At 53.1% G+C, this 56,717-nt stretch carries 53 protein-coding genes, 6 pseudogenes and 1 other annotated feature (1 of these 60 only partly in view); of the genes and pseudogenes, 33 read left to right on the top strand and 26 right to left on the bottom strand.

Features of this window, described 5'->3' with window-relative positions; all coding sequences use genetic code 11:
* Window positions 1–615: the beginning of a Mu transposase C-terminal domain-containing protein gene (locus WG31_RS13815; RefSeq protein ID WP_245191577.1), read on the bottom strand. The gene continues 1,080 nt to the left of window position 1, outside the view; only the first 615 of its 1,695 coding nucleotides appear in the window; it begins with the start codon at window positions 613–615; the stop codon falls past the left edge of the window.
* Between the two features lie 324 nt (window positions 616–939).
* Entirely contained in the window at window positions 940–1,338 is a 399-nt protein-coding gene (locus WG31_RS13810) for a MerR family transcriptional regulator (protein ID WP_063355018.1), read from the bottom strand.
* Between the two features lie 73 nt (window positions 1,339–1,411).
* Here WG31_RS13810 and WG31_RS13805 point away from each other — a divergent pair, with 73 nt between their 5' ends.
* Genes WG31_RS13805 through WG31_RS13790 form a run of 4 tightly spaced genes read left to right on the top strand, consistent with a single transcriptional unit; the run spans window position 1,412 to window position 7,662 of the window.
* Window positions 1,412–2,062, top strand: coding sequence for a cation transporter (locus WG31_RS13805; protein ID WP_007284432.1), 651 nt, complete (start codon window positions 1,412–1,414; stop codon window positions 2,060–2,062).
* Window positions 2,055–3,497, top strand: a complete 1,443-nt coding sequence (locus tag WG31_RS13800; RefSeq protein WP_209439404.1) for a TolC family protein — start codon at window positions 2,055–2,057, stop codon at window positions 3,495–3,497. Before WG31_RS13805 ends, WG31_RS13800 begins: the two co-directional genes overlap by 8 nt.
* Complete coding sequence (locus tag WG31_RS13795; RefSeq protein WP_063355017.1) at window positions 3,494–4,528, top strand: efflux RND transporter periplasmic adaptor subunit; 1,035 nt, start codon at window positions 3,494–3,496, stop codon at window positions 4,526–4,528. The genes WG31_RS13800 and WG31_RS13795 overlap by 4 nt, the downstream gene beginning before the upstream one ends.
* A complete protein-coding gene (locus WG31_RS13790; protein ID WP_063355016.1) occupies window positions 4,528–7,662 on the top strand; it encodes an efflux RND transporter permease subunit in 3,135 nt (1,044 codons plus the stop codon). The genes WG31_RS13795 and WG31_RS13790 overlap by 1 nt, the downstream gene beginning before the upstream one ends.
* Window positions 7,663–8,124: 462 nt before the next feature.
* Here the strand turns inward: WG31_RS13790 and WG31_RS13785 are convergent, their stop codons facing one another.
* Together WG31_RS13785 and WG31_RS15870 are read right to left on the bottom strand one after the other, a co-directional pair.
* Window positions 8,125–9,156 (bottom strand): IS110 family RNA-guided transposase, encoded by a 1,032-nt coding sequence (locus WG31_RS13785; protein WP_010511145.1) that lies wholly within the window; start codon window positions 9,154–9,156, stop codon window positions 8,125–8,127.
* 22 nt (window positions 9,157–9,178) lie between these two features.
* Entirely contained in the window at window positions 9,179–9,337 is a 159-nt protein-coding gene (locus WG31_RS15870) for a hypothetical protein (protein WP_167348743.1), read from the bottom strand.
* A gap of 369 nt (window positions 9,338–9,706) precedes the next feature.
* Here WG31_RS15870 and WG31_RS15230 point away from each other — a divergent pair, with 369 nt between their 5' ends.
* The 6 genes and pseudogenes from WG31_RS15230 to WG31_RS13760 all read left to right on the top strand — a co-directional run bounded on the left by WG31_RS15230 (window position 9,707) and on the right by WG31_RS13760 (window position 13,121).
* Window positions 9,707–10,060 (top strand): ArsR/SmtB family transcription factor, encoded by a 354-nt coding sequence (locus WG31_RS15230; RefSeq protein ID WP_006115729.1) that lies wholly within the window; start codon window positions 9,707–9,709, stop codon window positions 10,058–10,060.
* Window positions 10,057–10,479, top strand: a complete 423-nt coding sequence (gene arsC / locus WG31_RS13775) for an arsenate reductase (glutaredoxin) (RefSeq protein ID WP_006115730.1) — start codon at window positions 10,057–10,059, stop codon at window positions 10,477–10,479. The genes WG31_RS15230 and arsC (WG31_RS13775) overlap by 4 nt, the downstream gene beginning before the upstream one ends.
* Window positions 10,479–10,586: pseudogene (locus tag WG31_RS15225) on the top strand (ArsB/NhaD family transporter); the annotation flags it as partial. The gene arsC (WG31_RS13775) and the pseudogene WG31_RS15225, both read left to right, overlap by 1 nt.
* Before the next feature lie 57 nt (window positions 10,587–10,643).
* Window positions 10,644–11,854, top strand: a protein-coding gene (locus WG31_RS13765) for an IS3 family transposase (protein ID WP_096884248.1) whose coding sequence is annotated in 2 segments (ribosomal slippage) — window positions 10,644–10,929 and window positions 10,929–11,854 — 1,212 coding nt in all. Because the reading frame shifts where the segments join, the coding sequence is not laid out codon by codon here.
* Window positions 10,922–11,038 (top strand) — a sequence feature (AL1L pseudoknot). Its footprint overlaps the gene before it by 117 nt.
* A gap of 35 nt (window positions 11,855–11,889) precedes the next feature.
* Window positions 11,890–12,033 (top strand): annotated as a pseudogene (locus WG31_RS15215) (arsenical resistance protein ArsH); the annotation flags it as partial.
* 8 nt (window positions 12,034–12,041) lie between these two features.
* Complete coding sequence (locus WG31_RS13760; RefSeq protein WP_063355014.1) at window positions 12,042–13,121, top strand: ArsO family NAD(P)H-dependent flavin-containing monooxygenase; 1,080 nt, start codon at window positions 12,042–12,044, stop codon at window positions 13,119–13,121.
* A 320-nt stretch (window positions 13,122–13,441) separates the two neighbouring features.
* Here WG31_RS13760 and WG31_RS13755 read toward each other — a convergent pair whose 3' ends face one another.
* From WG31_RS13755 to WG31_RS13745, 3 genes are read right to left on the bottom strand one after another with little or no spacing between them, the layout of a single operon-like run.
* Window positions 13,442–14,443: a TniQ family protein gene (locus tag WG31_RS13755; RefSeq protein WP_063355013.1), complete on the bottom strand. Its 1,002-nt coding sequence runs from the start codon at window positions 14,441–14,443 to the stop codon at window positions 13,442–13,444.
* On the bottom strand, window positions 14,436–15,359 hold the full coding sequence (locus WG31_RS13750; protein WP_063355012.1) for a TniB family NTP-binding protein: 924 nt from the start codon (window positions 15,357–15,359) through the stop codon (window positions 14,436–14,438). The genes WG31_RS13755 and WG31_RS13750 overlap by 8 nt, the downstream gene beginning before the upstream one ends.
* A gap of 2 nt (window positions 15,360–15,361) precedes the next feature.
* Complete coding sequence (locus WG31_RS13745; protein WP_245191576.1) at window positions 15,362–17,056, bottom strand: Mu transposase C-terminal domain-containing protein; 1,695 nt, start codon at window positions 17,054–17,056, stop codon at window positions 15,362–15,364.
* Between the two features lie 884 nt (window positions 17,057–17,940).
* Here WG31_RS13745 and WG31_RS13735 point away from each other — a divergent pair.
* From WG31_RS13735 to WG31_RS13700, 7 genes and pseudogenes are all read left to right on the top strand, one after another.
* Window positions 17,941–18,510 (top strand): TetR/AcrR family transcriptional regulator, encoded by a 570-nt coding sequence (locus WG31_RS13735; protein WP_035366644.1) that lies wholly within the window; start codon window positions 17,941–17,943, stop codon window positions 18,508–18,510.
* Window positions 18,511–18,561: 51 nt separating this feature from the next.
* Entirely contained in the window at window positions 18,562–19,389 is an 828-nt protein-coding gene (locus WG31_RS13730; RefSeq protein WP_063355011.1) for an SDR family NAD(P)-dependent oxidoreductase, read from the top strand.
* Window positions 19,390–19,410: 21 nt separating this feature from the next.
* Window positions 19,411–20,199 (top strand): type 1 glutamine amidotransferase domain-containing protein, encoded by a 789-nt coding sequence (locus tag WG31_RS13725; RefSeq protein ID WP_245191575.1) that lies wholly within the window; start codon window positions 19,411–19,413, stop codon window positions 20,197–20,199.
* 588 nt (window positions 20,200–20,787) lie between these two features.
* The gene (locus WG31_RS13715; RefSeq protein ID WP_003618686.1) at window positions 20,788–21,048 is read left to right on the top strand and encodes a type II toxin-antitoxin system RelB/DinJ family antitoxin; all 261 of its coding nucleotides are present in this window, start codon (window positions 20,788–20,790) and stop codon (window positions 21,046–21,048) included.
* Complete coding sequence (locus WG31_RS13710; protein ID WP_003618711.1) at window positions 21,045–21,338, top strand: type II toxin-antitoxin system RelE family toxin; 294 nt, start codon at window positions 21,045–21,047, stop codon at window positions 21,336–21,338. Before WG31_RS13715 ends, WG31_RS13710 begins: the two co-directional genes overlap by 4 nt.
* Window positions 21,339–21,469: 131 nt before the next feature.
* Window positions 21,470–22,732 carry a cation:proton antiporter gene (locus WG31_RS13705; RefSeq protein ID WP_063355009.1) on the top strand — a complete coding sequence of 421 codons (1,263 nt, stop codon included), beginning with the start codon at window positions 21,470–21,472 and terminating at the stop codon, window positions 22,730–22,732.
* Window positions 22,732–23,187 (top strand): annotated as a pseudogene (locus WG31_RS13700) (YoaK family protein); the annotation flags it as partial. The gene WG31_RS13705 and the pseudogene WG31_RS13700, both read left to right, overlap by 1 nt.
* A gap of 54 nt (window positions 23,188–23,241) precedes the next feature.
* On the opposite strand, the gene WG31_RS15210 reads toward WG31_RS13700, so the two are convergent.
* Together WG31_RS15210 and WG31_RS15205 are read right to left on the bottom strand one after the other, a co-directional pair.
* Complete coding sequence (locus tag WG31_RS15210) at window positions 23,242–23,727, bottom strand: helix-turn-helix domain-containing protein (RefSeq protein ID WP_082823248.1); 486 nt, start codon at window positions 23,725–23,727, stop codon at window positions 23,242–23,244.
* Window positions 23,728–23,925: 198 nt separating this feature from the next.
* On the bottom strand, window positions 23,926–24,504 hold the full coding sequence (locus WG31_RS15205) for a DUF488 domain-containing protein (RefSeq protein WP_006115867.1): 579 nt from the start codon (window positions 24,502–24,504) through the stop codon (window positions 23,926–23,928).
* A 35-nt stretch (window positions 24,505–24,539) separates the two neighbouring features.
* Between WG31_RS15205 and WG31_RS13695 the strand changes: the two genes are divergently transcribed.
* Window positions 24,540–24,755, top strand: coding sequence for a hypervirulence associated TUDOR domain-containing protein (locus WG31_RS13695; RefSeq protein ID WP_010512346.1), 216 nt, complete (start codon window positions 24,540–24,542; stop codon window positions 24,753–24,755).
* A gap of 13 nt (window positions 24,756–24,768) precedes the next feature.
* On the opposite strand, the gene WG31_RS13690 is transcribed toward WG31_RS13695, so the two are convergent.
* The 6 genes and pseudogenes from WG31_RS13690 to WG31_RS13665 form a co-directional block, all read right to left on the bottom strand.
* A complete protein-coding gene (locus WG31_RS13690; RefSeq protein WP_063354992.1) occupies window positions 24,769–25,041 on the bottom strand; it encodes a DUF1971 domain-containing protein in 273 nt (90 codons plus the stop codon).
* Window positions 25,038–25,427, bottom strand: a complete 390-nt coding sequence (locus WG31_RS13685; RefSeq protein ID WP_003631279.1) for a PAS domain-containing protein — start codon at window positions 25,425–25,427, stop codon at window positions 25,038–25,040. The genes WG31_RS13690 and WG31_RS13685 overlap by 4 nt, the downstream gene beginning before the upstream one ends.
* Before the next feature lie 61 nt (window positions 25,428–25,488).
* A complete protein-coding gene (locus WG31_RS13680; protein ID WP_010512344.1) occupies window positions 25,489–25,854 on the bottom strand; it encodes a DUF488 domain-containing protein in 366 nt (121 codons plus the stop codon).
* Window positions 25,855–25,870: 16 nt separating this feature from the next.
* Window positions 25,871–26,668: pseudogene (locus WG31_RS13675) on the bottom strand (IS5 family transposase).
* A 133-nt stretch (window positions 26,669–26,801) separates the two neighbouring features.
* Window positions 26,802–27,983: a zinc-dependent alcohol dehydrogenase gene (locus WG31_RS13670; protein WP_011251546.1), complete on the bottom strand. Its 1,182-nt coding sequence runs from the start codon at window positions 27,981–27,983 to the stop codon at window positions 26,802–26,804.
* A 736-nt stretch (window positions 27,984–28,719) separates the two neighbouring features.
* Window positions 28,720–29,061: pseudogene (locus tag WG31_RS13665) on the bottom strand (DUF1348 family protein); the annotation flags it as partial.
* Here WG31_RS13665 and WG31_RS15200 point away from each other — a divergent pair.
* Complete coding sequence (locus tag WG31_RS15200; protein WP_231621155.1) at window positions 29,018–29,245, top strand: transposase; 228 nt, start codon at window positions 29,018–29,020, stop codon at window positions 29,243–29,245. The pseudogene WG31_RS13665 and the gene WG31_RS15200 overlap by 44 nt on opposite strands.
* Window positions 29,246–29,260: 15 nt before the next feature.
* Here WG31_RS15200 and WG31_RS13660 read toward each other — a convergent pair.
* A pseudogene (locus tag WG31_RS13660) lies at window positions 29,261–29,763 on the bottom strand (delta(1)-pyrroline-2-carboxylate reductase family protein); the annotation flags it as partial.
* 297 nt (window positions 29,764–30,060) lie between these two features.
* Between WG31_RS13660 and WG31_RS13655 the strand changes: the two are divergent.
* The 3 genes from WG31_RS13655 (at window position 30,061) to WG31_RS13645 (ending at window position 33,375) form a co-directional block, all read left to right on the top strand.
* Window positions 30,061–30,654 carry a TetR/AcrR family transcriptional regulator gene (locus WG31_RS13655; RefSeq protein ID WP_035350860.1) on the top strand — a complete coding sequence of 198 codons (594 nt, stop codon included), beginning with the start codon at window positions 30,061–30,063 and terminating at the stop codon, window positions 30,652–30,654.
* A gap of 87 nt (window positions 30,655–30,741) precedes the next feature.
* Entirely contained in the window at window positions 30,742–31,899 is a 1,158-nt protein-coding gene (locus WG31_RS13650; RefSeq protein ID WP_003631147.1) for an iron-containing alcohol dehydrogenase, read from the top strand.
* A gap of 84 nt (window positions 31,900–31,983) precedes the next feature.
* The gene (locus WG31_RS13645; protein ID WP_003631146.1) at window positions 31,984–33,375 is read left to right on the top strand and encodes an NAD-dependent succinate-semialdehyde dehydrogenase; all 1,392 of its coding nucleotides are present in this window, start codon (window positions 31,984–31,986) and stop codon (window positions 33,373–33,375) included.
* A 246-nt stretch (window positions 33,376–33,621) separates the two neighbouring features.
* Here WG31_RS13645 and WG31_RS13640 read toward each other — a convergent pair whose 3' ends face one another.
* Complete coding sequence (locus tag WG31_RS13640; protein WP_035350857.1) at window positions 33,622–34,581, bottom strand: IS481 family transposase; 960 nt, start codon at window positions 34,579–34,581, stop codon at window positions 33,622–33,624.
* A gap of 198 nt (window positions 34,582–34,779) precedes the next feature.
* Between WG31_RS13640 and WG31_RS13635 the strand changes: the two genes are divergently transcribed.
* Window positions 34,780–36,030 (top strand): IS701-like element IS1452 family transposase, encoded by a 1,251-nt coding sequence (locus tag WG31_RS13635; RefSeq protein ID WP_012812328.1) that lies wholly within the window; start codon window positions 34,780–34,782, stop codon window positions 36,028–36,030.
* Between the two features lie 75 nt (window positions 36,031–36,105).
* Here the strand turns inward: WG31_RS13635 and WG31_RS15190 are convergent, their stop codons facing one another.
* From WG31_RS15190 to WG31_RS13620, 4 genes are read right to left on the bottom strand one after another with little or no spacing between them, the layout of a single operon-like run.
* The gene (locus WG31_RS15190) at window positions 36,106–36,468 is read right to left on the bottom strand and encodes a restriction endonuclease subunit S domain-containing protein (RefSeq protein WP_232517491.1); all 363 of its coding nucleotides are present in this window, start codon (window positions 36,466–36,468) and stop codon (window positions 36,106–36,108) included.
* Window positions 36,469–36,499: 31 nt separating this feature from the next.
* A complete protein-coding gene (locus WG31_RS13630) occupies window positions 36,500–36,820 on the bottom strand; it encodes a nucleotidyltransferase family protein (RefSeq protein WP_006115724.1) in 321 nt (106 codons plus the stop codon).
* Entirely contained in the window at window positions 36,817–37,218 is a 402-nt protein-coding gene (locus WG31_RS13625) for a nucleotidyltransferase substrate binding protein (protein WP_012813241.1), read from the bottom strand. The genes WG31_RS13630 and WG31_RS13625 overlap by 4 nt, the downstream gene beginning before the upstream one ends.
* Window positions 37,218–38,831 carry a class I SAM-dependent DNA methyltransferase gene (locus WG31_RS13620; RefSeq protein ID WP_006115727.1) on the bottom strand — a complete coding sequence of 538 codons (1,614 nt, stop codon included), beginning with the start codon at window positions 38,829–38,831 and terminating at the stop codon, window positions 37,218–37,220. Before WG31_RS13620 ends, WG31_RS13625 begins: the two co-directional genes overlap by 1 nt.
* Window positions 38,832–39,273: 442 nt before the next feature.
* On the opposite strand from WG31_RS13620, the gene WG31_RS13615 reads away from it, so the two are divergent.
* The 7 genes from WG31_RS13615 to WG31_RS13585 all read left to right on the top strand — a co-directional run bounded on the left by WG31_RS13615 (window position 39,274) and on the right by WG31_RS13585 (window position 44,099).
* Window positions 39,274–39,627: an ArsR/SmtB family transcription factor gene (locus WG31_RS13615; RefSeq protein WP_006115729.1), complete on the top strand. Its 354-nt coding sequence runs from the start codon at window positions 39,274–39,276 to the stop codon at window positions 39,625–39,627.
* A complete protein-coding gene (arsC, locus tag WG31_RS13610) occupies window positions 39,624–40,046 on the top strand; it encodes an arsenate reductase (glutaredoxin) (protein ID WP_006115730.1) in 423 nt (140 codons plus the stop codon). Before WG31_RS13615 ends, arsC (WG31_RS13610) begins: the two co-directional genes overlap by 4 nt.
* Window positions 40,046–41,341 (top strand): arsenic transporter, encoded by a 1,296-nt coding sequence (locus WG31_RS13605; RefSeq protein WP_063355008.1) that lies wholly within the window; start codon window positions 40,046–40,048, stop codon window positions 41,339–41,341. The genes arsC (WG31_RS13610) and WG31_RS13605 overlap by 1 nt, the downstream gene beginning before the upstream one ends.
* A gap of 23 nt (window positions 41,342–41,364) precedes the next feature.
* A complete protein-coding gene (gene arsH, locus WG31_RS13600) occupies window positions 41,365–42,063 on the top strand; it encodes an arsenical resistance protein ArsH (protein WP_012813274.1) in 699 nt (232 codons plus the stop codon).
* Window positions 42,064–42,071: 8 nt separating this feature from the next.
* Window positions 42,072–43,151 carry an ArsO family NAD(P)H-dependent flavin-containing monooxygenase gene (locus WG31_RS13595; RefSeq protein WP_012813273.1) on the top strand — a complete coding sequence of 360 codons (1,080 nt, stop codon included), beginning with the start codon at window positions 42,072–42,074 and terminating at the stop codon, window positions 43,149–43,151.
* Window positions 43,152–43,464: 313 nt separating this feature from the next.
* Window positions 43,465–43,806 (top strand): type II toxin-antitoxin system RelE/ParE family toxin, encoded by a 342-nt coding sequence (locus tag WG31_RS13590; protein WP_012813272.1) that lies wholly within the window; start codon window positions 43,465–43,467, stop codon window positions 43,804–43,806.
* The gene (locus WG31_RS13585; RefSeq protein ID WP_006115735.1) at window positions 43,803–44,099 is read left to right on the top strand and encodes a helix-turn-helix domain-containing protein; all 297 of its coding nucleotides are present in this window, start codon (window positions 43,803–43,805) and stop codon (window positions 44,097–44,099) included. Before WG31_RS13590 ends, WG31_RS13585 begins: the two co-directional genes overlap by 4 nt.
* Before the next feature lie 142 nt (window positions 44,100–44,241).
* Here WG31_RS13585 and WG31_RS15185 read toward each other — a convergent pair.
* The 3 genes from WG31_RS15185 to WG31_RS13565 form a co-directional block, all read right to left on the bottom strand.
* Window positions 44,242–44,996 (bottom strand): IS5 family transposase gene (locus WG31_RS15185; protein WP_087651418.1). Its coding sequence is split into 2 segments (ribosomal slippage): window positions 44,242–44,657 and window positions 44,657–44,996, totalling 756 coding nucleotides; the frame shifts between segments, so codons are not numbered across the junction.
* 60 nt (window positions 44,997–45,056) lie between these two features.
* Window positions 45,057–45,983 carry a LysR family transcriptional regulator gene (locus WG31_RS13570; protein ID WP_052583250.1) on the bottom strand — a complete coding sequence of 309 codons (927 nt, stop codon included), beginning with the start codon at window positions 45,981–45,983 and terminating at the stop codon, window positions 45,057–45,059.
* 109 nt (window positions 45,984–46,092) lie between these two features.
* Window positions 46,093–47,151 (bottom strand): methionine synthase, encoded by a 1,059-nt coding sequence (locus WG31_RS13565; RefSeq protein ID WP_100070283.1) that lies wholly within the window; start codon window positions 47,149–47,151, stop codon window positions 46,093–46,095.
* Window positions 47,152–47,169: 18 nt separating this feature from the next.
* On the opposite strand from WG31_RS13565, the gene WG31_RS13560 reads away from it, so the two are divergent.
* Window positions 47,170–48,201: an IS110 family RNA-guided transposase gene (locus WG31_RS13560; RefSeq protein ID WP_010511145.1), complete on the top strand. Its 1,032-nt coding sequence runs from the start codon at window positions 47,170–47,172 to the stop codon at window positions 48,199–48,201.
* A gap of 237 nt (window positions 48,202–48,438) precedes the next feature.
* On the opposite strand, the gene WG31_RS13555 is transcribed toward WG31_RS13560, so the two are convergent.
* Together WG31_RS13555 and WG31_RS13550 are read right to left on the bottom strand one after the other, a co-directional pair.
* A complete protein-coding gene (locus tag WG31_RS13555) occupies window positions 48,439–49,467 on the bottom strand; it encodes a ParB N-terminal domain-containing protein (protein WP_006115742.1) in 1,029 nt (342 codons plus the stop codon).
* 186 nt (window positions 49,468–49,653) lie between these two features.
* Entirely contained in the window at window positions 49,654–54,780 is a 5,127-nt protein-coding gene (locus tag WG31_RS13550; protein WP_006115743.1) for a DEAD/DEAH box helicase family protein, read from the bottom strand.
* A gap of 493 nt (window positions 54,781–55,273) precedes the next feature.
* Here WG31_RS13550 and WG31_RS13545 point away from each other — a divergent pair, with 493 nt between their 5' ends.
* Window positions 55,274–55,870 carry a ParA family protein gene (locus tag WG31_RS13545; RefSeq protein WP_232517492.1) on the top strand — a complete coding sequence of 199 codons (597 nt, stop codon included), beginning with the start codon at window positions 55,274–55,276 and terminating at the stop codon, window positions 55,868–55,870.
* Window positions 55,867–56,565 (top strand): hypothetical protein, encoded by a 699-nt coding sequence (locus WG31_RS13540; RefSeq protein ID WP_019088965.1) that lies wholly within the window; start codon window positions 55,867–55,869, stop codon window positions 56,563–56,565. Before WG31_RS13545 ends, WG31_RS13540 begins: the two co-directional genes overlap by 4 nt.
* Window positions 56,566–56,717 lie beyond the last annotated feature (152 nt).

Genomic DNA, 56,717 nt, shown 5'->3' with positions numbered 1-56,717 from the left:
ACCGATGCTCGCACGAGTAATATCGTCAACCAGCATGAGGTCAACTTTCGTGTGGTCAATCTGCACGATCTCCAGCGGCCTATCTGCTTCGAGACTTCCCTGAATCTGGTGAAACGCAGCTTCAGTCGCCGTTTTTCCTTCGCGTTTCTTGATAAGTGTTTTTGAATTGCAAGTTGCAACACGTGACCGAACAGCTTTCATGGACGGCACATTGAAACCTGATTTTTGGCATTCGCACTCTATATATCGATGGACCTGTTTCAATGTCGGTTTTTCACGCTTGAGATATATCTTCTTTATCACTTCTTCGATTATTTTTTCTATATTTACGGCTAAGCGTCTGTTCCCGACACGAGGGCCACGAGGTAATGGGAGCAAACTCGCTGTGGTTTGTTCCTCACGTAGTTTTTTCAGAAGGCGGTAAGTGTGTTGCACACTGATACCCAGGTCGCTTGCGACTAATTTGACTGAAAGATGATTTCTTTGATTTTCCTCTAACAATCCACGCAGCAGTGCATGTCGATGGGATGCTCTTGACCAAACATCTTCACTAACAGAAGTGATTGACGGTTTTGTCTGTCGCATCGCATTCTCGTGTGAAAAGAAGCCAAGCAATGTACGGGAGTTTCCACACACTGCTACCACAATTACCACTATTTTGCGTAAATTTTTTCATCAAATTACAATTCAAATTCAGGATATGAAGGACAAAATAATAACGTCGTATGACCTAATGTGCTGTCAGGTTTGGGGGGGCAGCAGAATGTCTGCTTCAGAACTGGCCTGATCATAAACTGCCACCATGGGAGCACGTATAGTCCTTGAATTTTCGATGAGGATTTTTCAGATTCTGACACGTGAGGATGAGGCCGTATAATTATTTCGGGTAATCTTCCCATCAAATGCAGAATCGACTAGCTGCGAAAAAAGTCAGGAGAACTAATTATCAAACGGAGAAAGTGCTTCAATAATTCGGCATTCTGAAATATTACCTCCCCGGCATGATTTTATTATCGTAGAAAGTTCATGACGCAATGCCTTGAGATCCGCAATTTTGTGCTCAATCTCTGCCATATGGTCACGAGCAATTCTATCAACTGTCTTACAATCCTGGGTTCCCTGATCCGCTAGGGATAATAGAACTCTTACCTGATCTAATGAAAAACCCAGATCACGGGATCGACGAATAAAAGACAGTCTCGCGAGCGCCGCATCATCATAAACGCGATAATTGCCATCGGTCCGCTGTGGCGGAGCCAGCAGTCCGATCCGTTCATAATAGCGGATCGTCTCGACTTTGGTATTCGTTGCCTTTCCCAAGGCGCCAATCGATCGCATTCCCTGCCTCTTGACCCTGTAGTTGCTACAGGGAGCATACATTAAAACAGATGATTCGTCAGGGAGGCGCTGGATGGCAGGAGGATGCTGTGGTGGATGCACAGATACGCCGCTACCAATCAATAAATCATGGCGGAGAGCGCTCCTGATCGCGCTTTTTCTCAATGCCAGCATGTTTGCCGTTGAAGCTGGGGCTGGCGTGTCGGTTGGATCTGCATCCTTACAGGCGGACGCGATTGATTTCCTTGGCGACAGCGCCAACTACGCAATAAGCCTCAGTGTTGCCGGAATGGCATTGCGATGGCGAGCTGGCGCGGCCTTTCTGAAAGGCCTGACCCTGTTCGTGGCTGGGATATGGGTAATGGCCAATGCTGGGTGGATGGTAATGAACAGCAACCATCCGCCTCACCCAGACGCAATGGGCGGCATTGGTCTGCTTGCCCTCGCGGTCAATCTGGCCTGTGCCCTCATATTATGGACACACCGGAAAGGTGATGCCAACCGCCGTTCCGTATGGATCTGCTCTCGTAATGATGCGATCGGAAATGTTGCCGTTGTGCTGGCAGCTCTGGGCGTGTTTGGCACTCGTTCTGCGTGGCCGGATATTGCGGTAGCTGCCATCCTTGCGATGCTTGGTATTAGTGGAGGTGTGCAGATTATGCGACAATCGAGAGTAGAACTAACAGATAACAAATCAGATATATCACGACATATTAATGTATAAATCATATAATACTCTAGAATATATTAAGCAGGTAAGGAGACGCACACGCTATAATGCGGCATTCATTCTCCTGATTTTTCCCCTGCTCTGTGGCTGCACAAATAGTGGTCACTCAAATATTTCGCCGGAATCAGATGTCCAGAAATTTTCCAGCCGTCAATTTACGGATGCCGGATTGCAAGAATTCATTACAAAAGTTCTCGGACCAAACGTATCGAGTCAGGAAAACGCATGGGGCATCACTCGCCTGACGCTTGCTACCTTGTATTTTCATCCCGATATCCTTGTAGCTAAAGCTCAACTGGAAACGGCTCGCGCTGGAATCAAGACAGCCGGTCAACTGCCCAATCCCAGTTTCACGGTGCTGGGTGGCCCATCGGCTCATTACGTCGGCTACGGCGCGTCAATACTGATCGAATTTTTCGGCAGGCGTTATCACCGTATCAAAGAAGCCAGATATCGGGCTGCCGTCGCGCAATGGGAAGTCATCAATACTGCATGGAAACTACGCAGCGACACGCGGTCTGCTCTTCTCGGCGTCTGGGCTGTATCCGGGCGCCTCAAGCTTGTGGAAGAGACTGCGGCAGCTAAACGCGAACTCTTTACCCTGGAACAGGCACGTTTTGATCAGGGGCGAGCATCCGCTTTCGAAATATCGCAGGTACGGACGGAAATGATCCATGCCGAGTTGTCTGTCAGTGATCTGCGGCGCGAGTATGCCGTCCGTAAGGCAGCTCTGGCAGGAGCAATCGGGGTTCCTGCCGAAGCACTTGATTCCATTGCTCTTGATACAAAAGCATTTGATGTCTGTCCCGACCTCATAGAATACCGCGATTCACAGGACATGAGATACCAAGCCGTAATGCAACGCGCGGATCTGCGGGAACTTCTTGCGTCTTATGACGCCGCCCGACAGGCTCTACGGGTCGAAGTTTCTCGACGCTATCCCGATGTCACCATCAGTCCCGCCTATAACTGGGAGATTTCAAATCGCTTTGAGGTAGATCCCTCTCTGCAAATTCCGATTTTCAATCAGAACGAAGGCCCCATAGCTGAAGCTGTTGGGCAGGAGCATGAGGCGGCGGCTCGTCTCCGGCGTGCAGAGAACACAGTGTTTAAGTCCATCTCGCAGGCTACGGCCAATTACCGCGGCACGACATCAATTCTGCTACAGGCGGAAGAACTTGCCAAAACCGTACGGGTAAGGCTGAACCAGATGCAGCACCGCCTTCAGTCAGGTGCAATCGACCGACCAACGATGGTTATGACTCATATAGAGCAGATTCAAGCGGAGACCGCTCTTCTTGAAGCAGAAATTCAGCAACGGCAAGCCATAGGTCAGATCGAAGATGGCATGCAGCAGCCCATTTTTGATCACACCAATGCCGCGCAGGCTTCTGGCCTACTTGAAAATAACCAAAGGAACTCACCATGAAAGCGAGGGCCTTCTGGCTGCCTCTTGCAGGTCTTTCTGTCTTCCTAGTTCTAAACGGGACAGACATTGCCATTGCAGATGATGATGATCAACCAGTTTCGGTTCTTGGTGCAGAGGCGACCGTGACGGTCTCCCCGGAAGCAGTTACGAAGAGCGGCATTGCTTCTGCACGACCCAGCATCGTGCCTTGGAGAAAGCTGGTTCCCGCCTATGGTTACGTTCTGAACGCAACACAACTTATCACTCTTGTTAGTGATTATGCTGACATGAAAGCGCGGCTGGAGAGCATGCAGGCACAGCAGACGCTTGCCCGTGCGAAACTCGATCGTGACAAAGGACTGTATCGCGATCGGCAGAATATCTCTCAGGAACAATTCCAGGAGACAACAGCCAGATTTCAGTCCAATTCAGCTATGGTAAAAGCAGAACAGGTCCAGGTGAATAACGCACTTAATATTATCAGACAGCAATTTGGTTCGGTCATATCTGACGCTACCGAAAAAAATACAATTTTCATTACACAGTTACTTCAACAACAAGTGGTCTTGGTCAAGGTGACCCTTCCACCAGATATGGATCTACCAACCCCACCAAGTCAGGCGGATGTGACCGATTATGGAAACACGGGTGGACACGGGACAATGCTCCACTATTTGTCTCCTGTAACCATGACCGATCCTGCTATTCAGGGGCGTAGCTTTTTCTATTTTGCGTCGGCTGAAAGTCAGCTTGTCGCGGGCATGAATGTTTCCGTTCTCCTGCCTACCGAAGAGGAACGTCCCGGTATCCGGATACCTGCATCAGCTATTATCTGGCTGCAAGGTAAGTCGTGGATATACCGTGATAACGGACACGGAAAATTTACACGCTTACCTCTTACGACCGACGTGCCGGACCGAGAAGGTGGCTACCTGATCCAAGATACTCCAGGACAAATCACACACGAAACGCAAATCGTCATAGAGGGTACGCAATTACTTCTGTCTGAAGAATTCCGAGCTCAGCTTGAATCAGGAGACGATGACGACTGATGACGGGACGTTCTTTCAGCCTTCAGGCAGCTATTATCGGGTTTTCGATCCGCTTCCGGGGCGTGGTTATCGCAACCGCATGTCTGTTGTTCTTCTATGGCCTGTATGGCTTGAGACATGCCAGCTATGATGTGTTTCCGGAATTCATTCCGCCACGGGTCACGATCCAGACCGAAGCTGCTGGTTTTACGCCGGAACAGGTCGAAACATTGGTTAGTCGCCCAATGGAACTTGCCCTGACCGGCCTCCCGGGTATTCAGCGCGTGCAATCGACTTCGATTCAGGGACTGTCAGTCGTCAACGTCCTGTTTGCGACATCGACCGATATTTATCGAGCCCGGCAACTGGTCGGGGAACAAATGAATGTTGTTGCACAGCAATTGCCAGCCGGTGTTCATGCTCCGACTATGACGCCACTGACCTCATCCGCCGGTCTGGTACTGGTGATCGGTCTGACGTCGGAACAACAGTCCCTTATGCAGTTGCGCACGCTTGCTGACTGGTCATTAAGGCCGCGTCTGCTGGCGTTGCCTGGTGTGGCTGGAGTCAGCGTGTTTGGCGGGGAGCGTCGGTCACTCCAGATACAGGTACATCCAGACCAACTCATCTTGCATCATATCGGACTCAATGACGTCCTTGCGGCTGCCCAGGAAGCGACTGGCATACAGGGGGCCGGCTTTATTGATACCCCGAACCAAAGAGTCGTTCTTCAGTCTGACGGTCAGGCCCTGACGCCAGAAAGTCTGGCCCGCACTGTGATTGTCCGCTCTGATAATGGTGCTGTCACACTGGGCAGTATTGCCACTGTAACTGAAGCCCCTATTCCTGCCTTCGGCGCGGCCAATATCGAGGGAAAGACAGGCATTGTAGTTAATATATGGGAACAGTACGGTGCCAATACAATGGCCGTGACCCGGGAAATCGAGGCGGCACTTACCGATTTCCGCCCGCAATTGCAGGGACAGGGGATTACATTGCATGCTGACCTGTTCCGACCCGCCAATTTCATTACGACCGCATTGGGGAATGCCACACGAGCATTGCTTCTGGGCGGTTTTCTGGTGGTTGTCGTAATCTTTCTTTTCCTTTTTGACCTGCGAACCGCTGCAATCTGTTGCGCCACCATACCTTTGGCTATTCTGATAGCCCTGTCGTTGCTGGAGACACTCGGGGTTACTTTGAATGCCATGACCTTGGGGGGCCTTGCTATTGCCATCGGCGAGGTTGTGGATGACGCCGTGATCGGGGTCGAAAATGTTACACGCCGATTGCGTGAAAACCGGCTTCTGGTCCAGCCCGCATCTACAGCGCGCGTCGTACTCGATGCGTGCGTTGAAGTCCGCAGTGCAGTGGTTTACGCGACCTTTGCTGTCATTATCGTTTTCTTGCCTGTCATCGCCCTTCCCGGACTTTCGGGACGACTGTTTGCTCCACTGGCAACAGCTTATGTTCTTGCGGTCATGGCTTCTCTTGCCGCTGCTGTAACCGTTGTACCTGCACTCTGCGCATGGCTCTTGGCGACGCCTGGAGAAATCCGGAGAGAGCCCCCCCTGGCAGGATGGACCGCCAGAGCTTATGAACGTCTTCTGGCCAGATTAATGCGCCATCCCCGATTTGTTATAGGCGGGATGATCCTGACCACCTTGATAGGGTTTGCGGCCCTTCCATTCCTTGAAAGCGATTTCATTCCCGATTTCAAGGAAGGCCACCTTATCATTCATATGACGGCAGTTCCGGGGACTTCCCTGGAACAGTCTCTGAAATTAGGCAGACAGGTTACAGAAAAACTTCGTCAGCTTCCCGAAATCCGTTCGGTTGCTCAGAGAGTCGGACGCGCCTCGCTGGATGAGGACACGGATGGACCACATACCAGCGAATTTGAGGTTGATTTGAATCAGGTGGATGGGAAGGCTTCCCGACAGATTGATGCCCGCGTTCGCAAAGCGCTTGACGGGTTCGTTGGGGCCAGTTTTTCTGTCAGTAGTTTTTTGACGATGCGCGTAAACGAAACCCTTTCTGGTTCGTCTTCGGCTGTGGCAATCAATATTATTGGCGATGATCTGGATGTATTGGATATCCAGGCAAATAATATTGTCCGCATGTTGCATCAGATACATGGCGCAACAGATGTCCGGATAGAAGCACCTCCTGGTGTTCCGGAACTTGCTATTCGGCTACGCCCTGCTGATCTGGAGCGCTGGGGGCTTCGGTCGGCGGATGTACTCCGATCCATCCATACAGCCTGGCAGGGTGAAACCGTGGGGCAGATATACGAGCGTTCTGCGGCTTTTAATGTTATGGTTCGTCTTGATGACGCAAGTCGTAATGATGTTGCGTCTGTTGGTTCTCTGCCACTGCATACTGTTCACGGAAACTACGTACCACTCCGCGCTGTTGCAGACATATATGAGACGAACGGTCGCTATCAGGTGTCACATCTGGGAGCACAGAGAATACAGACTGTCACCGCAAATGTTACAGGACGATCAGCTCAATCTTTCGTTCAGGACGCACGCACGGCTATAGCAAAAAATATCAAACTGCCTCTTGGAACCTACGTTCAGTTTACATCCGCAGCGGAAGCTGAATCACAATCACGCAAGGAACTGTTTATAAATTCCGGGCTCGCTGCCATAGCGGTCATGATTCTGCTCTCAATAATCACACAAGGATGGCGCAATCTCGCTCTGATACTCGTCAATCTTCCCTTCGCATTTGTCGGCGGCATTCTGGCAATCATTGTTTCCGGCACAACGCTAACTCTTGGGGCAACAGTCGGCTTCGTTACTCTATTCGGGATTACGCTTCGGAATTCGGTGATGATGATTTCGCATTTTGAGACTTTGGTCGAGCGGGAACATCTCACATGGGGAGTAACAACAGCGCTCCGGGGGGCCAGAGACCGCGTCGTCCCCGTACTCATGACATCGCTCGTTACGGCGCTTGGACTGGCGCCTCTGGCTGTTGATATGAATGCGCCTGGGCGGGAAATCGAAGGACCTATGGCAGCTGTCATTCTTGGAGGGCTCATGACATCAATGATACTTAACCTGTTTGTTTTGCCTATTCTTGCTGTCAAATTTGGTAGTTTTTCTGAAAACGAAACGGGAGTTCCGGAAACCTTGTTCAAGTGACAGGTATGGGCCACTGCTGCACAGAACTACTTGAAGATTATGTCCGATATGCCAATAGAACCCAGAATGAAAACTGCTTCCGTATCACGCTCGGCCACCATTCGGTCTGGCTCGACCTTCTTATGTGGACGGCCGTTTAAGCGCAATACCTCACATTGTTCTCCCGATGTCATTTCTAAAACGTATTATTCTACCGGCTGGATGATGAATACCGATTTAACGTGAAGACCCGGTCAGATGCGCTCTTATGTCCGGCCTGTTTATGCGACTTTATGCGCTGGCCATCATGGGTGTGCGCTCACGTGTCAGGCACCAATCTGGTATCACGTGCTCAGGGGCACAGACGGTCGAACGGTATGGCCTGAACTGTTGCTGAATGACTGTCTTCCCATCACGTCGGTTCGTACATACTGCCGGATCTACCGGAGCAAGCTCCGGTGTCCATCGTTCTGCTGGTGCAGGTCAGCCTGCTGAAACACTGACACCAGCCGGACGATAGATCTCTTTACGTGACAACAACGCCCAGATGATACGAGCCATTTTATTGGCAAGTGCAACTGTTGCCAGACGCCTTGGACGACGCGCCATGAGTTCGCATAGCCACTGACCCGCAGCGCTATCCCACTTATGGGCACGATGAAGCATGGCCGTCGCACCAAGAACCAGCAACGTTCTTATCTGCCGATTGCCCGTTTTGGTAATCCTTCCCAGACGGGTTTTACCGCCGGTAGAATGCTGACGAGGCACAAGCCCCAGCCAGGCGGCAAAATGGCGCGCAGAGGCGAAAGAGCCAATATCCGCGACCGAGGCGACAATCAGAGAAGCCGTTATGGGACCGACCCCAGGGATGGTCATCAACCGACGCGCATCGTCATCGCTTTTTGCACGCGCCCGGATCTGCACTTCCAAAGCATCAATGCTCTGAGCGACCTTTTCATAATGCTCAAATAACAACATGGCACTCTGCTTCATGGCAGCAGGCAGGTCGGCTGATGTCTCTATTTTTGCCATCAGTTCTGGCAGATGGCGTGTGCCCAGAGGGGCTATCAGCCCGAACTCGGAAGCAAGAGCCCGTAACGCATTACTCAGCATGGTCTGCTGTTTGACCAGAAGAGCGCGGGCAGAATGCAGTGACAAGACACCTTGCTGCTCTTCGCTCTTGATCGGAACACACATCGTATCAGGATGAGTCGCCGCCATGCAGATCGCAGCCGCATCAACAGCGTCATTTTTCTTGCCTTTTTTGACAAATGATTTGACCCGATCAGGAGGAACCAGTCTGACATCATGACCAATCCTGCTGATCACCCGTGCCCAGTAATGAGCTGACCCGCAGGCTTCCAGAACAACTTCACATGGGTCAAGTTTTGCAAAAAATGCTGAAACTTCACTGCGACCAAGCTTGCGCTTGAAAACGCACTTTCCAATTGCGTCAGCCCCATGAGCCTGAAAAACGGATTTGGCAATATCAAGGCCAATTATGCTAGCTTTCATACGGGCGGTCTCCTCCTGATGGTCAGTGAACCTCCATCATGGCACATTGATGCCGCAGGGAGGCCGTCCACCCCATCTGGTTGGGTTCGGAATTGCCTTCATGAATCTTGACGCTGTCCAGAAAATCTGGATTGCCGCCCGCACCGAACATCATCGTGTCAAGGCCGAAAACCGAAAGCATCGTTGCCCGATCCAAATGATTTATACTCCCTGCCCAGTGGCTTCGGGCGTGTCTTGCTACGGCCAACCTAAGCGCCTGTATTCTTGCTGGTTATTTCCCATAACGATCACCCCACTCTCGGCTCCAAGTGATAGCGGGGGACTGCGCGGACTATGTCCGCTATGCGAAAGGCGAGCCAACCCACTTTTATGTCCGACATGTAGGCGACTACCGCCTGTCTGCTCTGTTTCTGCTGAGCCGACAGACAGTTTAGGGAGTAAGCGGAATGTCTGGTCTGAGCGGAAAAATTGAGGAAGCCGACAGTCGTGATCTCCGTTTCCTCACATAGGATAGCTTGACTTACGACAATATATCCACAAACAAGGATATATGGATACAGAATCCGCCCTCGCTGCCCTGAGCGCCCTGTCGCAGTCCACACGGCTGGAGATCTTCCGCCTGCTGGTGCGCCACGAACCGGACGGACTACCCGCCGGAGACGTCGCGCGGCATCTCGATGTCCCGCAAAACACGATCTCGGCCCATCTCGCCACCCTGACCCGCGCCGGGCTGCTGACCTCGCAACGCCATAGCCGGCTGATCGTCTATCGCGCCTGTCTTCCGCGCCTGCGCGACCTGATGCTCTTCCTCGTCACGGACTGCTGCGCGGGCAGTCCCGAACTCTGCGCGCCCCTGGTCGCGAGCCTGTCCTCCTGCTGTCCGTCCCCGGAATCCTGCTCATGACCATCATGATCTACCACAACCCGGCCTGCGGCACGTCGCGCAACGTGCTGGCACTGATCCGCAATGCCGGGATCGAGCCCACGACCATCGAATATCTGAAAACGCCTCCCGGTCGTGCGGAACTGGTCGATCTGATCGCCCGTATGGGCGTTCCGGTGCGCTCGGTCCTGCGGGAAAAGGGCACGCCCTTTCACGAACTCGGCCTCGATAATCCGGCCCTGAGCGATGATGCGCTGATCGACGCCATGATGGCGCATCCGATCCTGATTAACCGGCCGATCGTCGTCACCCCCCTCGGTGCGGCACTCTGCCGTCCGTCCGAGACGGTTCTGGACATCCTGCCTAACCCGCAGAGAGGCGCTTTCGTCAAAGAGGACGGGGAGAAGATCGTCGATGAATCCGGCAAGCGGATCATCTGATGCTGGCGCTTCTGATTTTCGTTGCCACGCTGGTTTTTGTCATCTGGCAGCCTCGGGGGCTGGGTATCGGCTGGAGCGCAATGGCAGGTGCCGCCGTGGCTCTGGCAACTTGAATTGCCCCGGGTTTTGTGGAGACAGAAAGACCCGTGAGGTAAGAAGAATTCATGAGCAATAAATCGAAGCGTTTTCCGCCTGAGTTTCGTGACCGTGCAGCCCGCATGGTTCTGGAGGAAGAGAAGAACCATCCTTCGCGGTGGTCTGCAGTGATGATGATAGCGCCAAAGCTGGATATTCATCCTGACACGCTGTCAAAATGGACCCGTCTGCATGAACGTGCCAATGCGCCTGCGGTGAGTGACCTGCCTGATCGAGAGAAGATCAGGCAACTGGAGCGAGAGAACCGCGAATTGCGGCAGGCCAATGAAATCCTGCGTAAGGCGTCGGCATATTTTGCCCAGGCGGAGCTCGACCGCATCTTCAAGCCATGACACGCTTCATTGAGGAGCACCGGCAGACATATGGTGTCGGGTCAATCTGCAGGGTTCTGTCGATTGCACCATCTGCCTATTATGCAACTGTTGCCAGACAGAAAAATCCGTGTGTGCGCAGCCAGAAAGACAAAGAACTGTGCGATGACATCCGTAGAGTGTGGAATAATAATTTCTGCGTCTATGGAGCGCGCAAGGTCTGGCATCAGCTCAGACGTGAAGGCGTGGATGTCGCCCGCTGCACGGTAGAGCGGCTGATGCGCCGGATGGGGCTGAAAGGCGTCATTCGTGGCAAGGGGGTCAGAACCACACGGCCTGATCCGCAACGTCCGTGTCCGCAGGATCTGGTGCAGCGCCAGTTTCATGCTCCTGCCCCCAACAGACTGTGGGTTTCGGATTTCACGTATGTTTCCACTTGGCAGGGCTTTGTTTATGTGGCCTTCATCATTGACGTCTTTGCACGGGTTATTGTGGGTTGGCGTGTCTCCTCAACGGCTCATACCGACTTCGTACTGGATGCCCTTGAGCAGGCTCTGTGCCAGAGGCAGCCTGAGGGAAAAGTGACCCACCATTCCGACCGCGGCTGTCAATATGTGTCCATTCGTTACACGCAAAGACTGGCTGAAGCGGGGCTCGTTGCTTCTGTCGGCAGTGTTGGGGATTCCTATGATAACGCCTTGGCAGAGACCATTAACGGACTTTACAAAACCGAACTCATCTATCGGCAGGGGCCATGGAAAAACAGGGAAGCTGTTGAACTGGCAACACTTAAATGGGTCGACTGGTTCAATAATCGGCGGCTCCTGTCCTCCATTGGAAACATCCCGCCAGCAGAAGCTGAGGCACGCTTTTATGCACAACAGAAATCACATGCATTAGCCGCTTAAATCAGATAAAAAACGTCTCCACAAAACCCGGGGCAATTCAGTCCCCCCTCTATGACCGGATGGTAGATGTCATGGAGGAACTGATGAAGTTCACATGGCTTTTACGCGACCGGGCCGACTACCTCGTGGACCGCTATAGCGAACGGAAGGCGGAATTCCGCCTCCCGGAAAGCCTGTGAGCCGGGCAATGGCGGAACAGTTCGATGTCGTGATCGTGGGCGGCGGTCAGGCAGCGCTCGCCGCCTCGTATTTCCTGCGCCGGACCGGGCTGACCTACGTCATTCTGGACAACGGGACGCAGGCGGGTGGTGCATGGGTGCATGGCTGGGATTCCCTGCATCTGTTTTCACCCGCGTCCTACAGTTCGCTGCCCGGCTGGCCGATGCCCGACACGCCCGATGGCAGCTACCCGACCCGCGACGAGGTGCTTGACTATCTGCACCGCTACGAGGCGCGCTATGCGCCGCCGATCCACCGCCCCGTAATGGTCGGACGTGTGGAACGCACTGACCAGAAATTCCTGAATGTCAGAACCAGCGTGGGTGATTTCGTAAGCCGCGCGGTCATCGGCGCAACCGGCACATGGTCTGCGCCCTTCATCCCCGATTATCCGGGTCGCGAATTGTTTGTCAGAACGCAAATCCACTCCTCCCATTACTGCAACGCACTACCATTTGCCGGTCAGCGTCTGCTCGTGGTGGGTGGGGGCAACTCCGGTGCGCAGATTATGGCGGAGCTGTCCCTTGTCGCCCAGGCAACATGGGTCACGCAGCACGATCCTGTCTTCTTACCTGACGATGTGGACGGACGGGTGCTGTTCGAGCGGGCGACCGCTCGCGTTCTCGGCGGCCCGTCGGCCATGCCCACCGGCGGTTTTGGCGACATCGTCATGGTGCCGCCCGTGCGAGCCGCCCGGGAGCGGGGCGTGCTCCACGCGGTGCGCCAGTTTGTACGCATGACGGCGACGGGCGTCGTCTGGCCCGACGGGCGAGAAGAAGCCATTGACGCGATCATCTGGTGTACGGGCTTCAGGCCCGCGCTCTCTATGTTTGCGCCGCTCGACGTGATCGAGCCGGACGGGTTGATCCGCGTTAACGGGCAGCAGGCCGTCAGGGAGCCACGTCTCTGGCTGCTGGGTTATGGCTCCTGGTGCGGCCCCGCATGCGCCACCCTGCTGGGGGCGGGCCGTGTCGCGCGATCCATGGTCCGACAACTGGCGGCCTGGCTTGCGTCACCGGCACAGGGTGTCCGCTTACCAAAACCTTGAGCGACTCTCTTTACGACCGACATGAGGCGAAAGCAGACTGTCCCCTTACAAAAATGTCGATGCAATCTTTAACATAATTAAAGATACTTTTCGCTTTAATAAGGAATATTCGCCTAATTAAGGGAATCAATAACGTGCTGAAATATCGGAGTATTGACTAACTTAATTAAGGAATTTCGACACTGTTGTCGAAAACCAGAAGATAATGATAATCCGCCGCTGACTGCCGTTTTTGTCGCCGAAAAAACCACTTATTCGCGATAAAAATGCAGAAGATAATGATAAAAATCCACTGATTGATGATAAAGAAGTACAAGCGGCTACAGGCCAAACGGTGCCGTGACGATTTGTCGTCCCCATGTCCTCACCTTAGGGTGTAGCCAGACCACATAATTATCAGCCGTGAGCGGTTCATTCGGAATCTGGGATTCTAGAGGATCCCAGAAAACAAGCTCTTCAAAAAACTGCTCATCGGACAATAGGATCGAAGCCAGCATGAGGATGCCAGCGGCCAGTGCTACAGGCAGCATGGCGGGTGTATAATGAAACGCTGCTTTCCAATCAGACTGCTCCTGCATCCAATATAATGGCGGCTGAGGTCTGGGGAGATAATTGATCGTGATCAGGATAATCAGCGTCAATTCTTCAACAATGGTCGTCAGCGGTCGGTCGCTACTTACACCACGCCATTGCGTACGAAGAGGCTGGCCCACGAGACTACGATTGAGATCTCTCGTCAGAGCATTCAAACATCGTAATGTCGTTCTGTTCACAGCCAGTCCCCAGGGAAGCTGGACTGCTGATGGTTTCCCCCACAAATTGATCTTGCCGCCTCTGACAGCGCATAATGCCCGCAGGCGCCCTTTCTCACTGACGAAAAGACATCCTGCGCCTGTTTTTCCGCATTGTGGACAGACTTCTTCCAGAAGCTGCCGATGACGATCACAGGTCACCGTCGCTCCCGTTCGCCATGATCGCCGCTCCCAGGGCTCATCTCCCTCTAGCAGAGCGTCCCGTACACACTCCCGACACCAGACGTGATGATCTCGAACCCACAGACGCCTTTGTGGCATTCCACAGCGCATTGCCCTGATTGAGCGTCGTGACAGGCCGGTCATGACTGCAAGATTACGGTCTGCCTGAGGTAACAGGTAGCAGTCCAGTTCCCCCGCTCCTCGGAGAGGATATCCGGCATGACGAGCAAGATGGTCAGCCCGGAGATCGTAGCGGGCGGCCAGTCTGGATAGCCATGAAGAAAATGCCTCTGCCCTGTGTGGAAATGGGACGAGCGGAAGGGATGACGGTGCCCCCTCTTTACCCACGACGGGATTTCCGTCGATGTCCTCCCATTATTACAGGCGCTTCAATGCCATCCCACACATCTTCATGCTCAAAAGCCTGATAATCAAGACGCTCGGTGCCAGAACGAATGGCTCTGATTGCTGCGCGTTCAATCGCCTTGCACGTACCCAGAGTAATGCCTCCTGTGCGCCCGACGAGCATCTGCATTAACCGCCGGGAGTCAACTGGAGATGGCTCTCGCAAAGGCAGGCTCCAGATCAATCGTGTTACAAAATGACTAAAATCGTCACCATTTTCCCACACTGGTAGTTCCAGATTCATAAAGCGGTTTCGCAACTGGTCATCAGACAGCAAAGCATGCCGTGTTTCCGGCACACCGATCCCTATCAGAGCGACACGCAATTCGTTCGACAACCAGCGCAGCAATTGCAGAAACAGTCGTTGCTGGCGGGCCGTACTTGCCAAAACAGAATTCAACTCGTCAATGACGATGACTTTGGCCTGCACCTCGGTCAACACGCGCAGAACCGTTGACTCACGTGGTGCTGTTGTCTCGAAATTGTCGATTGCAGGAACGCCGATTGCTTTGAGCAGCTGCGAAAAAAAGCGAGGCCCTGTTGGGTCATGTGGCATCAGCATGACGACGATGGGATGTAGACGGCACGTCCCGTTGTTCCCCAACCTGACAGTGTGAGTGCGTTCAAATTTTCGGACGAGTGTCGTTTTCCCCATACCGCTCTGACCGATCAGAAGCATATTTTCCATACGCTCTGAACGTGGCTGGACATAAATCTCGTTGAGGCGCCTCAGTACACGATCAGCGTGTGGGTAATCCACCCAACGCTTGGCTCGGATGTGCCGGATCCTTTCTTCGTTCCCCAATGCAGCAAGTAGTCTCACGTCTTCCGGGAGATGCGACCATTCTGCACGGCACATGATTACCAGATCTCCACACCGCTATGAGCGCCTGGAGGCGGCATTGGGATGCGGTCGGCATCGTCTTCTGCTTTTCCAGCAGGAAATTGACTTTGGTTCGGTTCTGACGGGCTATCAGCGCACCTCTGGGCGATTTCACGACGGACAAAATTCCTTCGTGCCTCGCGGCTCTGACCGCACGCTTCATTGAGGATGGCTCGCTGCTCCCTGATTGCGGCAAAAATCGAGGCTTCATCGACGGTGCGGCGTCCCTCGTCCTTTAGACGTCGAACCGCATGACGATGTTCCCACAGAGTAATAGGCTCCCGGCGTAAATCTGCGTAGGGAACGCGAACATGGTCGCCATCAGGCAGTTCTACATAAACAGCTGAAAGGTCACGGGGATCATATTTCACCCGCAGGCGCGTATCCAGACGCCCAAGCAGATGCGCAAGTCCTCCATCCTGATACTGAATATTGAATAACCGGACACCATCACGACGTATTACCCGTGTCTCATAGGGAAGAAAGTCGAGAAGAAAAGCCCTAGTATTCGCGGGATGCCGAACAGTGGTTGTCTCTGTGGCAGATGCCCATTTCGTCATGGGAGGCTGACCAAGACCACGATGGATCTCGTTGTGATATGGACCGAGAACTTCCAGCGCCAGTATCCGTTCGAACTCCCGGAACGACAGGCACGCCCGGTCTTCAGAGCGGTAATCCCCCTTCTCCACAACATTCGAGAATGTTGTGCCAGGCAGCCCTTGAATGCGACGCATCAGGGTACCCATCAGACGTTCTATGTGACCTCCATAGCGCGGAGTTGCGGGTGGTCGATAAACAATCTGAATGCCGTGTTGTTCACAACCACGCTCGAAAGCCCGGCTATGAAATTCCACTCCGTTATCGACATGAATGCAACGAGGAAGCCCACACGTTGGCCAACTGTTTTCAATCAGACGCTCCGCACGCCAGGAATCTTTGGGGAGAACCGCCTGTGTAAGGGCAAGCGCGACTGAAGTGGTGCTGGGAGCTTCGAGGGACAGAAGAAACCCCAGAACTATACGCGTATGAATATCCATCACCAGTGTTAGCCAAGGTCGACCGATGCTCGCACGAGTAACATCGTCGACTAGCATGAGATCAACCTTGGTATGGTCAATCTGAACGATATCCAAGGGCCTTTCTGCTTCGAGACCTCCTTGAAACTGATGAAAGCCAGCTTCAACACATGCCTTTCCATTCCGCCGACGCACTGTAGTTTTCAAATCACGCGCTTTTATCCGGGACAGCACTGTGTTGAAGCATGGAGGAACATGGCCATGAGCACGACAGTCCAAAACAAACAGTCCGTAAAACCGTTTTAACGTCAGTCGCTCTCGTTTCATAAAAAATCTGTCGATCGCCTGATCGATTATTTGTTCGATATGTGGGGGTAGCCGCCTACGTCCTTTACGGGGGCCGGGCGATTGTAAAGTCATGGCTGAAGTTGTTTGTTCCGCACGTAGTTTACGGATCAACCTGTAAACATGAGGAATGCTGATCTGAAGAAGCCGAGCAGCTTCGTTTACTTCACACAGGGATAACCGCTGTTTTTCAGAAAGGGGACGCAACACATCACTGCGCTGAACTGCAATCGTCCACGCTGTGTCCTCAACAGTATACACAGAGCTTTGCATGTGCACTGACCCCATGATGTTCTGACCTTCATGCGGCACCTGGACGTTTCTCTATATTACCCTAATTATCATATCAGGCTCGACTTCTGAGAACATATTTTAAGTCCAGATCGAAATTATTTAATTTCCCAGCCTGTCCACCAGATAGATGCCGACTTCACCATGCCTCATGGCCTCCACATCCGCTGTAAAGCTATGCAAAACAGTCATCTGTTCGTCGCAGATCCTGCGTCAGCCTGCGCGGTGGCGACACCGAGAATGCCGGGACGATATGGACCCTCGAATAGGTCCCCCAGCGCGTAGCGGGATTTCCAGGTAAGCCGCCGTTGCAAGGCGTGCCAAGCGCGATCGTGCACAAGATGGCAGCGCTGGCAGAGGGCACGCAGATTGCTTAACCGGTTGTTGCGCGGGTCATGATCCAGATGTGCAGCGGCCAACACCACCCGGGTTTCGCGTGCCTCGATCAGGTCAATGAGGTCCGGACCGCCAGTCTTACGCCCTTTGGTGTCCCGCCAGTTTCCCGTGCCTACATCGAACCAGAGACCAGAGGCCACCACCCGGATCCGCTGGCCATGCGGACGGCCACAGACCTGACACCGTCCCTGCGCTCGTTCAAACCTTACGTGTCGGCTGATCTGTGGCCAATCGGGAGGGTAAAGCCACCTGAGTTCTGGACGGATCGGCACAACATGCGTCCCTGAGAAATGTTACCTTTTGTTCTCATAGCATAATACGAAAAGAAATGCCGACACACGCTCGGATGACGCTCCGCTTTCGCCTCATTTGAGACAAACAGGGGCCGAATTGACGTATCTTGAAGCAGACATGGATTTCGGATCCCTTTACCGCTCTTGCCATTTTTCTTGACTACGGCCTGCTTGTCCTATAGACGAGTGACTACTCACTCATAAGAACGTATCGAGATGGCTAGACCCTTAAGCGAAGAAAAACGTGCCGCCATTCTGCGCGCCGCAACCGAATTGGTGGCAACCGTAGGTACAAGTGCTGCCACATCTCAAATTGCAAAGCGCGCAGGCATCGCTGACGGAACCTTGTTCACTTACTTTCCGACGAAAGATGACCTGCTCAACCAACTCTATTTGAGCATCAAATCTGCCCTGGCCGAAGCGATCATGACAGATTACCCGTCGCGGGCCGGGGTTTTCGAGCGTACCCGACACTGCTGGGACAGGCTGGTGAACTGGGGAGCAGAGCATCCCACGCAGCATAAGGCGATGCGGCAGCTTTCAGTGTCTGACCGAATATCGCGAAACACTCGTGATGCGGTTAATCTCGCATTCCAAGACATCAACACGATGATTCGAGATAACCTCAGCCGGGATGCTGCCGACGATGAATCTGCGGCCTTTGTCGGTGCGCTCATCACAGCGATGTCGGATGTAACGCTCGACTGTATCGCAGCCCATCCCGAGAAGATCGATCTGTATCGGGAGAGCGGCTTTCAGGTCTTTTGGAACGGCGTGAGGCCGTAAGTGTAATTGTCTTTATTAAATGAGTGAGCAATCAATCGAAAGGATCGGAAAATGTCTAAAATCTGGTTTGTGACTGGCAGTTCGCGCGGGTTGGGTCGTGACATCGTAGACGCGGCTTTGGCGGCAGGTGACAGCGTCGTTGCAACAGCGCGCAAACCGGCTGATCTTGATGCCATGGTTGCGCAATACGGCGACCGTGTATTCCCTCTTGCCCTTGACGTTACCGACGCCAGAGCCGCGCAGGCCGCTGTCCTGCGGGCGAAAGAACACTTCGGACGTATTGATGTTGTGGTGAATAATGCAGGCTACGCCAATATTGCCTCAGTCGAAGACATCACGATTGAAGACCTCACGCAGCAGGTCCAGACAAACTTTTTCGGAGTGGCCTATGTCAGCAAGGCCGTTCTTCCAATCCTGCGTGAACAGGGGCATGGACATATCTTCCAGATTGCCTCCATTGGCGCGCGTATCGCAACTCCCGGCCTGAGCGCCTATCAGGCGGCAAAATTCGCGGTACGGGGCTTCTCTCTTGCGCTGGCGCAGGAAATGGCACCGCTTGGCGTCAAAGTCACAACGATTGAGCCGGGCGGAATCAGAACCGACTGGGCTGGCTCATCCATGAAAATCCCGCCAATCAGTGCACCCTACGAACAGACAGTCGGGGCGTTTGCCAAGATGATACGTGAGAGTTCAGGCCATCAGAGTTCGGATCCGGCCAGGATCGCCAGTCTGATTGTCGATCTGGCGAACCGTGAGGATGCTCCGACGGAACTGCTCGTCGGTGTGGACGCTGTTGAATATGCGAAGCAGGCTGCTGAAATCCTGTCAGAAAATGACCGTAAGTGGCGGAGCCTCTCGATCACGACTGCGGCAGACTGATACAGTATGACGGGACAACAAATGAAACGCGCACATATCCTCGTTTACACCTCATCTGCGACCAAGATCCCTCTTGTAGGAGGGGGAACGCATGATGTCGGCATTTTTCTTGGTGAACTGGTAGAGCCGATTGAACCTTTGATTCGGGCCGGACATCTCGTGGAGTTTGTCAGCCCTGATGGAAAGGGCTGCGTGATTGATCCGGCATCTTACAGAATAACAAATTGGGGACTGTCCAGAAGCAGGATGGAGCATGCCAGAAATTTCTTTGAGACAACTCTCCAGGAACTGGGAGTTGGAAACCCGGTGAAACTGTCTGACATCCTTGCCGACAAAACCAGACTGAATAGCTACGACGTCGTTTTTATCCCTGGGGGACATGCTCCTATGACAGATGTTCTGCATAAGGACTGGCTGGTGAGTGATGAATACAACGACCAGACCGGTGAGTTGTTATTGCATTTTCATAAGAACAATAAAATTACGTCCGCCATCTGTCATGGATCTGCTGCACTTGGAGCGGCTCCCCAAGTGAATGGCAAATGGATCTATGCCGATTACAATATGACCTGTGTCAGCATGGCCGCTGAATGGCTGACGGAAGATATTCCGTTTTTCAATATAGGCGGCCATATGCCGGATTATCCGGTGCGTATTTTGAAACGACTTGGCGGCAAGGTTCATACTAAAATGCTCGGCAGAAGCAACGTAGTAGAAGATAGAGAACTGATTACGGGCCAAGATCCTTATAGTGCCAAGGAACTTGGAGAAAAGCTCATGAAAAAAATTGAAGTGAGACAAAACTTCTGAACGCAATAATGTTTCCATCCGATCACCAATAAGCCACGCCTGATCCGCGTGGTTAAAGGAGCCTGATTAGCGTTAATCCTCAAATGCGCAGATTGGCGGCGTGCCATAGAACCGGCTCAGGCGAAGGATTTACCGGGATCGTCAGTATGTATCAGATATTGTTCCCAAAGAGCAAAGATGTCCGCTTCCCCCCCCCATTGCTGACGTAACTTCTGCCAGAATACGCAGTTAAATTCTCACGAAATTAGCCTGCTATTTTTATCATTAATAAGTGGATTTTTATGACCTAGGTAGAACATTATCCGGATTAAATGGATTCATAAGCCGCTGATAAATAATAACTTTGATTATCATTATCTTCTGGTTTTCGACATTTTTTCGGAAACCAGAAGATAGTAATAAATTCCCTTGCCGCACGGAAACGCCCGCAACGATGCCGACAGACCCAGACATTCCGCTGTCGCCTCTTTTCTGCCGTTTCCGCAACCGATCAGGTTTCTCGAATGCAGACATCAGCATCGACCATCTTTCGCTTCATTTGTACCAACAGCTGTGATACATATGTGCATACACGCAAGGAGGCTTTGTATGTCTGCTGTTACATTCCGGGTAGATGAAACGCTGAAGGCAGCCGCAGTTAAGAAGTTGTCGGCTCAAGGCATTTCACTTTCTGACGCACTGCGCGATACGCTCGCGTATATTGCTGAAACGGGTCGCTCTCCCGTCAAGCGGAGGCTTGTCACAGACGAGGATGCGGAGCTTATCGAGATTGTGCGCGAACGCCTAAAAAACCCTGCCCAAAAGCATCGTATGACTTTTGCAGAGCTTAAGAACCGTCATCGCGAATGAAAGAGTATTGTCTTGAATTCGACGACAGAGCACTCAGAGAGTGGGATGCTCTTGACGGCAGCGTGCGTAAGAAATTTGAAAAGAAGCTGGAAAAGCTGATCTGGAACCCTCACTCTCCAGGAAACGAACTGCATCGCGACCTATCAGGGTTTTATAAGATCAAGCTTCTGAAAGATGGTTACCGCCTTGTTTATCAGGTCATCGACGAACGGATCGTCATCTATGTAATTGCCGTTGGCCGGAGAGCCGATAATGAGATTTATGAACTGGCTTCGAAGCGAACGGAGTGAATTTACTTTCTTGGTAGAAAGTCAGCTCCCGCCCTCATTTTTGCCATTCAATGCCCGGTTAAGTTTCTCGAATAACAGACTATTCCCGGTTTTTCTTGACGTGAGGCGCCAGGGCGGCCAGCGATGAGGCCATGGATACAATCAGTCTTCTTGCCCTGCTCCTGACCTTCTCGGCAGGCTTCAGCATTCTCAACCACCACACATTGCGTGTTCCTGTCACGATTGGCGTTCTGGTCTTCTCATTGCTGACCTCGCTGTTGGTCATGATCCTGAACCCGCTGATCCCGGCCTATGATCTTCAGGCTCTCCCACGATCCGTGCTCGGTGCCATCAATTTGCCTGCGGCACTTCTGAACGGTGCCCTTTCGCTGCTGCTTTTTGCGGGAGCCATGCAGGTGAATGTCGGACATCTGCGCGCAAAGCTGATGTCTGTGACCGCTCTCTCCATTCTGGGAACCGTTCTGGCCGTGGCGTTTCTGGCGGTCGCGGCGTGGTGTGTTTTCCCGCTGCTGGGCCATGCCGTTCCCTTTACATGGTGCATCGTACTTGGCGCCATTCTCGCTCCGACAGACCCGGTTTCAGTCGTGGGGATGCTGAAACGTCTCGGCCTGCCAGGACCGATACAGGCCGTTTTTGCGGGTGAGAGCCTGTTCAATGACGGCGTGGGCGTCGTCATTTTCGGTGTGACGATCGGGCTGGCGACTGGAGACAGTCAAGGGGTGGGCGCTTCTGAGATTGCCATGAGCTTCTGCCGCGAAGCGCTCGGTGGTGGTCTTCTTGGAGCGATAACCGGGTGGATCGCGCTTCGTGTGCTCAAGGCGCAGCGTGACCCGCATATCGATCTGCTGACCTCGCTGGCTCTGGCGACCGGAACCTTCAGCATCGCCAATCAGCTGGGGATGTCCGGAGCGATTGCCGTCGTCGTGGCCGGACTATGTTTCGGAACCAGTTACAGCCATTCCGTTTTCGATGAAGTATCCCGCAAGGAACTCGACATTGCATGGACGCTGATTGACGAAGTGCTGAACGTGCTCCTGTTCATGCTCATTGGCTTTGAAATATTGGAGATCACGCCGCATCTGTTTACGGTGCTGGCGATGCTTGCTGTGATCCCGCTGTCTATTGCCGTGCGGGCATTGAGCGTGCTGTTCTCCACCCTGCCGGTTCATCTCCGGCAGTGGGAACGGGGCCGTGTTCTCGGTATCCTGACATGGGGCGGCCTGCGTGGCGGCATCTCGGTTTCTCTGGCGCTTGGCCTACCACCCGGAGACCTGCGCGACCTGCTACTGCCTGTTTGCTATGGTGTCGTGGTGTTCACCATCATCGTGCAGGGTCTGACCATGGAGCGGGTCGCCCGCAGGCTCTATCCGTCAATCGCTTCCCGGTCGCAATAATGCCCTCCTCCCTTCTCCCGGTCTCGATTTCCGCCCGGCGGGTTCTCATTCTCGGGCTTGTCGCAGGCTATGTGGATGCCCTGAGTTTCGTCGATCTGGGCGGTGTCTTTGCAGGCGCGATGACGGGCAATACCACGCATATGGGCGCCTCGTTTATCAGCGGAAACTGGCACCATGGCCTGCTTCTGGTGGGTGTGCTGGGTGTCTTTTTCCTTGCCGCCATCCTGTCCGGCCTGATGCGGCTGTTATGGTCGCCAGCTTATGGTGTCATGGTGATGACAATCTTCATGGTTCTGGCACAGATCGTGCATGGATCCTCCCTACGCTACTGGGGCGAATTTCTCGTGCTTCCGGCACTGCTGGCTGTTCAGGGCGAAACGATCGCGAAATTCTCCGGCACGCCCATGCCCACGATCGTCGTGACAACAAACCTGCTGAAAGCCGCATCGGGAATTCCAGCTCGTCGACCAACCATGGCGCATCATGTCAATCGGGCTGCGCGATTGCGCTCATAGGTTATAGCAATCAACGGTTGGTATAATGTGCCCGCAAAGACTAATTAACTGAGCATAATTTAAAATCACTATTTCCGAACCGTTTACTTCTAAAATTTCACCACGAAACCGTGTTATAATACGGGATAAATTTTCAGGTGTCATGCGAAGCTCGGCTGCCACCAAAGATTTGCTATGCGGAAGTACGACTTTTTTTCGATTGTCCTGTATAATGGAAAGTTTCACGAGATAACAGAACAAACGCTGTGAACCACTACAATGATAATAACAACTCGTCTGATTGATGTTATTCCTAAATTGTTTTGCAACATATTCCAGCATAATACGCGCGAACGATGAATGAAAAGAACACAATACGTCTATAATATTTGCATCAATCTGAAGCATCGTCGCTGCTGAGGCACAATAAGCTTCCAGAAGATAAGGTTGTCGTGTTACGACCGCTGCAGGAAGAAGAAAGTCACCGGTTATCATACTCATAACAGTGATATTTTCTTTCTTTTCTGGATGCGGACTCCTTAAGTGTATGATGCCATCAAACACAATCCACAAATTTTTTGGTTTATCGTTTTTTTCACAGATGACAAAAGAACGCGTTTTTCACGCTTTGAAACACCATCAAAGAGTCTCAGAGCGCTGAACATTTCTTCAGGTTCCGATGGAATATTCTGATTTTTATTATGACTTCTCATCATTTTGGACACATACGGACTCTGGAAGAGGATACGTTAAACAACCTGTTGGTTCGACAACAGCACCAGGCGTAAGAACGCCTTCCTGCGTGTTCGTCAACGACAGGATATGGATCACCGTCAAACCTTTAGAAAGAAGATAATCTGAAATAATGCGCCGATGACACCGCCACCAAAGAACCTCTGCGCACATTAAAACAACCGTTTCATATCGGCTCGCTTCGATTAAAGTTGCTAGACCTTTCTGAAATTCATCGCTTAAAGCATAGTCGGCATAATTATGAAAACTTTGCACACGCCAGAATGCATTAATCGTAGGTGCAACGGTTCTAGACCGCGGACGTCTCCCGCCTAACTCCGGAAAATGACGATAAATAACGTTTACTTTCCCAAGCGCTTCAGACAGGACATTACCATTGTAATCCCGATTACGCCTGGAATACGGAAACGCACGAACATCCGCCACGAATGTAATATGATAATGACAAATAAGTGTTATAAACTCGTCAAGGGAATGCGTAGAGTGACCAATCGTATAAATCGTCTTACATTTAACCTTGGTCATTTTACAGTGTCTTCGGTTGCATAAGGAAAATTACCATGTCTTCACAAACCTTCAGAATTGGCGACATTGTTTCATGGAACTCTGAAGCCGGTTATGTCACAGGTAAAATTACGAAAATTCACACATCACCATTTCTCGTCAATGGGTATCATCATCATGCGTCAGGCCAGGAACCTCAATACGAGATTGTCAGCCAGAAAACTGGGCATATAGCATTTCACAAAGGGTCGGCCCTACAGCTACAGATGTAAGTGTTCATATACTTCACAAAGAATGAACTGGATCAGAATCGTAAAACTCCAGTTTTAGCCGGACCAAACCAGATAATTTTAGGTAATGCGCCTGCTCCGGTTTGATAAGGCCTGGTTCACAAGGTGTCAGATGCCTGACTTCTCCAGTGTCAACGTACACGAGCGTCGCAGTTCCTTCCAGAATACGGATAACTGCCCATACGCCAGCCTTCGTGGCATGACGCTGACGCAGACCTGCGGGAAGAGTTATCGCATTGAACTCCGACGTAATACGATACGGTTTCATGGCTGCTTCCTGATATCACGAAAAACAACCTTTATCGCATCGATATTCCCACTATGGTTTCTTATGATATCCATATTGAATACAACAACAATCTGCGAACCATTCCGTCTTAAAGCCGGCACGGTGAGTGTACGATCTGAATTAAAACCTGTTACTCCCTGCTCCACGACATAAGACCAACCTTTCCAGTGCCGTTCACGTAATTTTTCCGGTATAATCAGATCAAGTGACTTCCCAATAGCTTCCTCCGCCGCAAAACCAAACATCTGAACTGCGTTGTCATCCCACAACTCGATGATGCCTGAGCGATGGACCCGGACAATCGCATCGTCACAAATAATGGGAGAATTCTTTTGATCTGTTTCAGCAAAACTTAAATTCGGCATGGAACATAATTCCTAAAAACGTGATAACGGATGAATACTTTTTATACGTTAGCGTCAATACCTATATGTCCTGCTCATCCAGAAATTTCTGGAGAACAAGAGCGTGATTATGAAGCGGATCATGCGCAGCATAAAGAAGAGTGATCCTCCCTTTTTTCATAAGGTTCTCAAGTTTTTTGATGTCGGAATTTCCTTCAGAAAGCTCATGACGATACCTGAGTTTGAATTCATCCCAGTGAGCCGGGTCATGATCAAACCAGTGTCGAAGATCGGAGCTTGGAGCAGCATTCTTTAACCAATAATCCATTTTAACATCTGATTTGTGCAACCCTCGAGGCCACAATCGATCCACAAGAACACGAACGCCATCTATTTCCGAAGGCAGATCGTAAACTCGTTTTATCCGAACGTCGTGTCGAGATTTCATGAGAGATTAGGGCCTGTTAGGGCTTGATCCAGTCTGCTGCGGCAGGCGATGTGGATGACCGCGAGGAACGACGTTGCTGTTTTTTCATATCTGGTTGCGACAGCGCGCCACTCCTTGAGGCGAGCCCAGAGGTTCTCAACGAGATGCCGACACCGATAGGCCCATTTGGGGCAGGCGACCGGGCCATCGCGTCGTTTCGCAGGAATGGCTGGCCGTGCTCCCATGTCCCATATCCGTTCACGCATGGCGTTCGACGCGTAGCCCTTGTCCGCTACTACCCACAGGGGAGTGGCGGGAAGGCTGTCGAGCATGGCTGGTGCCAGAGGCAGTTCATGAGCCTGTCCAGGGGCCAGCGCAAAACCGAAGGCTTTTCCATGTCCATCAGCGATCACGCAGACTTTTGTGCCATAGCCGCCGCGAGAGCGGCCAAGTGCTTCACGATGGTCTCGCTCTTCGAAAGAGGCCCCTTTTTTTGGGCTCCCGCCGCTTTGTGGTGAGCCCTGATGTTTGTGCCATCCAGAAAAGTCATTCCGAATGCCACTCCCTGTTGTTCCTGAACCAGTGCGAGCAGCCGCTCCCATACGCCGAGCTTCGCCCAGCGGATGAAAAGCTGCGCAGCCCGCCACCACGGACCCAGTTCAGCGGGGATACTCCGCCATTTCGCGCCATTCTCATGACGCCAGAAAATCGCTGCTATCGTCCGCCGCAGATCATGTGGCGGCGTCTTGCCCCTCGGGCGAACCTCCTCAATCAGAGGTTCCCAGATCGCCCATGTCTCGTCCGTAAAGGTGCCTGTTCTGTCTCCTTCTTCCATCCCTACAATATGGGAAGAAATTCAAGATCTAACAGGCCCTAAGATTGTCTACATTATTTGTGCTTAGATTCGACATTTGCCTCTTGGATCTACAGAGAGGCAAATGTCGCCTGCGTCCAAGCCTCAGCAGCCCTCACCCATGCGGGCGAAACACGACCTTGGTGCAGCGATCTTTTTTGTCCCTGAATTTTTCATACAGTGCTGGCCCGTCTTCCAGGTTTGAAGACCGATGACTGATGACAAAAGAAGGATCGATTTCCCCTTTCTGGATGCGTTCCAGCAGAGGCTTGAGATATTTCTGCGTATTTGTTTGCCCAGTCCGCAGGGTCAGTCCCTTGTTCATGAGGATACCGATCATGACTGGCCCAAGGGCACCGGCATAGACACCAGGCATGGAAAGAATGCCGCCTGGGCGGCATCCGAGGATGGCCTGATTGAGAGCGAATGGCCTCTCGAGTGTTGTCGCTGAAAGCAGTGCTGAACCGACTTTTTGCATCATGGTATCGGCGCCATGTGCTTCCATACCGACGGCTTCGATAACGGCATCTGGCCCAAGTCCATCAGTCATTTCGACAAGAGTTTCCTGGATGTTCTGAGTACGGAAATCTATGGTTTCCGCACCTGCTGCCCGTGCCATGGCCAGTCTTTCCGGGACTTCGTCAATGGCAATGACGCGCTTTGCTCCCAGCAGAAAGCAGGAGCGGATCGCCATCTGTCCAACCGGACCACATCCCCAGACAGCAATGGTTTTTTCGGATTCGGGAGTGATCTCGCAGTTTTCTGCAGCCTGGTAGCCGGTAGGGAAAATATCGGACAGGAAAAGGACCTGCTCGTCCTCCAGTCCTTCGGGGACAATAATGGGTCCGACGTCTGCATAGGGAACACGCAGGTATTCGGCCTGTCCGCCTGAAAAACCACCTGTGATATGTGAGTAACCAAACAGGCCGGCTAGAGGGTATCCAAAGGTTTCGGCCTGCTGGCGCCTGTTGGGATTTGTGCGCTCACAGCAGCTCCAGTTACCCCATTTGCATTGTCTGCATTCGCCGCAGGAAATCGTAAACGGTACAACGATACGATCTCCAACCGAGAGACGCTTATTGTCTTTTCCGACTTCGACAACCTCCCCCATTGTTTCGTGCCCGAGAATGTCACCACATTTCATGGTCGGCATGAGGCCGTCCATCAGGTGCAGGTCAGAACCACAGATGGCACAGGCCGTCACCTTGATGATGACATCCCGCCCCTCAATGATTTCCGGGTCACGCACACTTTCACAGGTAATCTTGCCCTTTTTCTGCCAGGTCAAAGCTTTCATGGGAGGTCGTCCTGTTCTGGAGAGATGCAGGAGAAACGCCTGATGGTGTCGATAGTTTGGAAGGTTCCTGCAAACAAAACTTGATGCAGGTCTCGGGCTTGTGAGCGAACGTTTTCCTGAACCCCGTGCATGTCTCCCGTCGCGTCGCCGGAACAGAGTTTAGGTATCAGAATATCGTATTAGTCAGTAGTATCCTAATATTTGTATTATGATTATGATTATTCCAATAACTATCTGATTTATTTTATAAAATACAGACGGATAAATTGGGTTGATATTTTCTGTTGCATGGTATCTGCGTGATCAAGGTCTGCTTCAGGCTGCCTTTTGCACTACATAATCATACGATCAGTATCCGTTGTGAGGTAGAGTTTTACTGTTATGCGGTAATTTCAGATCGGTAATGCTGCTCAATGACCGGAAATATCACGACATGATCCGCCTCAGACAGAGCCAGACGGTGCCGGTGGATCACAGCTGACGTAACCCTGTTTTCGTTTTTCAAAGGCCAGTCGCCAGCCGATCTGAGATTTCGACTGAGGAACATCAGACGGTGGCAACTGGTTATCCGATACGGTCTAAGAAAGCTGCTTTGTCGGGCTGTTATGGACCGCAGAGCTGCTTAGCAGTTGCACTGATGTGTCGTCCCAACCTGACAGCCTTTCTGAGCACAACAATGACTCTTACGATACGAGCACGCCGGGACTTACGAAAACTGTTTCCCGGTATCGGATACTTAAAGTCCCAGCGCGGAAAGTCCTGGATGATCCTCCGGACGACGTCCTGCAGGCCAGTGAAACAGGCGATCATCGGCTGAAATAGGCTGATCGTTGATCGATGCCGCACGGTAGCGCATCAATCCCGCTCCATCGAACTCCCAGTTCTCATTCCCATGCGACCGGAACCACTGCTCGGCGTGATCTTTCCATTCATAGGCAAAACGCACGGCGATCCGGTTGTCCTGAAACGTCCAGAGTTCCTTGATGAGTCGATAGTCCTGTTCGCGCTCCCATTTGCGCTTCAGAAAAGCGACGATTTCTTCGCGCCCGGTAATAAATTCCAGACGATTGCGCCATCGACGCGGAAATCTCACAGAAGGGTTTGAAATCCTGCCGCGTCGGTGGGTTGTGGAACGGACCTTCGGTTGGATGATCCGCTGGCGTCGCCTTGTGAAGGACTACGAACAGCGGATCGACGTCGCAGAGGCCATGATCCACATCGCCATGGGAAGCCTCATGCTACGCCGAAACGCTCATCCGTGAATTTCCAAAAGGGCTCTTACAAAAATGCTCCGCCCGTTCTGGAGTGCGACCACGGATGACAACCTCAATGCCCGGATACAGGGCTGAGAGTGCCTCTACATGCGCAAGGGCTTGGGTGCCTGTGCCAATAATCAACACCCGCTTTACAGCATCAGAAGCAAATGTGCGAATACCCAGCATGCTCATGGCTGATGTCCGGCGCATTGTTACAGTGGGGCCATCCAGATTGAAAAGGAAGCGTCCATCATGTGCATCGGCGCATGTAATCATGCCCTGAATGGTGGGAAGATGGAGTGCGGGATTTTTACCAAAAATTGTGAGTATTTTGGTGGCAATCAAATCCTCTGCCACGGTTGGCATGCACATAAGCGTGCCGTTGCCATCTTGCGTGGGAACAACGGTACGAGGCGGGCATGTAATGCCACCATTTGCGTAATCGCGCACTGTGCGGGCAGCATGTTCACCAATGCAGGAAATGGTAAAAGTGCCTGCGTTTCTGGCGCACCGTAATATTGCATGTAGGGCATGTCCATATTTGAGTTCGAGGTTATGGCGCTGATTGCACAGCGCAGCACAGTGAACGTCAAGGGGCAGTAACCTGCACAGATACATGCACTGGTAGAAAAATGCTGGGGTTGAGGCGGTTCGGAACAATCGGACACAAAATGAGTTTCAGGCATCCATTCTTATATAATCTATTTGCTACCTATTATTTTGCTTAACGTATGGCATGGGAAAGGAGGGAATATAAAAAATAGAAGACCGGTCTATTTTTTATATGGACAGGCAATGTATTCGTCCATATATAAGCTCCTATGAAGATTGCAGAGAAACATCACGCTGCTCGGCAGCACATCCTGAAAGCGGCTAAACCGCTTATCGGCCAGCGTGGTTTTTCGGCTGTTGGTCTGACACAAATATTGGATGTTGCGGGAGTTCCCAAGGGCTCTTTCTACCATTACTTCGAATCAAAAGAAGTATTTGGGGAAGAGCTTCTTAGAACTTATATTGAAGATTATCTGGTAAAAATGGATGATCTTTTTGAAAGTGCAGATGGTAATGCAGCCGAAAAAATAGCGCGTTACTGTCAGTTCTGGCGCGATACGCATCTTAGTAAGCAGATTGGGAATAAATGCCTGATTGTTAAACTTGCAGCGGAAGTCTGCGATCTTTCGGAACGGATGCGGGCCATTCTGGAAGGTGGCACCAGGAGTGTTATTGACCGGCTTAGCGCACTTATCACGGCGGGGCAGGGAGAAGGCTCAATAGGCAACCGGCAGGAGCCGGAAATGCTTGCGGCCTCACTTTACCAGCTCTGGCTGGGTTCGACCCTGATAGTGAAAATTACACACAGTTCTCAGCCGTTTGACCAAGCATGGCAGGCAACCAAACGGCTTCTGGAAATCTAGAAAGCAGGGAAAGCGCACAGCGTTTTACTTTGCGCAATAAATAGACGACCGGTCTACTATAAAGACCGATCTTAATAAGGTGTCTCAATGCAGAACTTTGAATTCTATAACCCTACACGCATCCTGTTTGGCAAAGGCATGATAGCTCGGCTTGATGAACAGCTATCGCCTGAAGCCCGCGTGCTTGTGCTTTATGGTGGTGCAAGTGCCGAACGTAGTGGCACGTTGGCTGAAGTTCGGGCAGCGCTGGGGAACCGCACTTTCCGTGAGTTTGGCGGTATTGAAGCCAACCCTACATATGAAACCCTTATGAAGGCCGTGGCTCTGGTGCGGGAGGAAAAGCTCGACTTCCTTTTGGCTGTTGGTGGCGGCTCTGTCATGGATGGCACCAAGTTTGTCGCGGCTGCTGTGCCGTATGAAGGCGAGCCGTGGGATATTCTTGTCAGCAAGGGTAAAGCCGCAACAAAAGCGCTTCCGCTGGGCACGGTTGTCACCTTGCCTGCCACGGGTTCAGAAATGAACTGCCTAAGCGTTATTTCTCGCCAGTCTACGGGTGACAAGTTGTTGTTCTCCAACCCGTTGGTCTATCCGCGTTTTTCTGTGCTGGACCCCATGCGCACCATGAGTTTGCCCATGAAGCAGGTGATTAATGGGGTGGTGGATTCCTTTGTCCATGTGATGGAACAGTACATGACCTATCCGGTCGATGGCATGGCGCAAGATCGCTTCTCAGAAGGGCTGCTGTCCAGCCTGGTTGAGATCGGGCCGCGTATTGTCGCGACACCAGATGATTATGATCTGCGCTCCAACCTCATGTGGGTTGCAACGCTTGCCCTGAATGGCTTGATCGGCGCGGGTGTGCCCCATGATTGGAGCACGCACATGATTGGTCATGAAATTACGGCAAAATACCACATTGATCATGCCCGCACGTTGGCCATCGTATTCCCTGCGTTAATCAAGGTTCGTCGTGCCGAAAAGCGCGCCAAGTTGCTGCAATATGCAACGCGGGTATGGAACCTGACCGATGGTACGGAAGATCAGCGGATTGATGTTGCCATTCGTAAAACTGAGGAATTCTTCGAAGGTTTGGGCGTACCAACCCGTCTGTCTGCCTATGAGATTGGTGCTGAAGGCATCAACGATCTGGTTGGTCAGCTTGAAGATCATGGCATGACGCATCTGGGTGAAAACGGTGATGTTACCCTAGATGTAAGCCGCAAAATTCTGGAAGCCGCTGCCTGACCTGAAGTGTCGCTATCGCCGGGGTGAAGGGGAACAGCCCGTTATCCCGGCAACCAATAAATTAATGAGAAACGAGACTTAAAAATGGCTTACGCCACAACCAATCCTTATACTAACGAAGTTGTTGCAACTTTCCCAGAGGCTACTGATGCGGAAGTTCAGACCGCATTGGCCGAGGCGCATGCTGCTTTCGAAGCTTGGCGCGATACATCCTTTGCAGAGCGAGCAAAGGTAATGAATGCCGCTGCTGCCATTCTGCGTCGTGATGTTGATAAGTATGCCCGTTTGGGCACGCTGGAAATGGGCAAGCTGTTTGAAGAATCTAAAGCAGAAATTATTCTTTCTGCTGAAATTTTTGAATACTATGCAAAACATGCAGAAGCACTTCTGAAGCCGGAATTGTTGCCTGTAGCAGACCCGGCAGAAGGCAAAGCCATGCTGGTGCATGAGCCGCTTGGTATCGTGCTGGCAATTGAGCCGTGGAACTTCCCCTTCTATCAGGTCGTGCGTATTATTGCGCCGCAGCTTTCCGCTGGTAACGCCGTGCTGCTCAAGCATGCTTCCAACCTGCCGCAGTGCGCTGCTGCCTTTGATACACTTATGGCAGAAGCCGGGCTGCCCAAAGGGTTGTTCCGCAACCTGTATGCAGCACGCCCGCACACAGCCATGATTTTGAATGACCCTCGCGTATGCGGTATCGCACTCACGGGGTCAGAAGGCGCAGGCACGGTTATTGCTGGTATTGCTGGCAAGGCACTGAAGAAGGCCACCATGGAACTCGGTGGAGCAGATGCTTTCATTGTGCTTGATGATGCTGACGTTGAAAAAGCAGCGCGTTGGGCGGTCATCGGTCGCCACTGGAATGCTGGCCAAGTTTGTGTTTCTGCAAAGCGCCTGATTGTAGCTGATGCTATTTATGATCAGTTCGTTGCTCTTTACAAAGAAGGTGTCGCAGCTCTCAAAGCAGGTGACCCGATGGACCCCAAAACCACGCTGGCTCCGTTGTCATCTCAGGCTGCTGCTGATGACTTGCGCGATCAGGTCACGCGGGCGATGGATCTTGGTGCCAAAGTTGAGGTAATTGGGGCGCCAGTTCCCGAACAGGGTGCTTTCTTCCAGCCGTTGCTTATGTCCAATCTGGATCAGAAAAACCCTGCACGCCATTGGGAATTTTTTGGACCTGTTACCCAGATCTACCGCGCGAAGGATGAGGCCGACGCCATCCGCATTGCCAATGATTCGCCCTACGGTCTAGGCGGCAGCGTATTCACAAAGGATGAAGCCCGAGGCACCCGTGTAGCACGGGCCATCCGCACCGGTATGGTGGTGATTAACCATCCACTATCGCCCAAGGCAGACCTACCTTTTGGTGGGATTAAAAACTCAGGCTATGGCCGTGAATTGATTGGCCTCGGCATTAAGGAGTTCATCAACCACAAGCTCATCAATGTAGTGGATATCGACGCAGCGTTCTGATTTGTATGATTGGAAGTGGCCAACATTTCTGGATGATTTTCCAAAGATGATGCCTGCACCGTATAGTGTGAAAGCCGCATAGGCCGTAACAGACAACCTAAAAAGGGGCTTCCATTGTGGAGGTCCCTTTTTTGTATGGGGTTTGGTTGCGCTAAAATGGGATTACGGACTTCATCTCTTACGCAACATGTCGGCTTTATTCAGAGGCAGGCTGATGACGATTGCCATCATGATTTGTGATGAACATTAGGTGTTTGGTCCCGGGGTTTGATGGGTTGGATTGATGATGAATCTTTCTGGCTCTGAAGTCCATATTTTGCAGACATATTCGTAAGGTGTGAGGCCACTGAGGGTCTTGAGCCTTCGCCCAAAATTATAGGCTGCCATGAAGTCGTTGAGGTGTGTTCTCAACTGCTCATGACTGTCGTAATGGAAGCGTTTGACGGTTGCTTCCTTGATTGTCCGGTTCATCCGCTCAACCTGACCGTTCGTCCAGGGATGATTGGGTTTCGTCAGACGATGTTCGATCCCGTGGGCTTCGCAGATCATGTCGAAGCGCATGGGACGCGACCAGGCCGTATTGCGATTACGGGGTTGGTCAGCGAACTGGATCCCATTGTCGGTCAGGATGGTGTGGATCCGGTAAGGGATGATGCTCAGGAGATGTTCGAGGAATTCCCAGGCCGTCTTCCGATCAGCTTTCTCGACCAGTTGTGTGACAGCGAATTTGCTTGTCCGGTCAATGGCAACGAAGAGGTACAGCTTGCCTTCAGCGGTCTGGACTTCCGCTATGTCGAGATGAAAGAACCCGATCGGGTAGCGTTTGAAGCGCTGGCGTTTGGCTTTGTCCCCCTCCATGTCCGGCAGTCGTGAAATCCCGTGACGCTGAAGGCAGCGATGCAGGGCCGAGCGTGTCAGATAGGGAATGCTGGCCTGCAGGGCATAAAGGCAGTCATCCAGCGGCAGCAACGTATGCCGGCGAAAGGCCACGATCATCGCTTCGTCCGTCTCGGACAGGACCGTTGAGCGCGGCTCTTTAGGACCTGTCTTCTGATCTTCGACACTCTGTCGCTTCCGCCATTTAGCCACTGTCTTCGGGTTGATCCCGAACTCCTCGCTCAGCGCCGCGAGCGAAGCCTGCGATCGCTGTATTGCTGCTCGCACGGCGTGCGTGGTCGTGGCGCTCCCATGACGTATCTGTCCCATAATGCTTCCTTCCACTCTCGTGAAAATATCACACCATCAAACCCCGGGACTAAACACCTAACTGACGACACGCCGTAGGTAGCTTTTCCAGATGTACGAAAATTCCGGTAACTGGCGGTTCTGAGGACGAAGCAGCCGTGAAAAGCCGTTTAGCACTACAGTTGCATTTTGTGTTGAGTTCTGAATCTATGGGTAACCATGATTCAGGATATGATGAGTGGCGGTACGTCTGTTGAAGAGACGCTGGAATTATGGGCGCGCTCGCTTCGGTCCGCCAAGGATCGGATGGCGCCGCTGTTCACGCAAAAACGTGTCGTAGATTCGGCCTGTGCTTTTCTTGATGTTTTGATTGGCAATGAACCACGCAAGACGGGATGGATGCGAGCGGAAGCCGCAGGAGATCCTGGTCCATGGCGGCAGCAGGCGCTTCTGGGACGCGGGCACTGGGATGCCGATGCCCTTCGTGACGTCGTCAGGGATTATGTGATTGAGCATCTGGGCACTGAAGAGGGCGTGCTGGTCATTGATGAGACCGGTTTTCTGAAGAAGGGTCAGGCGTCCTGCGGTGTGGGGCGGCAGTATACGGGATCTGCCGGCAAGATCACGAACTGCCAGATTGGTGTGTTTGGCGCTTATGTTTCGGAACGGGGGCATGCCTTTATTGACCGCGCCCTGTATCTCCCGAAAGACTGGACATCAAAGCCTGAGCGTCTGAAGCGGGCCCACGTTCCCGATGACGTGGTGTTTGCAACCAAACCGGCGTTAGCCTCGATGATGATTGAGCGAAGTATTGAGGCCGGTGTGCCGTTCCGCTGGGTTGCAGCAGACAGCGTGTATGGCGTGGGCGACGTAGAACGCACGCTTCGCCGGGCAGGAATTGGATATGTGCTTGGGGTCAAGGGCAATCACTGGTTCGGATCATGGGCAACGGAACCGCTGATTGCCGGAGAGGCGAAAGATATTGCAGCAGGACTGCCAGACCAGGCCTGGCGTCGTCTGTCAGCGGGGCACGGCACAAAAGGTGAGCGACTTTATGACTGGGCGTATCTTCCGCTTGCTGATCTGGATGCTGAAGAATTTGACTGCCCTATAGCCGGACCATGGACACGTGGCCTGTTGATCCGCCGAAACATCGCTGACGGGGACCTTGCCTATTTTACGACCTGGAGCCCGAAAGGGACAACCACGCAGGAACTGGTGAACGTTGAAGGGACGCGCTGGAGGATCGAAGAAGGGTTCGAGACGGCCAAAAACGAATTTGGTCTTGATCATAACGAGACCCGCTCCTGGCATGGTTGGCATCGGCATGTCTCTCTGGTCATGCTGGCCTATGCCGTCATGGCCAGTGTCCGTTACCAGGCAAACTCACTGAAACCGAAAAAAACACAACTCAGAACACGACAGTCCTTGTCCGCTGGTCCATTCAGGAGATCAGGCGCCTCGTCGTAAAACTTGCACAACGCAGACTACCCGTCTCTCACATCCTCAGATGGTCCGTCTTTCGACGAACGCATCAGGCCAGTGCTATCCGCGCTCACTCACGACACAAAATGCAACTGTAGTGCTAATTCTTAAGCAACCAGTTCCGCAAAGCCATCCATTTTCTCTTGAAGTGATTAGGGCGTGCTTAGTAATGTCGCCACGCCTAGGATAAATAATATCATTTTGCGCAAGTCTAAAATTTGAAAGACGATTGGCATTTTCTTCTGAAATATAAGAAATTTTTCCAGTCGAAATTTTACCATCAATGATATCTTGAGGCATAATGCAGGGTACGCCTGATGTTACATAATCAGAGGCGTGTAATTGTGTACCATAAAGGACCAGTTTGGATGCTTCCATCAGCATCACATAAGTAGGATATAGGACAGGTCGTCCATTTTTCATGATACGTTAAGTTGCTCATTGTAAAATTCTTCTAAAATCTTTTCTGTTGTTTACGAAATACCAAGCTTGTTTTCATAATAATATCTTGGAACATTTTATCCGCCAGAGCCCAATCCAATACATCAACTTTCCACGGCAATTCTGACTCCGAGAAAGCTTCCTCCAGTCGTGCTCGCGTTTCCAAAAGCAAAGGTTCATCACCCATAATCGCTAGATCAAGATCAGAAAAAAGCTTGGCCTTGCCTGTGACACGCGAACCAAAAGCTCGCACTTCACGGTCGGGCACAATCTCATTCAGTATCCGCAGCACAATAGCCCGCTCTTCGGGCGTGATCTCGATCAGTCCTGTCACGTTGTGCGCTCTTTCAGCGTGACCAGTAGAAACTCCGCTTCTACGATAAAGTCTGGAATGGTGGCCACAACCTGTTTGGCTGTGGCCTCGTTGTAAGTATGGCTCGTCAGGTTACGCATTTTGCGGAACACGCTCCACTGGGGCCATGCGCTTTTGAGCAGTCCAGCCTCATTGGCGGAGCGGATCATGTCCGGAAAGCCCATGCGGTCATATTCGTCGGGGGAGGCTGAATTGGTTTCCAGAAAGCGCTTCAGGGTCTTGTGGCTGAGTTCATAGGTAAACTCGAAGCGCTGGATCAGGCCGTCCCGTAATTGCTCATCGTCTGGGTGGGCAAGGTGGCGGGTCCAGCCTTCCTTCAGGCGGTTCAAAGCGCGTTCCAGTGGAGTGAGATAGAGCATCACACGCTTTCCTTCTGCACGATCAGCTTCAGGGAGGCGGTAATTTTCGCGTTCAGGGCGTCACCCTGCGCAAACTGTTCTTTCAGGGTCTTTTCAAGGGCTGCGAAGCGTTCAGTGAATGGCACACTGTCTTCCTCGGCTTCCTCTGCCCCCACGTAGCGGCCCGGTGTCAGCACAAAGCCGTGCTGCTCGACCTCGTCCAGTGTGGCGGATTTGCAGAAACCCGGAATGTCCTCGTATTTCCCTGCATTCTTTTCCCCACGCCATGCATGGTAGGTGTCGGCAATGCGCGCTACGTCTTCATCCGTCAGTTCCCGGCGGGTACGGTCAACGAGCTTGCCCAGCTTGCGGGCATCAATGAACAGGATTTCTCCGCGTCGGTCCCGCCAGCCTTTCGGGTTCTTGGTGCGGGTCAGGAACCACAGACAGGCCGGAATCTGGGTGGAATAGAAAAGCTGTCCTGGTAGGGCCACCATGCAGTCCACCACGTCTGCTTCCACCATCCGGCGGCGGATTTCGCCCTCGCTATTCTGGTTGGAGGACATGGAGCCATTGGCCAGCACCACGCCAGCGGTGCCATCGGGAGCCAGATGCCATAGAATATGCTGAAGCCACGCATAGTTGGCATTGCCCGCTGGCGGCTTGCCATACTGCCAGCGCGGATCTTCCTCCAGCGAGGCATTCCACCAGTCCGACACGTTAAAGGGCGGGTTGGCCAGAATATAGTCAAAGCGCAGGTCTTTCAGCTCGTCGCGTAGAAAGCTGCCCTCATTGTTCCAGCGAATGTCCGCGCCAATACCCCGCACGGCAAGGTTCATACGGGCCAGACGCCAAGTGGTGTGGTTGCTCTCCTGCCCATAAATGGCAATATCACCCAGCTTGCCACCATGGGTTTCCACAAAGCGTTCGGACTGCACGAACATGCCGCCAGACCCACAGCAGGGGTCATAGACCCGGCCCTTATAGGGTTCGAGCATGGAAACCAGCGTGCGCACCACGCTGGACGGCGTGTAGAACTCACCCCCACGCTTCCCTTCGGCTCCGGCAAACCCGCCAAGGAAGTATTCATACACCCGGCCCAGCACGTCCCGCGCCTTGTCGTCCGTATCGCCCATGCCGATATCGGAGATCAGGTCGATCAGCTCACCCAGCATGACGGTATCAAGGGCCGGGCGCCCGTAATCCTTGGGTAGCACGCCTTTGAGCTGTTCCGGGTTGGCTTTCTCGATGGCCAGCATGGCCTCATCAATCATCTTGCCAATATTGGCCGAACGGGCATTGTCCTTGAGATGAGACCATCGAGCCGTCTCCGGCACCCAGAAGATATTCTCGGCCAGATATTCGTCAGGATCTTCCGCTGCTTCCGGGTCTTCCAGCATCAGTTCAGCATGTCGGGCTTCAAACGCAGTGGAGATGTAGCGCAGGAAGATCAGGCCAAGGGCCACATGTTTGTAGTCTGAAGGCTCAAGGTTCTTGCGCAGCTTGTCCGCCGCCAGAAACATCTGCTGTTCAAAGCCCAGTGTCGCGGTCGCTGCCTTGGCCTTGCGTGCTTTGGTAGTTTTCTTAGGAGCAGAGGCAGCATCAGGGTTTTTACGTGGACGACCGCGTGACATGAAACTAAAGCCTTAATATGACAATAAATTAGAGCCGCATTTTGGCCTATTCTAGCCGTCTGGTCGAGTAGGAAGGGCGGGATTGTGGGTTTCCGTTACAAGGTAACCGCCGAAGTCCACGCACTGATCGTATTGATAGAAAACTTATCGGCGAATATGGAAAAGATCCTGCAAATGCTCTCAAATTCCACTTATGGCACGTAGATATGGGCTCCCGGAGAAAGAGAGGTTTGTCGAAGTTCCTTAATTAGGTGACAGGCCACCCGTTTCACGCAGGCCTATCAGGCCTATATCGTGACAAAGATCCGTTCGATGTCAGCAATGGGGGGGAGGGCGGAAGGTCTGGTCTGAGCGGAAAAATTGAGGAAGCCGACGGTTGTGATCTCTGTTTTCTCACATAAAATAGCTTGACTTACGACAACATATCCACAAAAAAGGATATATGGATACAGAATCCGCCCTCGCTGCTCTGAGCGCCCTGTCGCAGTCCACGCGACTGGAGATCTTCCGCCTGCTGGTGCGCCACGAACCGGACGGACTACCCGCCGGAGACGTCGCGCGGCATCTCGATGTCCCGCAAAACACGATCTCGGCCCATCTCGCCACCCTGACCCGCGCCGGGCTGCTGACCTCGCAACGCCATAGCCGGCTGATCGTCTATCGCGCCTGTCTTCCGCGCCTGCGCGACCTGATGCTCTTCCTCGTCACGGACTGCTGCGCGGGCAGTCCCGAACTCTGCGCGCCCCTGGTCGCGAGCCTGTCCTCCTGCTGTCCGTCCCCGGAATCCTGCTCATGACCATCATGATCTACCACAACCCGGCCTGCGGCACGTCGCGCAACGTGCTGGCACTGATCCGCAATGCCGGGATCGAGCCCACGACCATCGAATATCTGAAAACGCCTCCCGGTCGTGCGGAACTGGTCGATCTGATCGCCCGTATGGGCGTTCCGGTGCGCTCGGTCCTGCGGGAAAAGGGCACGCCCTTTCACGAACTCGGCCTCGATAATCCGGCCCTGAGCGATGATGCGCTGATCGACGCCATGATGGCGCATCCGATCCTGATTAACCGGCCGATCGTCGTCACCCCCCTCGGTGCGGCACTCTGCCGTCCGTCCGAGACGGTTCTGGACATCCTGCCTAACCCGCAGAGAGGCGCTTTCGTCAAAGAGGACGGGGAGAAGATCGTCGATGAATCCGGCAAGCGGATCATCTGATGCTGGCGCTTCTGATTTTCGTTGCCACGCTGGTTTTTGTCATCTGGCAGCCTCGGGGGCTGGGTATCGGCTGGAGCGCAATGGCAGGTGCCGCCGTGGCTCTGGCAACTGGTGTGATCCACTGGCACGACATCCCCGTCGTCTGGCACATCGTCTGGGACGCGACCTTCACCTTTATCGCGCTGATCGTCATCTCGCTGTTGCTGGATGAGGCCGGGTTCTTCCATTGGGCCGCCCTGCACGTCGTGCGCTGGGGCAAAGGGCGAGGCCGGACGCTATTCCCGCTGATCGTGGTGCTGGGAGCGGCCATTGCAGCGGTTTTCGCCAATGACGGCGCGGCCCTGCTGCTGACGCCCATTGTCATCGCTATCCTGACGCAACTGCGCCTGAGCCATGGCGCGGCGCTGGCCTTTATTATCGCCACTGGGTTCGTCGCGGATACCACCAGCCTGCCGCTTGTCATTTCCAACCTGGTGAACATCGTCAGCGCCAATTTCTTTGGCATTGCGTTTGATCGCTATGCCGCGATCATGGTCCCCGTCGATCTGGTGGCGCTGGGCGCGACGCTGGCTGTGCTTTGGCTGTGGTACCGGCGGCAGGTGCCTGCGACCTATCCCGTCGCCGAACTGCCAGCACCCGCTGCGGCAATTCGTGACCACCATGTATTTCGGGCGGCATTTCCGCTGCTGGTCCTCGTTCTGGCGGCCTATTTCCTGACAGCGCCGTTTCATATCCCGGTCTGTGTCGTGGCCTGCCTGGCCGCCGGAATCCTGTTGCTCGTCGCCGGATATGGTCGGGTCATCCCTGTTCGTAAGGTGCTGCGGGGCGCCCCGTGGCAGATCGTGATCTTCTCGCTGGGCATGTATCTGGTGGTGTATGGCCTGCGCAATGCCGGGCTGACCGACTATCTTGCGACCGCACTGGTCTGGCTCGGTCATCAAGGGACGTTCACGGCCACCATCGGCACCGGCTTTCTGGCGGCTGTTCTGTCGTCCATCATGAACAATATGCCGAGTGTGCTGGTCGGGGCGCTGGCGATCCAGCAGGCTCACGACATCACGCCGCTGACACGCGACCTGATGATCTATGCCAACGTCATCGGCTGCGACCTCGGACCAAAATTCACGCCGATTGGTAGTCTCGCAACACTGCTGTGGCTGCATGTGCTGGCATCCAGGAACCATCGGGTCACATGGGGGCAGTATATGAAAGTTGGACTGGCGATCACCCCGCCCGTCCTGCTGGTCACACTCGCGGCGCTGTCCTTGTGGTTGCCCTGGATCAGCCACTCGTAATGCACGAATGGACCAATATCACAATGACCGAACCTGACTTGCCGGCCCTCCACCCCGAATATCTTGAACGGGTCGATCTCGCGCGGCTGGAACCGCAACCGCGTGTGGACCATCCGCCGCGTATCCTTCTGCTCTTCGGCTCTTTACGCCCCCGATCTTTCAGCCGGTTGCTGGTGCTTGAGGCAGAACGCATCCTGAAGGTGCTGGGGGCCGAGACACGGGTGTTCGACCCGACCGGCCTGCCGGTAGCGGATTCCGTGCCCGCAACCCACCCGAAAGTGCAGGAACTGCGGGATCTCTCGATCTGGTCGGAAGGCCAGGTCTGGTGCAGCCCCGAACGGCACGGCAACATTACCGCCGTGTTCAAGAACCAGATCGACTGGCTGCCGCTCTCCGAAGGGGCGGTCCGCCCGACACAGGGCCGCACGCTGGCGGTGATGCAGGTCTCAGGCGGATCGCAAAGCTTCAATTCCGTCAATGCCCTGCGGGTTCTGGGCCGGTGGATGCGGATGTTCACCATCCCCAACCAGTCCAGCGTGCCAATGGCCTATACGCAGTTCGGTGACGATGACCGCATGAAGCCGTCCCCCCTCTATGACCGGATGGTAGATGTCATGGAGGAACTGATGAAGTTCACATGGCTTTTACGCGACCGGGCCGACTACCTCGTGGACCGCTATAGCGAACGGAAGGCGGAATTCCGCCTCCCGGAAAGCCTGTGAGCCGGGCAATGGCGGAACAGTTCGATGTCGTGATCGTGGGCGGCGGTCAGGCAGCGCTCGCCGCCTCGTATTTCCTGCGCCGGACCGGGCTGACCTACGTCATTCTGGACAACGGGACGCAGGCGGGTGGTGCATGGGTGCATGGCTGGGATTCCCTGCATCTGTTTTCACCCGCGTCCTACAGTTCGCTGCCCGGCTGGCCGATGCCCGACACGCCCGATGGCAGCTACCCGACCCGCGACGAGGTGCTTGACTATCTGCACCGCTACGAGGCGCGCTATGCGCCGCCGATCCACCGCCCCGTAATGGTCGGACGTGTGGAACGCACTGACCAGAAATTCCTGAATGTCAGAACCAGCGTGGGTGATTTCGTAAGCCGCGCGGTCATCGGCGCAACCGGCACATGGTCTGCGCCCTTCATCCCCGATTATCCGGGTCGCGAATTGTTTGTCAGAACGCAAATCCACTCCTCCCATTACTGCAACGCACTACCATTTGCCGGTCAGCGTCTGCTCGTGGTGGGTGGGGGCAACTCCGGTGCGCAGATTATGGCGGAGCTGTCCCTTGTCGCCCAGGCAACATGGGTCACGCAGCACGATCCTGTCTTCTTACCTGACGATGTGGACGGACGGGTGCTGTTCGAGCGGGCGACCGCTCGCGTTCTCGGCGGCCCGTCGGCCATGCCCACCGGCGGTTTTGGCGACATCGTCATGGTGCCGCCCGTGCGAGCCGCCCGGGAGCGGGGCGTGCTCCACGCGGTGCGCCAGTTTGTACGCATGACGGCGACGGGCGTCGTCTGGCCCGACGGGCGAGAAGAAGCCATTGACGCGATCATCTGGTGTACGGGCTTCAGGCCCGCGCTCTCTATGTTTGCGCCGCTCGACGTGATCGAGCCGGACGGGCTGATCCGCGTTAACGGGCAGCAGGCCGTCAGGGAGCCACGTCTCTGGCTGCTGGGTTATGGCTCCTGGTGCGGCCCCGCATCCGCAACCCTCCTAGGGGCGGGCCGCGTTGCGCGATCCATGGTCCGGCAACTGGCGGCCTGGCTTGCGTCACCGGCACAGGGTGTCCGCTTACCAAAACCTTGAGCGACTCTCTTTACGACCGACATGAGGGCGACAGCGGAATGTCTGGGTCTGTCGGCATCGTTGCGGGCGTTTCCGTGCGGCAAGGGAATTTATTACTACCTTGTGGTTCCCGAAAAACCCCTTTCTTTTCCGTGCGCCCGCCTACTTGCGACAAATGGTAGAAACGTACGTAGATTTTACGTCAGAAAACTCCTGATTTTTGGTATATAACTAAGTTGCTGGACTGCTGTCTGGGTAAGCAAATATTATTAGCTTCAACCTTCTAATTCATGCGTCCTTGACATATAAGCCATTGACACATAGCTTACTGAAAATGTCAAAGTTGCAGACCGTTGTTGAACTGCCTGAATTCATAAAACGGGCAAAAGCCCTGATGTCAGACGACGATCGTATGGCTCTGATTAACACGCTCGCGGCTATGCCAGACTCTGGAGTGTCACTAGGGGGCGGCCTGCGAAAGATTCGTTTTGCACGCGAAGGTAGCGGAAAAAGGGGAGGGTATAGAACTCTTTATGTCTTTGGTGGGAGACATATGCCTTTGTTTCTACTGACTGTCTTTGCCAAGAACGAAAAAGATAATCTTTCCCGATCCGAACAGGCTGCTCTGGTAGACTTGAGTAAGACACTAATTGCGAAATATGGAGAACCATCATGAGCACTTATGATAGCATTCTGCAGGGGTTAAATGAGGCTCTCGCATATTCTGAAGCACAGGTACAAAACAGCGTTACCCATAAGGTACGTGTGCTGTCTGTGAATGTTGCGGCCATCAGAACCCGAACGGGACTGTCCCAGGCACAGTTTGCCAAGAGCATCGGTGTCGCCAAGGGAACCCTTCTGAACTGGGAACATGGTCGTCGTCAGCCAACCGGGCCAGCTCAGGTCTTGTTGGCAATGTTGGATAAACGTCCATCGTTGGTTAGCGAGCTGCTCCCTGCCGCTCGTTGACAAAGTGGTATACTTGCCGCTGATTAAAGCAGCTGCTTTGGGGGGAGAACGGAATGTCGGTTATCGGGAAGAGAATAGACAAGCCGGACATGGCAAAAGAAGAAGATAAAAAAATATCCTCAAATAGTTCAACGGCGTGTCGTCAGTTAAGCAGGATGATGATTGAGGCGAACTGCACGGCTGCGAGGAAGGTCGATTTCAGTTTATCGTAGCGGGTTGCGATAGCGCGAAACTGCTTGAGTTTATTGAAGAACCTCTCAACAAGGTTCCGTTCGCGATAGAGAGAAAAATCGGTTTTCCGTCGTGTCGTTCTGTTGCGTTTTGGCGGGATGACCGGGGTAATCCCGCGCTGTATCAGCCGATCGATCAACCTGTCCGCGTCATACGCCTTGTCAGCAAGGAAAGCATCCGGTTCGATGTTTTCCAGAAGTGGTTCTGCCTGGGTGATATCGGCATCCTGTCCCGGTGTGATGCCGAGTTCCACTGGATTGCCCAGAGCGTCGCAGATGGCATGGATCTTTGTAGTTAGCCCGCCTCGTGATCGTCCGATGGCCTGATCCGTGCCCCTTTTTTGAGAGCTCCGGCACTATGCTGATGCGCTCGGACAATTGTGCTGTCGATCATCATGTATTCGTTGTCGTAATCAGCGGCCAGATAACGAAATATCCGTTCGATGACGCCGCTTTCACACCAGCGGCGCAGACGCCGGTGCACGTTTTTCCAGTCACCGAAACGGGCAGGAAGGTCGCGCCATGGAATACCCGCGCGATAGCGATACAGCACCGCCTCCACGAACAGACGGTTGTTCACCGCAGTGCCGCCGACATAGCCTTCTCGACCAGGAAGAAGATCCTTTATCCGCTCCCACTGGTCATCGCGTAAACTATAGCGCCGCATCTGTCTGTCTCCCCAAAAAATGGGAAAACAGTCAGCACACGCAGACACAAAGTACAACCTTCACGTGCCACTCTCAGGGCTTAACTGACGACACGCCGAAGAAGGTGAGCCAGCGCATTCGATAAAATCCCGCAGATATTGGATCTCTTCGTCAGTTTCCCGACGGCCAAGAAATATCTGTTTTGCAATACCCTTTTTACCAAGCTTGACCGGGTGAAGTTCAAACCGGGAGCGATACTCTTCCACAAGCCAACGTGGAAGAGCTGCAATACCCCGACCATGAGCCACCATCACCAGCATGATATCCGTTGTCTCGATCTGCTTCTGCTGTCGTGGGCCGAAACCCGCTGGTTGCAGAAATTGCGTATAGATATCAAGTCGCTCGGGTGGAACGGGGTACGTAATCAATGTCTCGCCAGCAAGCTGTTCCGGCACGACGAACTTCGCGCCTCGCAAAGGATGTTCGGGGCCAACAACCAGTACGAGTTCATAGTCAAAAACCGGCGTGAATATCAGACCTGGTTTATAAAGCGGGTCAGGCGTCACCAGAATATCAATCTCATTGCTGAACAGCGCCCCAATACCGCCGAATTGGAATTTCTGCCGCACGTCAACATCGACTTTCGGCCATCTCTCTAAATAGGGAGAAACCACCTTCAGGAGCCACTGATAGCAGGGATGGCACTCCATGCCGACGCGGAGTGTTCCTCGTTCGCCATTGGCGAACTGTTGCAGCCTGTTTTCCGCCAGTTCAAATTGAGGGAGCAGTCTGTTGGCAAGTGATAATAGCCACTCACCCGCTTGGGTGAGCACAAGAGACCGCCCCTCACGCCGCCAGATCTTTACTTCCAACAGGTTTTCAATCTTGCGGATGGCATGACTGAGCGCAGGCTGGGTGAGATTCAGTCTGACCGCGGCAGCGGTCAGCGAACCTTCGCGGGCAACTTCCTGAATGATCGTCAGATGACTGCGTTCAAGAACACCCATGCCTTGCCTCAATAAATGCGCAAACGACATATAATCGTACAAACATACTATTTCCATTCATTTTATAAAGTCATACCCTCAACTGCCACGGTTCTAATCCGATAGCCTCCTAAACCGAGAGTTCCTTGCGTAAGATTTCCGCACCAGCACCCAGAGCGTTGAGCTTGCCTCGCGCCACGTCACGCGGCAAAGGCGCCATCCCACAATTGGTGCAGGGATAAAGTTTGTCGGCATCGATAAACTTGAGTGCCTTGCGCAAAATATCAGCGACTTTTTCGGGCGTCTCGATGGTTTTGGTGGCCACATCAATGGCGCCAACCATCACTTTTTTTCCACTAATGAGTTCGATCAGATCCATGGGGACGCGGGAATTCTGACACTCCAGTGAAATCAGATCGATATTAGATTTTTGCAGCTTGGGAAAAATCTCTTCATATTGACGCCACTCTTCCCCAAGAGCATTTTTCCAGTCGATATTGGCTTTGATGCCATAGCCGTAGCAGATATGGACTGCGGTTTCGCATTTCAGCCCTTCAATGGCTCTTTCCAATGCGGCGATACCCCAATCATTCACCTCATCAAAGAAAACATTAAATGCCGGCTCATCGAACTGGATGATATCGACGCCAGCCGCTTCCAGCTCTCTCGCTTCCTGATTGAGGATCTTGGCAAATTCCCACGCCAGTTTTTCGCGGCTTTTGTAGTGAATGTCATAAAGCGTGTCGATCATGGTCATGGGACCAGGCAACGCCCATTTGATCGGTTTCTTCGTCAGTGTGCGTAAAAATTTCGCATCCTCAACAAAGACCGGCATCTCGCGCGTCACAGTGCCAACAACTGATGGCACACTCGCATCGTACCGGTTGCGAATTTTAACCGTCTGACGGTTTTCAAAGTCGACACCGCTGAGGTGCTCGATAAATGTCGTGACGAAATGCTGACGCGTCTGTTCGCCGTCACTGACGATATCAATCCCCGCCCGGTCCTGATCGTCCAGAGTCAGGCGCAGCGCATCCTGCTTGCCTTCAACCAGTTCCTCACCCTGCAATTTCCACGGCGACCAGAGTGCCTCGGGTTTTGCAAGCCAGGACGGCTTGGGCAGACTACCAGATGGGGTGGACGGCCTCCCTGCGGCATCAATGTGCCATGATGGAGGTTCACTGACCATCAGGAGGAGACCGCCCGTATGAAAGCTAGCATAATTGGCCTTGATATTGCCAAATCCGTTTTTCAGGCTCATGGGGCTGACGCAATTGGAAAGTGCGTTTTCAAGCGCAAGCTTGGTCGCAGTGAAGTTTCAGCATTTTTTGCAAAACTTGACCCATGTGAAGTTGTTCTGGAAGCCTGCGGGTCAGCTCATTACTGGGCACGGGTGATCAGCAGGATTGGTCATGATGTCAGACTGGTTCCTCCTGATCGGGTCAAATCATTTGTCAAAAAAGGCAAGAAAAATGACGCTGTTGATGCGGCTGCGATCTGCATGGCGGCGACTCATCCTGATACGATGTGTGTTCCGATCAAGAGCGAAGAGCAGCAAGGTGTCTTGTCACTGCATTCTGCCCGCGCTCTTCTGGTCAAACAGCAGACCATGCTGAGTAATGCGTTACGGGCTCTTGCTTCCGAGTTCGGGCTGATAGCCCCTCTGGGCACACGCCATCTGCCAGAACTGATGGCAAAAATAGAGACATCAGCCGACCTGCCTGCTGCCATGAAGCAGAGTGCCATGTTGTTATTTGAGCATTATGAAAAGGTCGCTCAGAGCATTGATGCTTTGGAAGTGCAGATCCGGGCGCGTGCAAAAAGCGATGACGATGCGCGTCGGTTGATGACCATCCCTGGGGTCGGTCCCATAACGGCTTCTCTGATTGTCGCCTCGGTCGCGGATATTGGCTCTTTCGCCTCTGCGCGCCATTTTGCCGCCTGGCTGGGGCTTGTGCCTCGTCAGCATTCTACCGGCGGTAAAACCCGTCTGGGAAGGATTACCAAAACGGGCAATCGGCAGATAAGAACGTTGCTGGTTCTTGGTGCGACGGCCATGCTTCATCGTGCCCATAAGTGGGATAGCGCTGCGGGTCAGTGGCTATGCGAACTCATGGCGCGTCGTCCAAGGCGTCTGGCAACAGTTGCACTTGCCAATAAAATGGCTCGTATCATCTGGGCGTTGTTGTCACGTAAAGAGATCTATCGTCCGGCTGGTGTCAGTGTTTCAGCAGGCTGACCTGCACCAGCAGAACGATGGACACCGGAGCTTGCTCCGGTAGATCCGGCAGTATGTACGAACCGACGTGATGGGAAGACAGTCATTCAGCAACAGTTCAGGCCATACCGTTCGACCGTCTGTGCCCCTGAGCACGTGATACCAGATTGGTGCCTGACACGTGAGCGCACACCCATGATGGCCAGCGCATAAAGTCGCATAAACAGGCCGGACATAAGAGCGCATCTGACCGGGTCTTCACGTTAAATCGGTATTCATCATCCAGCCGGTAGAATAATACGTTTTAGAAATGACATCGGGAGAACAATGTGAGGTATTGCGCTTAAACGGCCGTCCACATAAGATCGTCGAGATATCATCTGCCTGCTCCATTTCCCATGACCCAACACTCCGGTGTCCCTCGGGAACAATCCCTTCTCCATACTCGTTGGCCGGAATGAAGACGCAGCCTTCAGGTTTCTTTTTTTCGGCCCATATCTGCTGTGCCTTGAAGATCGCCGCGAACTGGGTGCAGTAACGATTGTCCTGCCCACCCTGCCCGAACAGATCCTCTTCCCAGACCACGCCCGCCTCTTGTGCCGTCTCATCATCAAATTCAAAATCACGGGCATATAACTCGACCTGATCGAGATAGCGGACAAAATCTTCCCAGTCGAAGTGCGCAAACTCTTCCCTGCTCATTTCATAATCAGTTGGATCGACACCCTCATCCGCACTTTCGGCCCAGATCTCTGCCCAGACATCGCGTTGGCGCTCCAGCGGCGTGCGCGCAATTGCGTTCCGTTCCGTATAGGAAGGGCCAATCCCACCATCTATTGCCGCAATAATGGGCGGATGAATCTGGGATAACAGCATCAGGCCACGGAGATAGGCTGGTGTGACCATAAAAGCCCGACAGATTTCTGTATCAGTAGCGCCCTTCTCGCGCATATCCAGCACACCACGCCATTGTTCGGATTCCGTCATGTCGGCACGCACGACGTTCTCGGCAACAGCGGCCATCGTATCGCTTTTTTCATCACCAGAACGGACATGCACGTCAATTTCGTCCAGTTTCGCAGCAATACAGGCCCGCACCCGTCTGTGACCAGCGACAATCATCAACCGACCATCCTCAAGTTCCCGCACGCAGGGCGCATGAATCAGGCCCACTGTCTTGATATTCAGCGCAAGCTGATGTTCCGCACGAGCATCTGGCTGGGTCTTACGTGGATTGTTCGGGTTTGGTACGAGTGTTCTGGGATCGACGCGGCGAAGTTCCGTCATGATACGCTCCTCACTTTCAGGGTCATGAGGTGTAATTTTCTGACCTCATACCTTCGGCACCGCCGCAGACGCGCACACGGGGCAAGGGCGAGCGTCAGCGAGGCCCCGGAACGGGGCGTACCCTTGCGGCGGGTGGGCGGCCTGTGGCCCGCCCTTCCCTTTTCGGATTTCTGTTTTCCTTTTTTCTCAGGCCATCTCCTCTATTTTCTCTCCAACGTCAGAAGCAGCATCATCATTGGCTGAGGCCAATTTCAGTGCGGTTCCCTCTTCCTTGCCTTCTGCTTCCAGCTCGGCATCCAGTGCGTACAGCTCAGCACATTTGGCTTTGAGGTCCGCGGCTTCCGCAAAAGGCAGTCCTTCGCGTGCGCGATAAGCTGGCAGTCGGCGCTGTGCCTCATCCAGACTGCGACGTGCTTCAGCCAGATCGCTGTCCAGACGTAAGGCTGCGTGCTCAATCCGTGAAATCAGTCCCAGAGGCTTGGTCTCACGATCCGTCTCGACCTCGATTTCTCCTGCAGGTGTATCCAGATAGATGGAGGAGACTACTTCTGGTTTTCTCTTGTCGGACGTTCTGAACTGCTGTTCATGAGCTTCGCACATCACTTCAAATCCGGCGATCCGACCCATGCTCCACTGCCCGGTCCGGCCTTCCCGTTCAGCAAGCCGCGCCTGCGACAGTATCCATGCCCCAGCTTTTTCACGGCTCTCAACCACCGTGGTGTCACGGTGCAGCGCAAACGCCTCCCCTTTCGTGGACACACGCTGGCCTATTGCCGCCTCAATTTTCGGAATGCGTGTCTGCGCTGTCTGGATGTCGCGTTCAGCTCTCTGGATCTGGCGACGCACATTGAACTGATCATCGAAATGCGCGGCCTGCAAACGCTCAAGACGCGCAATATCGGCTTCCAGGCCAGCCTTCTGTATCAGACGCATGTCACCTGATGCCAGCGCCTTGGCCATTGCAAACTGGTTGCCTTCACCGCCCACATCCTCAATCCGGCGAATGGTTCGATCTCCCGACATCGCAAGACCGATAAAACGCATCTTGCGTTCAAGCAGCTGCCAGTTGGTGGCGTCTACAGATCCCTGCTGGGCGTAAGCGTAGATTTCCACTTCATCGTGCTGGTTGCCCTGACGCACAATCCGACCTTCACGTTGCATGATATCGGCAACAAGCCAGGGCACGTCGAGATGATGCAGGGCTTTCAGGCGCTGCTGGGCATTGACCCCTGTTCCCATTGTGGCTGTTGAACCGATCAGGATACGCTTGCGGCCTGCATTGAGATCACCAAACAGACGCAGCTTGGCTGCCGCCTTGTCGTAATCCTGCATGAAGGCAATCTGCTCGGCCGGGACCCCCATGCGGATCAGCTCTGACCTGATCCAGTTATAAGCCGAGAACCCACGCTTGCTCTGGGAGGCCTGCGTGCCGAGATCGGAGAAGATCATCTGCACCGCTCCCGGCAAATCATAGGCCCTGCCCGTTTCGGGGTTGGTGTAGCGACTGGCAGATGTTTCCTGCCAGATTTCAAACACCTTCCGGATCATCACATTCAGCTTGGAATGTGGGTCATCATCCGCCCATGGTGCGATAAACCGCAGATCGATCGCGCCATGCCGGGCATCATTCATCACACTCAGAATGATGTCGTCCCCCTTCTGAGGACGACCTGAACGGGCTTCAATCGCGCGCATCCGTTCTGCAAGGGTCTGCTGGAATGCCCGAAAGTCTTCTGTGCTTTCGGCCACCACAATCTGTCTATTGCCGCCCTTAACAGAGGGCAGTTTGACATATCGTGCCAACTCGTCTGACTGAACGACGTCCGCAAAGTCACGATACATGGCCATCAGATCGGCCACATTGACGAATTCGGTAAAGCGTGTGACCGGTTTGTAGAGACCGTTGGGCTGAAGCTCCAGTTCGGTGCGTGTTTCTCCAAAGTTGGCGGCCCACGCATCAAATTCATGCAGATTGCGCGCAACAAGAGCATCCAGATCCATATACCGCCCGACATTCCACAATTCGGCAATCGTATTCGTAATCGGCGAACCTGAAGCCATAATCAGCGGACGTGTTGGATCCGTCTTCGCGAGGTAACGGGTTTTCACGAACAGATCCCATGCACGCTGAGAGCCATTGGGATCGACACCTCGCAGATCAGACTGATTGGTGGCGTAGGACAGTTTCCGAAAGAGCTGGGCTTCATCGACAAGGATCTGGTCAATGCCCATTTCGCCCATATGAAGGAGATCATCTTTCTGGGCGGCCAATCCTTCCAGTTTTGACTCCATCCCTTCTTTCATGCGTTCAATGCGCTTGCGGGAGATGCGGTCATCGCCATCCAGGCCAGACAGAATGGCCTCATATGACGCAATCTGGTCTTCAATCATCTCCCGTTCAAACCCCGCCTCAACTGGAATAAACTTGAAAGCGTCATGGGTTATGATGATCGCATCCCAGTTTTCGGTTGCTGCGCGGGCAATAAAACGCTGACGTTTTGCTTTGACGAAATTTGTCTCGTCCGCCACGAGAATTCTCGCCGTGGGATAGAGCATGAGAAATTCACGCGCCATCTGTGCAAGGCAGTGGCCGGGAACCACGATAACGGCCTTACTGATCAGTCCAAGGCGTTTCTGCTCCATCACGGCAGCCGCCATGGAAAAGGTTTTTCCTGCCCCTACAGCATGGGCCATGTAGGTGCGCCCTGAGGCAATAATCCGCCACACCACGCGCTTCTGATGAGCACGCAAGGTAATCGTGCTGCTCGCTCCAGGCATACGCAGGTGACTGCCATCAAAGGCCCGTGGCACCAGATTGTTGTAAGTCTCGTTATAGAGCTTTACGAGACGGTCAGACCGGTCGGGATCCTGCCACACCCACTTTTCGAACGCGCTCTTGATAGCCGCCAGTTTTTCCTTGGCGGCTTCCGTTTCCTGTGTATTGAGTTCGCGTCGTTCGTTGCCATTCTCATCGCGCCAATGATCCCAGATCTTGGGAATGGACTGAGAGAGCGCGTCTTCCAGAAGTTCCGCTGCATTGCGTCGTTCCGTGCCCCAGACGGATGTTGCTTCAGCGCGAGACAGAAACGGCGCACGATTGATACTCCAGCATGCCACTTCCGGGGTATGACGAACGGTTGTTTCAATCCCCATGACCTCTTGTACGAAGTCCTGAATGTCCGTGACGGGCAACCACGGTGCTCCCAGACGGGCTGTAATTTCAGAGGGACGCAGATCAGCAGGCTGCACACCTTCAAGGGCGCTGACATTGCGTGCATACCGCTGATCATGATGTGCGGCCTCGCGTGCGAGCGCCAGTTTGGTGCGCACCGCACCTGAGAGCATCTCATCAGACGTGACCCAGACGTCCCTGCCCTGCGCGCTGCATTCCGGATCGAGGTAAATGCTCTCACCCAGTTCAGCCAACGTATCGGCTTCACTCCGTCCCAGCAGTTCGGCAATGAGAGGCAGATCCACACGACCCGTTTCATGCAGGGACACAGCCAGCGCGTCATGGGCTCCGTGTATTTCAGGCTCTGTCGGTGCATGAATGACACGCTCTGAAAATATCGGCCCCATGCGACCCGTATCCGTGCGCTCGTCATACTCCTCAATCGAAGCCACCAGCCAGACGTCAGGATCATCCAGAAAGGGCTGCAGGTTCGGACGCCGCTGGGTTTCGCGTGTTTTCCCAGTTTCAGGGTTCTCGCGCAGCGTGGTGCGGGTATGATTGATGGGGCCAAATTCACGCACGAAACTCTGGTACGCCGTTTTCAGAGTGCGCTGCTGCGACCCGTAAGGCAGGTTCTGCATCTGCGCCCGCAACACACTTCGTGCGGCATCACGGATGGGCACCAGCGCACGAATGATCCGAGCATGCTTGGCAAAAATTCCTTCTGCCTGGCCTGCCTTGCGGATCGGGACGATCTGGGCCTGCCCCTCGCTAATCTGGTGCAGCACACCCCGATCAACAAAGTAGCTTCCTTCCTTGAGGTCCGCCCCACTTGCCGCGGTTCCAACCGTAACGCCCTCACCTGCTGGTCTGGCAATACGCGCCTCTAACGGCTGCAGGAAATGAACGTTGGGCGCGATCCGGCTCAGGGCTTGCGGAAGAAGAAGGTCTAGTTCTGCGCCGGCGGTGGCAGAGCATGTGTAATCGGGACCAAACTGCGTTGTCGTCCAGATATGACTGCCGAGCACCTGTTCGGGATGGTCATGGAAATACCGGTTTATGACGAGCGGACCATTCCCCTCATCTGAGTCTGGGATGTCTGCAGTTTCAACCCAGCTCTCGTTTGACGGCTCTTCCCCCATTTCTCGTTTGCGGAATGCCAGGATATCGACCACCACATCTGTCCCGGCATCGTCACGCATTGCGCCTTCAGGTAAACGCACAGCGCCAAGCAGGTCTGCGCTCTCGCCCATAATCCGTCGTGCCTTAGGATCCGTTTTGTCCAGCGTGTATCGGGAGGTCACGAACAGGGCGATACCCCCTGGTCGTAAAGCATCAATTGAGCGGGCAATGAAGAAGTCATGAAGACTGAGACCCTGCTTCTCTAACCCATCACGACCGTGCACCGTGCGATTGCTAAAGGGTGGGTTACCAATCGCCAGATCATAGCCCCGTGGGAGCTGGGCTCGGGTGAAATCCTCACTGCGGATCCATTGGTTTGGATAGAGTTTGCGCGCTATGCGGGCAGAGATTGGGTCATTTTCAATACCTGTGAAGGCTATCTTGCCTTCCAGTTTTTCAGGTCGTGCGGCTATAAAGACCCCGGTTCCGCAACCCGGTTCAAGCACCGAACCGCCACGAAAGCCCATACGCTGAGCCATATCCCACAGCGAGTGAACAATCAGTTCCGGGGTGTAGTGGGCATATTGCGTGGCGCGCCGCAGGCCAGCCCTTTCAGTCTCCGTCGTAAGCTGTTCAAGTTCTGACGCAAGACTTTCCCATCCCTTGCGCACTTCTTTGCCTGTCGGCGGGAAGAGGTTGTTGGCAAGTTCACCCGCACCAAAACCTGTAAAACGAGCAAGCACGTCCTGCTCTGCCTCAGTGGCGTTTCGATCCTCGCATTCAAGTGTCGCGAGCAGGGCGATCGCTGCGATATTTGCTTCTGCACGCGCTTTCCAGCCTTGAGCCAGACCACGTACGCCATTTAGACGAAAATCCCGCTGTGGAATACGGAAAGGGTGAGGGGAGGGGATGCAGACTTCGGGAATGGGCTGGTCATCGTCTAGAGACCAGAGGGCTGCAAGTTCACCTGACAGCACTGTAGTATCGAACAGATTGAGTTGCGAGGCAGACATGGACATGATGACACACTCCGTTCAAACGGCTTCGCCCGACACCTCTTCTGAGGGTCGGGGGCCTGATTGCTGGGTTGGTCGGGATCAAGTGCAGGACTGGGAGTGTTTACTCTCTCCTTATTCCTTCTCCTTGATACTTTCCTGACAACCGGGCCGGAGTGGGTGGGGCAAGTGCGGCGCTCTGCGCCGGGAGCGGAGCCACGCACAGACCGCGTAGCGGGCGAGCATGGCGAGCACCAACCACTTGCGCCACATGCTCAGGGCTGGTGTATGGTATATTTGACCGCATTATTTTACGCCGTAAAATTTTTACGGTGTAAAAATTCTGGATATATCTATCTGCCTACGTTATGTTTTGCGGGTATACTGCAATTAGGTTACACGTTTTTAGCGTGTTTTTATCTCATGATCTGAGGTCACAATGGTAAGGCCAAAAAACAATCACCGACAATCTATAATAATGCTATCTTCTCCCAAAGGAGGAGTAGGTAAGTCGTCCTTGTCACGAAATATCTTGGTTTTAGCTTCAAGGGCAGGGAAAAATGTACTCGGTCTTGATATGGATAAACAAGCAACTCTAGCCACCTGGGCAGAGCGACGTGAACGCGTCAGAGCTGGAATCTCTGGCGTCTCGGAAATTCCAGTGCGTCGCGTAATGCTAGATGACTGGCGAGGCGCATTGAAAGAAGCGCGTAATTCTACAGCTGACTTTATTGTTATTGATACACCGCCATCAATAGAAATTAATATGACCGCGATTCTCGGACTGTGTGAAGGGGCTGATTTCGTTCTTGTACCTTGCCAACAGACCCAAGATGACTTTGATAGTGTCGCTCCATGGATGCGACATCTGAAACAAAGTGATGTAAAAGCGGCTTTTATTATTAATCGAGCTAATATACGTGCGCGTTCCTACGCGACTATTCGTTCAAAATTAATGAATGTAGGTCCAGTCTGCCCAATAGAAATATCACAAGCTGAAGAAATATCTTTAGCAAATGGTAAAGGGCTTGGAGTGATGGACCTAAGTAAACCGAAAAATGCTGAAGCTTTCGGTGCGTTGTGGGCATACCTAAAGCAGGAGTTGGATTTATGAGCAAAGCAACTTCAAGGCGGGGCGTTTCTCTGCGAGCTCTACAGGATTTGGATGCAGATGAAGTGCCTGCATTCGATGCCCGTCCCCAAGAGTTACGGGAATTAACTATTGTATCATCGGAAACCTTAGAGACTATCAGTAGCGTTTTTTCTGGCACTGAACTGGCAAATGATCAAGCACGTATTCGCGTTATTCTTGAAACTCAACGAGCCGTTAATGCTGCATGGGAAAGGGCTGCGCGTTCATTTTTGGAGATTGGACGGGCATTAAATACGCTCGATAACGTACTTTTTTCTCGAGAAGAAAAAAATCGACTTAAATCAAGCTTCGAAGAATTTTTTCCGTTTTCAGAACCTGTTGCTTCTCAATTTAGACGCATTGCTCATGTCGTAGATAGCGGCCGTCTTGATGAGACTTCTTTGCCTGGCTCATATAGTGCTGCCTATCAATTAAGTCTACTTGCACCAGAAGAGCTCGATATTGCTCGCGCGCAAGGTCTTGTGGGTCCAAACACTTCAAGGTCAGCCATCATTGCTTTTCGTAAATCAATCAAACGGAATATTTCGCATGTTGATTTTGCTGCATTATCTACTGAGGCTCGGCGATTAAAATCTACCCGAAGGCATATGCTTGAGCAGCTAATCGCGATAAGAACTCGTCTCAAAGAAATCCAAACATTACTTGATGAGGATTAATAAGCTCATTCATTTATTGCGAATAGAAAGCATAATTCTAGATGAATCCGCTACGTTTTGTAAGCATATACATATTCATACAAGTCGTAGCGGGAATTCAAATATTGTCTTACTGATGTCGGAGTATTTCCCATTAAATTAACAGGAGTAAT

It is taken from the genome of Acetobacter oryzifermentans, from assembly GCF_001628715.1.
Taxonomy (GTDB): domain Bacteria; phylum Pseudomonadota; class Alphaproteobacteria; order Acetobacterales; family Acetobacteraceae; genus Acetobacter; species Acetobacter oryzifermentans.
This window is presented reverse-complemented; position numbering and strand designations above follow the sequence as displayed.

What these genes read in the sequence shown, in the direction of transcription:
- WG31_RS13810 (WP_063355018.1), bottom strand. Translation starts at nt 1,338, where the DNA reads ATGCGATCGATTGGCGCCTTGGGAAAGGCAACGAATACCAAAGTCGAG.
- WG31_RS13805 (WP_007284432.1), top strand. Translation starts at nt 1,412, where the DNA reads ATGGCAGGAGGATGCTGTGGTGGATGCACAGATACGCCGCTACCAATC.
- WG31_RS13800 (WP_209439404.1), top strand. Translation starts at nt 2,055, where the DNA reads ATGTATAAATCATATAATACTCTAGAATATATTAAGCAGGTAAGGAGA.
- WG31_RS13795 (WP_063355017.1), top strand. Translation starts at nt 3,494, where the DNA reads ATGAAAGCGAGGGCCTTCTGGCTGCCTCTTGCAGGTCTTTCTGTCTTC.
- WG31_RS13790 (WP_063355016.1), top strand. Translation starts at nt 4,528, where the DNA reads ATGACGGGACGTTCTTTCAGCCTTCAGGCAGCTATTATCGGGTTTTCG.
- WG31_RS13785 (WP_010511145.1), bottom strand. Translation starts at nt 9,156, where the DNA reads ATGAAAGCTAGCATAATTGGCCTTGATATTGCCAAATCCGTTTTTCAG.
- WG31_RS15870 (WP_167348743.1), bottom strand. Translation starts at nt 9,337, where the DNA reads ATGCTTTCGGTTTTCGGCCTTGACACGATGATGTTCGGTGCGGGCGGC.
- WG31_RS15230 (WP_006115729.1), top strand. Translation starts at nt 9,707, where the DNA reads ATGGATACAGAATCCGCCCTCGCTGCCCTGAGCGCCCTGTCGCAGTCC.
- arsC (WP_006115730.1), top strand. Translation starts at nt 10,057, where the DNA reads ATGACCATCATGATCTACCACAACCCGGCCTGCGGCACGTCGCGCAAC.
- WG31_RS13760 (WP_063355014.1), top strand. Translation starts at nt 12,042, where the DNA reads ATGGCGGAACAGTTCGATGTCGTGATCGTGGGCGGCGGTCAGGCAGCG.
- WG31_RS13750 (WP_063355012.1), bottom strand. Translation starts at nt 15,359, where the DNA reads ATGTGCCGTGCAGAATGGTCGCATCTCCCGGAAGACGTGAGACTACTT.
- WG31_RS13735 (WP_035366644.1), top strand. Translation starts at nt 17,941, where the DNA reads ATGGCTAGACCCTTAAGCGAAGAAAAACGTGCCGCCATTCTGCGCGCC.
- WG31_RS13730 (WP_063355011.1), top strand. Translation starts at nt 18,562, where the DNA reads ATGTCTAAAATCTGGTTTGTGACTGGCAGTTCGCGCGGGTTGGGTCGT.
- WG31_RS13725 (WP_245191575.1), top strand. Translation starts at nt 19,411, where the DNA reads ATGAAACGCGCACATATCCTCGTTTACACCTCATCTGCGACCAAGATC.
- WG31_RS13715 (WP_003618686.1), top strand. Translation starts at nt 20,788, where the DNA reads ATGTCTGCTGTTACATTCCGGGTAGATGAAACGCTGAAGGCAGCCGCA.
- WG31_RS13710 (WP_003618711.1), top strand. Translation starts at nt 21,045, where the DNA reads ATGAAAGAGTATTGTCTTGAATTCGACGACAGAGCACTCAGAGAGTGG.
- WG31_RS13705 (WP_063355009.1), top strand. Translation starts at nt 21,470, where the DNA reads ATGGATACAATCAGTCTTCTTGCCCTGCTCCTGACCTTCTCGGCAGGC.
- WG31_RS15210 (WP_082823248.1), bottom strand. Translation starts at nt 23,727, where the DNA reads ATGAGTATGATAACCGGTGACTTTCTTCTTCCTGCAGCGGTCGTAACA.
- WG31_RS15205 (WP_006115867.1), bottom strand. Translation starts at nt 24,504, where the DNA reads ATGACCAAGGTTAAATGTAAGACGATTTATACGATTGGTCACTCTACG.
- WG31_RS13695 (WP_010512346.1), top strand. Translation starts at nt 24,540, where the DNA reads ATGTCTTCACAAACCTTCAGAATTGGCGACATTGTTTCATGGAACTCT.
- WG31_RS13690 (WP_063354992.1), bottom strand. Translation starts at nt 25,041, where the DNA reads ATGAAACCGTATCGTATTACGTCGGAGTTCAATGCGATAACTCTTCCC.
- WG31_RS13685 (WP_003631279.1), bottom strand. Translation starts at nt 25,427, where the DNA reads ATGCCGAATTTAAGTTTTGCTGAAACAGATCAAAAGAATTCTCCCATT.
- WG31_RS13680 (WP_010512344.1), bottom strand. Translation starts at nt 25,854, where the DNA reads ATGAAATCTCGACACGACGTTCGGATAAAACGAGTTTACGATCTGCCT.
- WG31_RS13670 (WP_011251546.1), bottom strand. Translation starts at nt 27,983, where the DNA reads ATGAAAGCTTTGACCTGGCAGAAAAAGGGCAAGATTACCTGTGAAAGT.
- WG31_RS13655 (WP_035350860.1), top strand. Translation starts at nt 30,061, where the DNA reads ATGAAGATTGCAGAGAAACATCACGCTGCTCGGCAGCACATCCTGAAA.
- WG31_RS13650 (WP_003631147.1), top strand. Translation starts at nt 30,742, where the DNA reads ATGCAGAACTTTGAATTCTATAACCCTACACGCATCCTGTTTGGCAAA.
- WG31_RS13645 (WP_003631146.1), top strand. Translation starts at nt 31,984, where the DNA reads ATGGCTTACGCCACAACCAATCCTTATACTAACGAAGTTGTTGCAACT.
- WG31_RS13640 (WP_035350857.1), bottom strand. Translation starts at nt 34,581, where the DNA reads ATGGGACAGATACGTCATGGGAGCGCCACGACCACGCACGCCGTGCGA.
- WG31_RS13635 (WP_012812328.1), top strand. Translation starts at nt 34,780, where the DNA reads ATGATTCAGGATATGATGAGTGGCGGTACGTCTGTTGAAGAGACGCTG.
- WG31_RS15190 (WP_232517491.1), bottom strand. Translation starts at nt 36,468, where the DNA reads ATGAAAAATGGACGACCTGTCCTATATCCTACTTATGTGATGCTGATG.
- WG31_RS13625 (WP_012813241.1), bottom strand. Translation starts at nt 37,218, where the DNA reads ATGCTCTATCTCACTCCACTGGAACGCGCTTTGAACCGCCTGAAGGAA.
- WG31_RS13620 (WP_006115727.1), bottom strand. Translation starts at nt 38,831, where the DNA reads ATGTCACGCGGTCGTCCACGTAAAAACCCTGATGCTGCCTCTGCTCCT.
- WG31_RS13615 (WP_006115729.1), top strand. Translation starts at nt 39,274, where the DNA reads ATGGATACAGAATCCGCCCTCGCTGCTCTGAGCGCCCTGTCGCAGTCC.
- arsC (WP_006115730.1), top strand. Translation starts at nt 39,624, where the DNA reads ATGACCATCATGATCTACCACAACCCGGCCTGCGGCACGTCGCGCAAC.
- WG31_RS13605 (WP_063355008.1), top strand. Translation starts at nt 40,046, where the DNA reads ATGCTGGCGCTTCTGATTTTCGTTGCCACGCTGGTTTTTGTCATCTGG.
- arsH (WP_012813274.1), top strand. Translation starts at nt 41,365, where the DNA reads ATGACCGAACCTGACTTGCCGGCCCTCCACCCCGAATATCTTGAACGG.
- WG31_RS13595 (WP_012813273.1), top strand. Translation starts at nt 42,072, where the DNA reads ATGGCGGAACAGTTCGATGTCGTGATCGTGGGCGGCGGTCAGGCAGCG.
- WG31_RS13590 (WP_012813272.1), top strand. Translation starts at nt 43,465, where the DNA reads ATGTCAAAGTTGCAGACCGTTGTTGAACTGCCTGAATTCATAAAACGG.
- WG31_RS13585 (WP_006115735.1), top strand. Translation starts at nt 43,803, where the DNA reads ATGAGCACTTATGATAGCATTCTGCAGGGGTTAAATGAGGCTCTCGCA.
- WG31_RS13570 (WP_052583250.1), bottom strand. Translation starts at nt 45,983, where the DNA reads ATGGGTGTTCTTGAACGCAGTCATCTGACGATCATTCAGGAAGTTGCC.
- WG31_RS13565 (WP_100070283.1), bottom strand. Translation starts at nt 47,151, where the DNA reads ATGGTCAGTGAACCTCCATCATGGCACATTGATGCCGCAGGGAGGCCG.
- WG31_RS13560 (WP_010511145.1), top strand. Translation starts at nt 47,170, where the DNA reads ATGAAAGCTAGCATAATTGGCCTTGATATTGCCAAATCCGTTTTTCAG.
- WG31_RS13555 (WP_006115742.1), bottom strand. Translation starts at nt 49,467, where the DNA reads ATGACGGAACTTCGCCGCGTCGATCCCAGAACACTCGTACCAAACCCG.
- WG31_RS13550 (WP_006115743.1), bottom strand. Translation starts at nt 54,780, where the DNA reads ATGTCCATGTCTGCCTCGCAACTCAATCTGTTCGATACTACAGTGCTG.
- WG31_RS13540 (WP_019088965.1), top strand. Translation starts at nt 55,867, where the DNA reads ATGAGCAAAGCAACTTCAAGGCGGGGCGTTTCTCTGCGAGCTCTACAG.